The following is a 50,181-nucleotide window of genomic DNA, read 5'->3' on the forward strand; positions in this document are numbered from 1 at the left end:
GACGTTATCCAATCCTGGGGACGACCTCCAAGGAATCCTCAGATAAGGGCCGACGTTCGAGACCAACCAAAGGGGATGGCGCGGCGCCTCCCCTTCTCCCCTTGTGGGAGAAGGTGGCCTCGCGAAGCGAGGTCGGATGAGGGGTGCTCCAGCTTGGCACCGACGCACTCCGTCCAACACCCCTCAACCGTCTCGGCGCTCCGCGCCGAGCCACCTTCTCCCCTTGTCAGGGGGAGAAGGGAAGAGCGCGCTATTACCGCCAAGGCTGCAAACTGTCATCGCGGACGTAAGCGATGATGGTGTCGCAGACTGCGTTCAGATCCCGCAGCACGTCGTCATTCCAGAAACGCAGTACACGAAAGCCCCTCGCCCTTCGGCGTCCCGCTCCCGGTCATAGTTCGAACCCGCATGCTGGCTGCCGTCGATCTCGATGATCAGTCTGGCCTCGGCGCAAATGAAATCGGCGATGAATTTGCCGACCGGAACCTGGCGCCGGAATTTGATGCCATCGAGCCTGCGTCCGCGCAGTTCGTGCCACAGGCGGCCTTCCGCTTCCGTCGGCTCGCGTCGCATCGAGCGGGCAAAACGACGTTTGGTCGGCGCAACGGGCTGGTGCGGCATGGGGCGACGTTATCCAATCCTGGGGACGACCTCCAAGGAATCCTCAGATAAGGGCCGACGTTCGAGACCAACCAAAGGGGATGGCGCGGCGCCTCCCCTTCTCCCCTTGTGGGAGAAGGTGGCCTCGCGAAGCGAGGTCGGATGAGGGGTGCTCCAGCTTGGCACCGACGCACTCCGTCCAACACCCCTCAACCGTCTTGGCGCTGCGCGCCAATCCACCTTCTCCCACATGGGGAGAAGGAAGAAGCTGCCGCGCTACTCCGCCTCGGCCACCATCTGCCGGCCGCCCACCCAGTCGCGCCAGGCCCTCTCATCGCCGTGGAAGACGTTGAGGTCTATGCGGCCTCTTACGCCGTGCGACAGGCCGGAGCCGGAATATTGCCAGAACAGCCATTTGCGGTCGGGATAGACCTTTGACGGGTGCGCCGCCACGGCGCGCAGCCAGAACGGATAATCGAGGAAGGCGCCCCTGAGATTGTCACGGTAGAAGTCGGGCGCGGTGTAGATGATCGGCCGCTGGCCGTAGTGGCGCTCGAGCTTGTCCATGAACACCTGCATCTTTTCCAGCACCTTTTGCCGCGATGGGCGGCGCTTGCAGCTGGAGTCGCCGTTCCACTCGACGTCGATCACCGGCGGCAGCGCACCCTCGACCCGCGGCACGTTGCGGATGAACCAATCGGCCTGCTCGCCGGCGGTGCGGCACCAATAGAAGAAGTGATAGGCGCCGCGCTTGAGGCCGGCGGCGTCGGCACTGCGCCAGTTTCTGGTGAACATCGGGTCGAGATGGTCGCCCCCGTCGGTGGCCTTGATATAGGCGAAGTTGGCGCCCTGGGCACGCAGCTTTCCCCAGTTCACATTGCCCTGCCAGCGCGAAACGTCGACGCCGTGGACGGCGAGACGCCTCGGCGAGGATGCCTTGCCGAAATTGATCGGCTTGGCATCGCGAAAACCATAGCGCGTGACCGGTTCGGCAAGCATTGCTGGTGCCGCGCGTGTCAGCCGCTTCGGCGGCGACATCAGCGCGATCACCTCGGCCGGCGGTTCGACGTCCTGATCGGGTACGTCCATCGCGACCGGCTGTTCGTCCTGCTCCTGTTCGGCAAAAGCGGGCGCAGCATCAGTTTTCGCCACGGACGCCACCGGCGCGGGTGGCCGCACAACCGAGCTGGTGGTCTCGCTGGACGGCACTTGCAGCGCATCGACGCCGGAGGTTGACGTGCAGCCGGCAAGGCACAGCGCTGCGATCGAAAAGATGACGACGCCTGATAACCGCATCTGGACCTGTACGCAAAACACAACAGACCGAAGGCAGGACAACGCCGCCGGACAAACCAAGCTGGATTCCTAACAAGAAACTACCAACAAAGTTTGAATCGAATTGTTAGGGCTTTGCAGCGGGACGTTGGCCGGGCGGAGGTGTGCTGTCCCTCCAATGTTCGGCCACGTCGCTGCCTCGGCTTGACAACTCACGGCATGAGATTAGTCTCTACTAATCTTACGGTGTAAGGCACCACGTGGAGGACGCCATGCAGCCCGCCGCCCGTCAGAATTGCAGCCCGTAGTCCCGCCGGAGCCATGCTCGCCCGCCATCGGGGTCGACGAGATACCTCGCAACCTCAGTCGCGCCATCGAACGCGCCGAGGTCAATGCCTGGCTCGATCTCTATCGCGCCGCCCCGGCAGACTTTGCCGCAAGGCAAGGCCTTGCCATCGCCGAAGATGGCGATCTCGTCTGGACCACCTGCACGACGATCCCGTTCATCCATTTCAACTGTGTCAAAAATTTCGGCGTCGAGAGCGCGGCCACCGAGAGCCGGCTCGACGCGCTTTTGGCGCATTATCGCGACGCCGGCATTCTGCGGCCCTGGTTCTACACCAACCCACACACCGAGCCCGCGACGCTCAGCTGCTGGCTCGAGGCGCGCGGCCTGCAACGTCAGGCCGGCTGGGAACGCATCTTTCGCGACGCCACGCCATTGCCCGCTGAGCCGCTTTTCCCGACGGAGGATGTCTCGGTCGAGCGGGTGACGCCGGCAACGGCAAGGGAATGGGCTGGGTTCATCGACAGCCAATATCGGTTGCCGACCTCACCGTGGTTGCTGGCGCTGGCCGGCCGACGCGGCTGGCATCATTACATGCTGCGGCGGGAAGACGCGGTGGCGGCGGTGCGCTCGATGTTCATCGGCGCCGACGGCATGGCCTGGAGCGGCATCGACGCGCCGGTGCCCGGCATCATGGCGCCGAGCTTCGACCTCGATGCAATGCTCGGCGAAGCGATGGTGCGCGACGGACTTGCGGCCGGTGCAAAACTGTTCGTGGCCGATATCGAGGCGCCGCGAGCCGAACGTGACGGGCCAGCCTACCGCAACTATGCACGCCTCGGCTTCAAGCTTGCCTATTTCCGCAGCCATTACAGCTATTTGCCGGCAAATTCCGGCTGACCGCTTCAAGACCCTAGCTGCACAACCACAGCTTGTGACAGGTCGTGGCCATGAGGTGGGCCGGCGGTACAAAGCGATCGTTGACCGGCGCATCATCGTCTACCCGGCGGACCTTTTCTTCGAGCAACGTGCGAAGTTGTGCCGGTTGCACGCGGTCGCGCTCCATTACCAGCTTGATCATCGGATCGCTCAAGAGTTCATCCAGGGTGTTGATGCTGTCGTTCATCCGTCGCCTCCTCGACTGCCTGCCCGCATGCCAATAGATAGGCAGCAATGATGGCCCGCCAATGACGCTTTGCCGGCTATCTCGTGTCGCTTCGGATTAAATTTTGTCCAGATTCCACCTCAAGCCGGAGGTGGCGCGCCTTCAAACTGCGGCAGGCCGTCGTCGATCTGCACCCAGGGCTGCTTCGAGGCGGTCCAGATATGCATCTCAGGCCTGAACAACGAGGGATCATCGAGCGAGCCGGTGGTGATGCCGATAATGCCGGCGGAATCGCGCCGGGAAAACATCGTCGTGCCGCAGCGCGGACAAAAGCCGCGCTTGAGATCGGGCGAGGAATTCACCGTCGCCAGCGGTCCGTCGACCGTCACATCATCGATGCGGAACAGCACGCGCGCGTTGAAGGCGGCACCCAGCGCCTTCTGGCACAACCGGCAATGGCAGACGCGCTCATTGATCGGTGCCGCCTCGGCGCGGTAGCGCACCGCACCGCACAAACACCCGCCCTGATATCTTGCCATCACCCGCGTCCCTGCCCTGTGAGGATAGGCGGCATACCTATCGATAGGCGTGGCAGCGTCAATTGAAAAGCTTTGATGGCGCCATCTATGGCTGTGATTCGGCCAATACACGATTGGCCGATGCGCCGGGCCAAGGCCCCATGGGCGACATGCCGGCCATCTCGCGGAAGACGGCCGGCAGACAATTGACTGGGCGTCAGTTCGTTTCGTTGACGACCTCGTCCCAGGTCTTGACCTTGGTCTGGCCATTGAGGAACGGCAGCGCGGCAGCTGTCAGTTCCGGCGCGAAGAACACATCGTAGTGGGTGCGGTTCGGCACGATCGCCAGGCGGTTCTGCGACAGGTTCTCGCGCATCCAGCCGGCGTCCTTCAACCCGCCGCCGAGCATCTGATAGAACTTGATCTCGTGCTCGGGCCGGTACATGTCGCTGTCGCCGAACACCAGCATCACCGGCATTTTCAGCTTCGGCACGTCGGCCGAATAGTCGTAGTCCTTGCGCATATATGCGCCGAGCTGGTCGAGCAGTTTCGGAAAATCCTCCGGATGCGGCGCAACCGCGACGTAGGATTTGTACATCGGTGTGTCCTTCATCATGTCGGCCATCGCCGCGCCGACCTGTGCCTGCTGGCCACGCATCTCGGCATAGAAGCCGTCCGCGGCGTAGCCGGTCGAGACCAGCACCAGGCGGCGCACCGTTTGGGGATGCTGGACGGCCATGCGGAAGGCGACGCCGCCGCCCAGCGAATAGCCCATCACGTCGACCTTGTCGTAGCCGAGCGCCTTGACGATCGCCGCCATGTCGTCGCCCATCGCCTCCAGGCTGAGCGGCCGGTCGCCGAGCGCGGTGCGGCCATGGCCCTGCAGGTCGACCCCGATGACGGTGCGGTTTTCGGTAAGTTTCGGCAGGATCGGCGCGAACATGTCGGTCGTGCCGAGACCGCCATGCAGCAGAAGCAGCGGCTCGCCCTTGCCGTAGACGGCGTAATAATAGTTCAGGCCGTTGATCGGCAGCAGGCCGGATTTTTCCGGCGTCGGCAGTGTTGCGGTTGCGGTCGTCATGGCGGGCTTGGCCTCCTCTGCGTTTATGCTGCCCGGCGCGGCAAACAGCGCGGCGGCCGAGGCGAAAATGGCGAAAAATACCGATCTGGACATCAGTCTCCCTCTCCCGTTTGCATCAAAGTCGCTTTGCGACCTCCTCAAGCTGTTCGGCGCACTGGCCCCAGCCGTCGTGAAAACCCATTTTCTCGTGCTGTTCGCGGTCGGCGACCGACCAATGCGCAACCCGGGCGATGTAGCGGGTCTTGCCCTCGCCCTCGTCCTCGAGTGTCACAACGCCAGTCATGAACGGTTTTGCGGAAGGCTCCCACGCCTTGGTATAGGCATCGGTGAAGACGAGCTTCCTGCCCGGCACGACTTCGAGGAAGACGCCGGGATTCGCAAACTCGTTGCCGTCGGGACCGGCCATGACGACCAGGCTGGTGCCACCGGCGCGAACGTCCATCTCCGCTCGCGGCGTCGTCCACGGCTTCGGCGCGAACCATTGCGTCAAGAGCTTCGGCTCGGTCCAGCAGCGATAGACGTTCTCGCGCGGCGCATCGATGATGCGGGCGAGAACCAGCTCGCGGTCGGAGTTGGGGGCGACGTCGAGCTTGGTGGTCATGATGTTTCCTCACATGTCGGTTTTGGCTTCCGTGTCTAGGACGAACCGACAAGACGCAAGCCGACACGGTCCGCGAAAAAATCCGCGGGACAGGAGATTCGAACGACGGAAATAAGTGGCTTCAGTGGCGCTTGGCTTGCACCAGATAGGCGTCGATCTCGGTCTCGCCGAGCCACTTGGCCGCTTCCAGCCGATGCAACCCTTCGACCAGGATATGGCGCTTGCCGTCATGGCGCACCTGGATCGGCATCTTCATGCCGTTTTCCAGAATGTCCTCGGCCAGATGGCGGACGGTTTCGGGATGCAGCGTCTTCTTGCGCGCCGTCGGCACGTAGATATCGTTGACCCTGACCTTTTGCACTCTCAGCATATCGGCTCCCGTGGCGGACAACGCCGCCATTTGTGAGATAGTCTGTTTGTCAGGCAAGGCCAAGTGAGCAGCCCGGCAATGGCTGGCCCGATCGTTTCCAATTGACGCTTGGCCGGCGGATGGCCGAAATGGCGGCCTTCGACCTTAGCGGTGTCCATGAACCATCTGCCGACCGAGTTTCCCGATTTCGGACTGACGCCGGAGCAGCGACGCCAGGCGGTGCGCAGCCATTACTGGGAATGGCCCGGTATGGATGGCGGGCGCGGCGAAATCTGGTGCTACAGCGACCGTTTTTCCTATCGCCCCGGCGAGATGGTGGCGCTGCATGTCAGTTCGACGGCCGCCGGTTTCGGCATCGCAATCATCCGCGACGGCGGCGCGGAAACGACAATGTTCGAAAGGACCGGGATTGCGGCGCGCTGGCAAGATACGCCGGATCAATGTTCGGTCGAAGGCTGCGGCTGGCAAGCTTCGTTCGAGTTTCGCATCGGCGACGACTGGCCATCCGGCGCCTATCGCGTGACGCTGACGGCAGATGGCCGGGACGGCAAGCCGATCCGCTGCCACCATCTTTTTATCGTCGCGCCGCAGCCTGGCAAGAAGCCTGGCCGTGTGCTGCAGGTGGCGGCCACCGGCACCTGGCTCGCCTACAATACATGGGGCGGTTCCAACCATTACGAAGGCATCACCGGGCCAGGCCGGGACCAATATGCACGAATGGTGTCGACGCAGCGGCCGTGGTGCCGCGGCTTCGTCGTGCTGCCCAGGGACGCGCCGCGCGTGCCGCTCGAAGTCGCCGTGCCGCCGAAAACCGTGCCGCGCTATCCGCATATGGAATGGGCCTTTGCTACCGGCCATTCGAAGAAATACGCCTCGTCCGGCTGGGCAAGCTACGACAGCCATTTCTTCCGCTTCGCCGAGCGTGCCGGCTACGCCGTCGATCTCGCCAGCCAGCACGATCTGCATTTTTCGCCCGACATTCTCGACGGCTATGACTGCGTCGTCCTGGTCGGCCACGACGAATATTGGACCTGGGAAATGCGCGATGCGGTCGACACCTATGTCGAGCGCGGCGGTCATGCGGCGCGCTTTGCCGGCAATTTCATGTGGCAGACCAGGCTGGAGGACGAAGGCCGCCGGCAGGTCTGTTACAAATACCGCGCTCGCGCCGAGGACCCGGCCTATCGCGGCGGCGATATAAGGCGCGCCACCAATTCCTGGGAAGCGCCGGAAATCGGCCGGCCGGGTGCGGCGACCTTCGGCCTCAACGCGACAAGAGGCGTCTATGCCGGCTGGGGCGGCTGCGCGCCGCGCGGCGTACGCGGCTTTCCGGTCTACCGGCCGGAGCATTGGGCGTTTGCCGGCACCGGCATCTACTATGGCGATCTGCTCGGCGCCGACAGCCATGTCTATGGCTACGAGGTCGACGGGCTCGATTTCGAGATCCGCGGCGGCCTGCCCTACCCCAAGCCCGACAGCGGTGCACCGGACGGGCTGCAAGTGCTGGCCGTCGGCATGGCGAGCCAGGTCGAGGAAAGCGCCGACATTGCGTTCGACGACCAGTTTCTCGGCGACGAGGACGGACGCTTCACCGCCGAGACGCTGTTCGGCGAGGCAAGCGATGCCAACCTCGACAAGGTCAAACGCGGCAACGGCATGATCGTCAATTTCCCGCGCGGCAAAGGCGAGGTGTTTCACGCCGGAAGCTGCGAATGGGTTGCCGGCCTGCTAAGGCAGGATGCGATGGTAGAGCGCGTCACCAGAAATGTCCTCGATCGCTATCTTGGAAAGCCATGACATGTTGAAGTCTCCTGCCCCGGAAACTCGCGAAGCCTCGCATCTGTTTTATCTATCCAGCGTGCGCCGGCCGCTGATCGACCGCGCCGAAGGCATCTACATGTGGACGCAGGATGGCCGCCGCTTCATCGACGGATCGAGCGGCCCGATGGTCGCCAATATCGGCCACTCCAATCGCAACGTGCTCGACGCGATGAAACGGCAGATGGACCGCGCCACCTTCGCCTACCGCCTGCATTTCGAGAACGAACCGGCAGAGGAGCTCGCGCGGCAGCTGGCGGCCAAACTCCCCGAGGGCCTGGACCGCATCTTTTTCGTCTCCGGCGGCTCGGAAGCAACGGAATCCTGCGTCAAGCTGGCGCGGCAGTGGGCGGTCGCCACCGGTCAGCCCAGCCGCTGGAAGGTGATCACGCGCTTTCCGTCCTATCATGGCGGCACGCTCGGCGCGCTCGCCGTCACCGGCGACGATGCGCTGTCCGAAACATTTGTGCCGATGATGCAGATGATGCCGACCGTGCCGGCGCCCATCGCCTGGCGCGACCGCGACAATCTTTCGATGGAACAGCGCGGCATCCGCTACGCCGACATGCTGGAGGAAAAGATCCTCGCCGAGGGACCGCAGAGCGTGCTCGCCTTCATCATGGAGCCAGTCGGCGGCGCTGCCACGGCAGCACTGGTGGCGCCGGACAGCTACTATCCGCGCATCCGCGAGATCTGCGATCGCTACGGCATCCTGCTCATCCATGACGAAGTGATGAGCGGTGCCGGCCGCACCGGAAAATTCCTCGGCGGCGACCACTGGAACTGCAAGCCCGACATCGTCGCGCTGTCGAAGGGGCTGGGCTCTGGCTACGCGCCGCTCGGCGCGCTGGCGGCACCGATGCGGCTGGTGCAGCCATTGCTCGCGTCGGGCGGCTTCCAGCACGGCCATACCTATGCCGGCAATCCGCTCGCCTGCGCCGCCGGGCTCGCCGTGCTCGGCGAGATGGACCGTCTCGGCCTGATCGCCAACGCGGCTGTCATGGGCGAGCTATTGATGGACGAGCTGAAGGGATTGGCGAAGCGGTTTCCGTTCATCGCCGACGTCCGCGGCAAGGGCCTGCTCACCGGTGCCGAAATGGTCGCCGACCCAGAAACGCTGAGGCCGATCGAGCCGGCAAAGAAGGCCACCCAGCATCTGCTCGACCTCGCCTACGAGCGCGGCCTGATCATCTACGGACGCAAGGTCAAGGGCGGTGTCGACGGCGACAATTTCATGGTCGCGCCGCCGATGATCGTCACCGCCGCGCAGATCGGCGAGATCGTATCCATCATCGGCGACTCGCTCGAGGTGCTGGCCGGCGAGCTCGACCTGCCGGTCGAAGGTTGAGGCGACCATGGCACCGCGCAAAGTCATTATCACCTGTGCCGTCACCGGGTCGGTGCACACGCCATCGATGTCGCCGCATCTGCCCGTGACGCCGGACCAGATCGCCGCAGACGCGATCGCCGCCGCCGAGGCCGGCGCTTCGATCCTGCATCTTCATGCCCGCGACCCCAAGGATGGGCGGCCGACCGCCGACCCCGAGGTGTTCATGCAGTTCCTGCCGCGCATCAAGCAGGCGACCGATGCGGTGATCAACATCACCACCGGCGGATCGTCGCTGATGACGCTCGACCAGCGGCTGGCCGCGCCGCTCAGGGCCGAGCCGGAAATGTGTTCGCTCAATATGGGTTCGATGAATTTTGCGCTGTTCCCGATGCTCGAGCGGCCGCGAGAATGGCAGCACGAATGGGAGCCGAAGCTGCTCGAGGCTACCCGTGACACGATCTTCAAGAACACCTTTGCCGATATGGAGACGGTGCTGGAAAAGCTTGGGCGCGGCTGTGGCACGCGTTTCGAATTCGAGTGCTACGATGTCGGCCATCTCTATTCGCTTGCGCATTTCCGCGACCGCGGGCTGGTGTCGGGACCATTGTTCATCCAATTCGTGTTCGGCATATTGGGTGGTATCGGCGCCGATCCAGAAAACCTGGTCCACATGAAGCGCATCGCCGACAAACTGTTCGGCGAGAGCTACCGGTTTTCGGTGCTGGCCGCCGGACGCCACCAGATGCCGATGATCTCGATTGCGGCGGCAATGGGCGGCAATGTCCGCGTCGGGCTGGAGGACAGCCTCTACGACGGGCGCCAGCTCGCCAAGTCCAATGCCGACCACGTCCGCCGTATCCGCAGCGTGCTGGAAGGGCTGTCGCTGGACGTCGCGACGCCGGCCGAGGCACGCGCCATGCTGGCGCTCAAGGGCGGCGACCGGGTGGCGTTCTGAGAGGAAGGCAATCTGAAATGTTTGGCTCCCGGCCCACCCCCCTCTGTCCTGCCCTCTTTACCACTACTTGGCATCTCCCCCTCAAGGGGGGAGATTGGCAGCTTCGCCGTCCTTCCCCTTTTTCAGCGTTGGAGATTGGCGAACGCGGAGGTGATCCGATCTCCCCCCTTGAGGGGGAGATGCCAAGTAGTCGTAAAGAGGGCAGGCCAGAGGGGAGTGCCTTGGCATCGTACCTCCAGTGACTGTCGCTTTGCCCGAGATCAACATCCGGCCCGGGACCGTCGAGGACGTCGAAACCATGCACGCCGCACTCCTACGGCTCGGCGCGCATGTCGGCGCACATCAGGAGATCACCTCGACAGCTCAGGATCTCCGCACCTATGGCTTTGGCGAAAAGCCTGCCTTCTCGACCTTGATCGCCGAAGTCGGTGGCGAATTTGCCGGGCTTTGCCTGTATTTTCCGATCTTCTCGACATGGATGGGACGGCCCGGCGTCTATGTGCAGGACCTCTATGTCGAGGACCGTTTTCGTGGCCGCAGGATCGGCGAGCGCCTGCTGCGCCGGGTGGCGGCGCAGTGCCGGAAGGCAGGCGGCGTCTATCTCAGGCTGTCCGTCGACACCGACAACAAGACCGCCAAGGCTTTTTACGAACGGTTAGGCATTGGCTGGTCGAGCTACGAGCAGGTGCAGAAGATCGTCGGCGACGCCTTTTTCGCCTTTGCCGATGCACCGGAGGAGCCAACATGAAAGCCTTCTATGCCGAAGAACAGAAGCGCCACGACCCGAAGGCGTTCCTCTCAAGCGGCGCGCCGCAGCCCAATCCGGAAAAGCCGGAACGGGTCGAGCGATTGTTAGCCGGCACCAAGGCTGCCGGCTGCACGATCGAACGGCCGCGGGATCATGGGCTCGGCCCGATTGCGGCGGTGCATACGCCCGAATATCTCGATTTCCTCCAGCATATCTTCCCGCGCTGGCAGCGCATCGAGGGCGCCTCGGCCGAGGTCATCCCCAATATCCATCCGATCGCGCGGAACGGCTCCTATCCGGCCTCGGCGGTCGGCCAGGCCGGCTACCACATGGCCGACACCGCCTGCCCGATCTCCGGCGAGACGTGGCAGAGCGCGCTTTGGAGCGCCTGGAGCGCGGTTGAAACCGCCGAGGCGGTGATGTCGGGAGCGCCGGCCGCCTATGCGCTGTGCCGGCCGCCCGGCCATCACGCCTTTGCCGATGTCGCCGGCGGCTTCTGCTTCATCAACAATTCGGCGGTCGCCGCACAGGTTCTGCGCAGGCAGGCGGCGCGGGTGGCGATCCTCGATGTCGACCTGCACCACGGCAATGGCACGCAGGGCATCTTCTATGCCCGGCCGGACGTGCTCACCGTGTCGCTGCATGCCGACCCGGTGCGCTTCTACCCGTTTTTCTGGGGCTATGGCGACGAGCGCGGCGAAGGCGCCGGCCTCGGCTACAATCTCAACCTGCCGCTGCCGCGCAAATCCGGCGATGCAGCGTTCCTCGAAGCGCTGGAGGCATCGTTCCAGCGCATCAACGCCTTCTCGCCCGATGCGCTTGTGGTGGCGCTGGGGCTAGATGCCTTCGAAGGCGATCCGTTCGGCGGGCTGTCGGTGAGCACGCCTGGTTTTTCGCGCATTGGCGAGGTGATCGCCGGGCTCGGCTTGCCAACGGTCATCGTCCAGGAAGGCGGCTATCTCTGCGACGAGCTCGGCGACAATCTCACCGCCTTCCTCACCGGTTTTGGCGGCGCCCACAAGCGATGATCCGCCCGCGAGGGCCGCTCAGGATCGTTCCTGCCTCAGCATGGCGACAACGCGGTGCACGCTCTCCAGCGTCTCGTCGATTTCGGCTGAAGTGTTGTAATGAGCGATGCCGATGCGCACCACCCCCTGCTCGGCCGGAATGCCGAGCTGGTGGACGATCTCCCAGGCGTAGTTGTGGCCGGACCACAGGAAGATGTTTTCGGCATTCATCTGCCGCACGATCGTCTCCGGCACGATGCCTTCGACAGTGAACGACACCGTCGGCACACGCTCATTGATCCGCTTCGGATCGGTGATGCCGTGGATGGTCAGGCCGGCAATATCCGACAGACCGTCGATCAGCTGTTGCGCCAGCGGGTTCTCGTAAGCGATTGAAACTTCGAAGGCCTTGGCGATTTTCAGCCGACGCGATCCTTGCGCGCCGGCTGCCGCGCCCAACTCGGCAAAATAATCGACAGCCGCCGACAGGCCGGCCATCAGTTCGATTTGCGGCGTGCCGAGCTCGAAGCGCTCCGGCAGGGCATTGGACGAGCAGCGGCATTTATACGGCTTAAGCGCATCGATAACGTCCAGCCTGCCCCACAAAATTCCCATATGCGGGCCGAAGAACTTGTAAGCCGAGCAGATCAGGAAATCGCAGCCGAGGTTTTGGACGTCGATCAGGCCATGCGGCGCGAACTGGACGGCATCGACGTAGACCAACGCACCAGCCCGCCTGGCGATGCCGGTCAACGCCTTCACCCGGTTGATCGACCCGGTGAGATTGCTGGCGTAGTTGAGCGCGATGAGCCGCGTCCTCTGGAAAGCAGCGCGACCAACGCCGCCTCCTCGATCTGCCAGCTCTGCTGGTCGAAAGGCAGCCAGCGCACGACAAGGCCAAGGTCTTCAGCCAGTTGCAGCCAGGGTGAGACGTTGCCCTCATGGTCCATGCGGGTGAGGATGATCTCGTCCCCGGGCTTCATCGTGCGGCCGAGCGTTCGCGACATGTGGTAGGTCAATGTCGTCATGTTGGCACCGATGATGATTTCCTGCGGGCTCGCAGCGCCGAGAAAATCCGCCATCGCCAGATGGGCCTCGTCCACGATGTCTTGTGCGGCAACGGTGGTCTCGAAGAAGCCGCCGAGGTTGGCATTGGTGGTCAGCAAGCAACGCGACACTGCGTCCGCCACCGCCTGCGGGACCTGCGTGCCGGCAGGATTGTCGAGATAGATGCGCCGGCGGCCCTTGTCGGTCAGCGACAATGCCGGAAATTTCGCGCGCACCGCGTCGATCCGGAAGTCCATGGCTGTTCCCCTCTCCTTATGACGATCAGACAACCACGTCCCGACGCATCAAGGGCACGGATTGCCGACGCGCTGGTGGATCGCATCAACGGCTTTCTGCATGTCCTCGGTCCAGACCACGTCGGCGGAAGAGAGCGCCATTTCGAGTTGCGAAATGGTGGTGGCGCCGATGATGTTCGAGGTGACCAAGGGCCGGTTCGAGATATAGCCATTGGCAAACAGCGCCGGCTCCATGCCGAAGGTGCGCGCCAACCGGTTGTATTCGAGCTGCACCTCGGCAGCATTCGGAGTCTCGTAGCGCTGGCCGCGGTTGAACAACTGCGAGCGCGAGCCCTGCGGCCGCGCGCCATGATCGTATTTGCCGGTCAAATAGCCTTGCGCCAGCGGCGAATAGGCAAGCAGCGACACCTGCTCGCGCTCGCAGACTTCGGCAAGGTTCACCTCGAAGGTGCGATTGACGAAATTATAGGCGTTCTGCAGCGAGGCGACGCGCGGGCCGAGGCCCTTGTCGGCTTCGGCGATGAAACGCATGACGCCCCAGGAATTCTCGTTCGACAGGCCGAAATGGCGGATCTTGCCGGCCTTCACCAGTTCATCGAATACGGCAAGCGTCTCGGCGATCGGCGTCTCGCCCTCCGGCACGCCGGCGGCATCGGAGCGTCGCGGCACAGCGCCGATGCGGTTCGGATTGGCGCCCCACGGCACGTCGCGTTCCGGCCAGTGGATTTGGTAGAGATCGATGTAATCGGTATTGAGCCTGGCCAGCGATTTTTCGACTGCATCGAAGATGTCGGCGCGCACCAGCTTCGACGGGCGGTCGCCGCGAAACCAGGTATTGGCGGTGCGGCCGACCACTTTCGAGGCGATGATCACCTGCCCGCGATTGCGCTTCTCCTTCATCCAATTGCCGATGAATGTCTCGGTACGGCCTTGTGTCTCCGCCTTGGGCGGGATCGGATAGAGTTCGGCGGTGTCGATGAAATTGACGCCGCGAGCAAACGCCAGATCCATCTGGGCGTGACCGTCCGCCTCGGTGTTCTGCTGGCCCCAGGTCATCGATCCGAGGCAGATTTGCGACACGAAAAGATCGGTCTGGCCGAGACGGCGTTTGTGCATGGAGTTTCTCCGGCGGGAATTTTGCGCGGCTGCGCGAGGAGGAAGCAATAGCATACAGGAAAGCGCCGCCCGCTTCCAAGCCCACCGACGGCAGGCCAGGCGGCTTTCCCAGGATGCCGGCAAACGGAGTTTTCCGTGCGGCTAACAAAAAAGCCGGACTGCATGTGAATGCAGTCCGGAAGTTCGCCAGGAATGGCGAGGAAAACCGGCCAAGTGCCGGCACTGAGGCCTACGGTCGAAGCATCGCAGAAGTTTCGCCGGAACAGCCGAATCATGTCAAAAAAGATCAGGGCAGCATGGCTGCCATGCGAATGCTGCACTGCACAATTGTCATGATCTGCCTATATTGACGGCCGTGGAGGTTCAATAAGGGGCTTGAATCATGGGATTCTTCACTGAAATGTTCGCCCGTCCGCGTCCGCGGGAACAGCTGCGCTATCGAGCGGCGCTGGCGCTGCTCCATTCGATGAGCAATGCCGATCGCGCCGATATCGGCGTCAAGCCGGCCGATTTCCCGCGCATCGCCCGGGAAATGTCCCTGCGCTAAACAGCGCGCCGCGAGATATCCCGGCGCGGCCGGGATATCTCCCGAGCGGATCTCAACGCGATCCGAGGAAGATCGACTTTCCCAATGGCACGCCGTTGTGGCGCAAGATGTCGTAGGCTGTGGTCAGGTGGAAATAGAAATTGGGCATGGCAGCGTGCAGCAGATACTGCAGTCCCGGCATCGAAACCTCGCGCCCCGCAAGCCTCAGTTCGACTATCCTGTCATCTGAACCATCGAATTCGGCCGCCGAAAATGTCGCGAGATAGTCGAGCGTCTTGGTAAGGCGGGCCTGCAGATCAGCGAAGTTCGCCTCATTGTCCTCGTATTTTGGCACCTCGCGTCCCGCAAGCCGTGACGGCGCGCCCTTGGCGTGATCGGTGGCAATCTGTACCTGCCTGGTCAGCGCAAACATGTCCGGCGCCAGCCTCGCCGTCAGATACACCTGCGGATCGATCTTGCGATCAGCCGCATTTTGCTCGGCAATGTTCAGCACATTGGCTAGTGCCTTCAGCCTCGCCGAAAATACCGGCACGGATGCTTCATACATTGATATGGTCACAAGAAATCTCCACGCGGCCCGACTGCCGACGGCGAGAGGTAGCGCTTTCGCAGGCTATTGTTCAAGCGTCACCACGCCGCCGCAATCGATATGATAGGATTTTTCATCGAGTGGAGGTTCCCGATGAGACGCGCACTTTTTGCAGCGACCGCTTTTGTCTCTCTTGCCATTGCCGGCCAATCGGCGCTCGCCGCAGACGCGCCTTATATCGACGACAGGTCGAATGCCGAAGCGGTCATCCGGTCGCTTTATAGTGCCATCAGCCGGCACGAATTCGCGCGCGCCTGGGACTATTTCGGCGACACCAAGCCGGCCAAGGATTTCAATTCCTTCGTCAAAGGCTATGACGGCACGGACACGGTCGAAGTCAAAACCGGTGGCGTATCCGAAGACGGGGCTGCCGGCAGCATCTACTACAGCATTCCGGTCGCCATCCGGGCGACGGCCAAGGACGGCAGCGAGAATGTCTTTGCCGGCTGCTATACGCTGCGCCAGATCAACGCCTCGATCCAGGAACCGCCATTTCGCGCAATCTTTATCGACAAGGGTGCGCTGAAACCCTCAAAGGCCGATTTCGAAGATGCCGTGCCGGCAAGCTGCGGCGAAGGACCGCCGCCGCCGAAGAAGGACGCAGCGGTTGAGCAGGCCAACAAGGCGTTTGCCGCGACTTATGGCGACCAGTGCGACAAGGACATGCCCGGCGGCGATCCGCGAGGAGAGCCGGACGCCTACTCGCTCCGCTACAAGGATGCGGGGGCGGCCGAAAACGAGCCCGAACGCGAGACACGGCTGTTTCGCTTTTTCTGCTCGATGGCCGCCTACAATGAGACCGCAGTCTATTACATCTACGACGAGGTATCGGGCGTCCGGCAATTGCAATTCGCGTCACCGGAACTCGATATTCGCTATGAGAACAACAATAGCGAAGGCAAGGTCGAGGGCATCAACATCATCGGATTCCAGACCGACGACCAGTTGGTCAACTCCGAATATGACGAGGCCACCAAAACGATTTCATCCTTGAACAAGTGGCGCGGCGTCGGCGACGCCTCGTCGGCCGGCACCTACCTGTTTCGCCACGGCAATTTCTCGCTGGTGCAGTATGAGGTCGATGCCTCTTATGACGGCGAGATCAACCCGCAGACCGTGCTCGACTACAACACCGCGCCCTAAGGGACCTTCGATAACATCCAGTTGAGTGTGCCCCGCCAGTCGGTCATGCGGATCGGCGTGCCATGTGTGCCGGTCTCGAAGCGGACAAAGCGGGTCGGGTAGGCTTTCGATTTGCCCAGAATCGATCGGAAGAAGGCTTCCTGTTTCTCGATTGGAAACACCGGGTCCTTGCTGCCCTGGCCGAAGAAGACCGGCACACGGCGCTTGAATGCGGAGCTTGAGAAGAAACTCTCGTCCCACAGCGAGCCGAGCAGCAGCAGCCCGTCGATGCGCCCGCCGGAGTCCTTGCGGCCTGCCAGCTTCCAGCACAACGCGCCGCCCATAGAGCCGCAGGCGACGAAGATTTTTGCGCGCGGCGACTGTTCGGCATAGTGGCCGATCAATGCGGCGATCTGGGCGGCACCGGTGTCGCCGAAATCGGAAAAATCCGGCGACAGATAGAGGCCGCCATTACCGGCCATCAGGTTCTTGATACGGTTGAAATTGCCGCCGAAAGTGAAATCGTCAGCACCCTGCTTACGGCTGCCGCCCTGCCCGTGCAGATAGAGCACGATGATGCTGGCGCCCTCGGCCTTGCCGACGGCGATGTGGCGGACATCGCCGGCATCGGTCTTCAGCAACAAATCCTGCTGCACCTTGCGCACACCGATATCGGTGTATTGCGCATGCACCCGGCGCTCAGGCACTTCGTCGCGGGTGTTGATATCGCGCAGCTCACGATAGTCGATGACCGTATAGGCGCCGTTGCTCTCGGACGAAAGTGTGGCCGGATAGGCGAACAGATCGTCCTTGAAGGGTTTGAGTTCGAGAGCGTTGGCGTAGGCGGCACAAGAGAGCGACAAAAGAATCGCCATCAGCAGGGCCGGGAGGCCGGAGGGAGGCAAGCGGAACCGGAGGCAGGAACGAAAGGCCATCCCGCAGCCATGCGTTTTTCGGCTTCGGTTTGTCAATCCTGCAGCACGCCGCCGGCGCTTTCCAGCGCCTCGCGCGTGTCGACATCGACGGCTGCCCCTTCGCCGATCTCGACATCGATGACGTCGAACCCTTCGGCCTCGACCAGATGGCGGGCCCCGGTATCGCCTTCAAGGTGAGCGATCGCGGCAAACAGCGAACGCGGCAGCAGCACGGGATTGCCGCGCCGCCCATCGTGCGAGGCCCGCACCACCGATCGGCCTTCGGACCTGCAGAACGCCTCGATCAGCCTGTCGAGGTCGGCCGAGGCGACGCCGGGCATATCGCCGAGGACAATCATGGCGCCGGCGGCGTCGCCGGAAATCTTGGCGATGCCGGCCTTCAGCGACGAAGACAGACCCTCGCCGAAATCCGGATTGTCGGCGAAGGTCACATCGAGGCCAGAGAGTGCATCGCGCACGCGCTCGCGCTGGTGGCCAGTGACGACGATGGTGGCCGCGGCTTTCGAACCGACCGCGCGTTCGGCAGTGCGACGGACCAGCGGCTTGCCGTCGAACAGCGCCAAGAGCTTGTTCGGCCCGCCCATGCGGCTGGAGCGGCCGGCGGCCAGAAGCACGATCTCGACCTTTGGTTCGGCTTTGGCCGGCAATGGCTCGCGCGGCTGCGGCCGCGTCGGAATTTCCATCAACAGCCCGCCGACGCCCATACCGGCAATATCCCTGGCGGTCACGTCGAGACCGGCGATCAGCCGGCCAAGCACCCAGTCGAAGCCGTTCTCCTTGGGACTGCGGGCGCAGCCCGGCGCACCGATGATGCGCTTGCCGCCTAGAGTGCCTAGCACCAGCAGATTGCCGGGATCGACCGGCATGCCGGCGCGGATGACAGCGCCGCCTGCCTTTTCGATGGCAGCGGGAACGACGTCGCCGAAATCGGCCATCGCCGAGGCGCCGAAGATAACCACCATATCGTTGTCGCGGATCAGCGAGGCCGCAGCCTCGGCGAGGGGGATAATTTCATGCGGGGTTCGACGCTCCGCCGTCAGCCTGCCGCCCGAACGCGCCAGGCGCGCTTCGGTGACGCGCAGCGTCTTGTCGAGCACGCTGGGTTTGATGCCGGGCAGCACCGTCTGGATGACGCCGACGCGCACCGGCTGATAGGCGTTGACCGCAAATATCTCGCCGCCGGCGCAGATCCTTGCCACGGCATCGACCAAAGCGGAGACGACCGCAAACGGAATGATCTTCACCGTTGCTACCATCTGACCTTTTTCGACCGGCGCATGCTGCGCGAGCGTGGCGATGGTGATCGTCGGATCGACGGCGTTGATGGCGTTGATCATCGCCGCGTCGACGGTGAACATGCCGGCAGCCTGCGCGTGGAGATTGACCCTACCTGTCGCGGCGGGCTTCGCCTCGATGTTGCGATGGATCATGGATGCGGCGATCTTTTCGGCGGCGACGTCCTCGCTGAGATCATCGGGCGCCAACACCGCCGCTACGACTTCGGAAATGCCAGCGGCCTTCAACAGGGACACATCCCCGGCGCTTAGCCTGTGCGCCTTGCGGAAGCGGCGCTCTCCGACTGTGGTGGCGTGCGCAAGCACTGCCCCTTCGGCCGTATCGATCGCAACGGGACCAAATTTCACGCGACGGCGCCTTTGGATTCGAGGCCGCGGGAGCGAAAGGCGTGGATCGCTTGCGCCAACACCGCGACGGCGATCTCGGCCGGGCTGGCAGCCCCAATGTCGAGGCCGATCGGGGCATGAATGCGGGCGATCTGGTCGGCTGTCGCTCCCGAAGCCAGCAGGCGTTCCACACGTTTGGCGTGGGTCTTGCGGCTGCCGAGCGCGCCGACATAAAAGCAGCCGGCGTCGAGCGCCGCCCTCAGCGCGAAATCGTCGATCTTCGGATCGTGGGTGAGAGCAGCCAGCGCCGTATAGCTATCGAGCGGCTGACGCGTCAGCACATCCTCTGGCCATTCGGCATGCAGCGCGATATCGGGAAAACGATCGGGCGTGGCAAAGGCCGTGCGCGGATCGATGATCTCGACAGGATAGCCGGCGATCCTGGCCATCGGTGCCAGCACCTGGCTGATGTGGACGGCGCCGATCACCACCAGGCGCGGCTGCGGCAGATGTGCGTTGAGGAAGAACGTCCGCCCCTCAGCTTCGACCGAACCGGAATTGCCCGTGCGAAATGCCTTGGCGATGGCCGCCCCGAGTTCGCCGGCTACCCGGTCGCCCTCGCGCACGACACGGTCGCGGCCGTCGCCGAGATCTGTGACCAGGATTGCCGCGCGGCGGGCGCGGCGTTCGGCGTTAAGTGTCTTCAGCGCATAGGGATCCATTCGAGATCAACCCAATCTTTCTACATAGACCTTGATGCGGCCGCCGCATGACAGGCCGACTTGCCAGGCGGTCTCGTCTGCGACGCCGAATTCGAGCATTTTGGACGTGCCGCTATCGATAACATCGACCGCCTCGGTGACCACGGCGCCTTCGACGCAGCCGCCCGAGACGGAGCCGTGGAAATTGCCTTCGGCGTCGATGACCAGGTGGCTGCCGACCGGGCGCGGCGCCGAGCCCCAGGTCTCGACCACGGTGGCAATGGCGACATCCTTGCCGTCCTTCATCCAGCCCTCCGCGATGATCAGCGGATCGCGGGCCTCATCGAGATAGATACTGTGTTCCATGATTTTCTCCCTGGCAGACATGTGGTTATGCGACGCGCTTCGCGCCAGCCTGGATCCACCGCCGAGGGTCGACCGAACGCATAAAAACAGCACGGTCGCCAGCGACCGGTCCGCCACATAATCCGCACGGGTCAACAGATCGAGCGTCTCGTCGATCATCCGCGGCGCCGGACGCGGTTTTCAACTCGGTCATTCTGTCTTCGCGGGCGCGGCCATCTGAAAGCCTCTACAAAGCGTGGTAGCCGCGGTTGTGATAGATCAGCGGCCGCAAATTATCGCCGATGCGCAAACCTGTAACCTTGCCAAAAAGCACACGGTGGGTGGCCAGATCCTTGGAGTCGATCAGTTCGCAGTCGAAGACGGCGAGCGCGCCCTTCAGCGTCGGCGCACCGGTCGAGATCACATCCCATTCGGCCAACGCGAAACGCTCCTCGACCGGCAGGCCGGTAATGCCGGAAAAGCCGATCGACAGCGGCTCCTGATCCGAAGCCAGCGTGTTCAGGGCAAATTTGCCGTTTTCCACGAACGGCTCGTTCTTGGGATTTTCACGATTGAGGCAAACCAGGATGGTTGGCGGCGTGTCCGACACCGAGCAGGCCGCGATCACCGTCGCGCCGCGCCTGCCGGCAGGGCCATCGGTGGTGACTACATGCACATGGCCAGCAAAATGGGCCATCGCGTCGCGGTAGGCCTGCGGCCCGATGTCATTCTTCTTCAGCACCGATGATTTTCCACTAGTCAGAACCAACCGTTATATATGGGGGGATATTGCAGGCCACAAGCGAAGTGCTTGACCTATATCCCGAATTCGCGTGTTGCGCCAAAGCTGGCCAGCCTTTAGGTCTTGACGGCATTGGCGCCGGCAACCACGCGACCGGCGTGGAGGAATTCTTCGCTCGCATGCGACCTTGGACAACCACGATAGCGGTGCTGGCCTGGCTCTCGGTCGCCTGCAGTGCAAATGCCGAGACGCTGCTGGTCGGCGTCGCGGCACCTTTGTCGGGGCCGTCGGCGATCCTCGGCAAACAGATCGAGGCCGGCGCAACAATGGCGGCTGAAGCGAACGATGCCGAAATCAAGACGATCGATGACGCCTGCACGGCCGACGGTGGCGCCGCCGCCGCGCGGGAGTTCACCGCGGCCAAGGTCAACGTCGTCATCGGGTTTTTGTGCACCGACGCAATCGAGGCGGCTCTGCCGATCCTCAAGGATGCCGGCATACCGGTGATCACCGTCGGCGTTCGCACGGAAAGCCTGACCGACCGGCGCGCCAAGACCGGATGGCCGATCTATCGTCTCGGGCCGCGCGGCGACGACGAGCGCAATGCCGTTGCTGCCATCCTCACCCACCTATGGCAGACCGAGCTGTTCGCCGTCGTCGACGACGGTACGATCTATGGCCGCGAAATGGCCGAGACATTTCGGGCAGCCGCTGAGCAAGCGGCGCTGAAGCCGGTTTTCGTCGACACGTTCCGGCCGCAGCTCGACAACCAGATCGGCCTGATCGGCCGACTTAGGAAAGCCGGCGCAACGCATGTCTTTGCCGGCGGCGACGGCGATGATGTCGCCATTATGGGCCGGGATGCTGGCCAGCTAAATACCGGCATGGTGTTTGCCGGCGGCGAAGCGTTGCGCGCGCCGCTCGGCGACGTGCCTTATGCCGTCGGCACGCTGATGATCGCGCCGCCCGAATGGGCCGATGTCGCCGACCCCAAGGTGCTGCAGAGCTTTGCCGGACAAAACATCGTGCCGGAAGGTTACACGCTGCCCGCCTATGCCGCGGTCGAGATCGCCAAGTCGGCTTCAGCATTGACGCAAAGCTCCGGCGAGAGGCTGGCCAACGTGCTGACCACGCATGACTTCACCACGGCGATCGGACCGATCCGCTTTGACGAAAAAGGTGACCTGACGCAAAATCCTTATCGAGCCTACCGTTTCGACGGCGGCCGTTTCGCGCCGGCGGAGAGCCAATGATGTCCAGCACAGGGATGTTCCATACGGGTCCGCGCAATCTCATCACGGACGTCGCCGGCCTGCGTGTCGGCAATGCGGCGAATGCCAAGCTGAAATCCGGTGTGACCACCGTCATCTGCGACGAACCGGCCGTGGCCGGCGTGCAGATCCTGGGCGGTGCGCCGGGCACCCGCGAAACCGACCTGCTCGAGCCGCACAATTCGATCCACGCCATCCATGCCGTGGTGCTTTCGGGCGGGTCGGCTTTTGGCCTCGACGCCGCGTCGGGGGTGCAGGCGGCATTGCGTGAAAGGGGCATCGGCGTCGAGGTCGGCGGCTTTCGCGTGCCGATCGTGCCGGCGGCGATCCTGTTCGATCTGCGCAATGGCGGCGACAAGGATTGGGGCCGGTATCCGCCTTACCGCGACCTCGGCTACGAAGCCGCGCAAGCCGCCGCGATCGACTTTGCGCTCGGCACCGCCGGCGCGGGTGCCGGCGCGCTGAGCTCCGGCCTGAAGGGCGGGCTCGGCTCGGCCTCGACGGTGCTGGACAGCGGCGTCACCATCGGCGCGCTTGCCGCCGTCAACCCGACCGGCTCGGTGACGGTCGCCGGGACCCGCCATTTCTGGGCGGCACCGTTCGAGATCGGCGACGAGTTCGGCGGGTTAGGCTATCCCCACCCGATGCCTGACGATGCCAGAAAGGTCCTGCTGAAGTTCCGTGACAGGTATGCCGCAGAGCAGGCGGAAACCGGCGCCAACACGACCATCGCCGTGATCGCCACCGATGCGGTACTCACGAAGGCCGCCGCCAAACGCCTGGCGATATCGGCGCATGACGGCTTTGTCCGTGCCATTTGGCCGACGCACACGCCCGCAGACGGCGATCTGGTCTTCGCGCTGGCAACGGGCAAGAGCGGCATCGAGCTCGCACCCAACGATGCCGTCGATCTCTACGCCGCGGCCGGCGCCACGATGGCGCGCGCCATCAGCCGCGGCGTCTTTGCCGCGACGCCGGCCGAGGGCGATCTGTTCCCGGTCTGGTCGTCGCGCTGAACGCGCAACGCTCATTCGGGTGAGCCGTTATCAGACTGGATTATGATCAGGTGGGTTCGGATTTTTCTTCCTCGAACGTGACCGCAACATCCGAGTTTGCCGACAGCCGCACCTTCTGGCCCTCGACCTCGGCGACAAGGCTGAGAGGAATGAAGTGGTGATGGCCCCTGTGAGCGCCCTCGCCGCTGTCGCGCTTGGTCAGCTTTATGCGATCTCCGTCAACCTTGTCGACGGTACCGACATGGACGCCGTCGGCACCGATCACTTCCATACGTTCGCGAATCTTGGCTGCATCTGTCATGGGGGTCTCCCTTAGAGCGCCGCGCGTCCCTTTGGACGCGCAAACGACGCTCTAAACATTTTGAATCAATGCATCGTGCCTTACCAAAATAGATTATGATTTTGGGAAGGCACGATGCGGTGAAGCTGCCGACAATAACAAACGGCGGCCGGATTGGATGCATCGACTTTGTGTTTCAGTCAGCACGATCTTTTGACAGCATCGTGATAGGGAATTTAACGGCGTCGACCGCCGGAATGGAAAGCCCCATGCGAAATCTTGCCCTGTTTGCAGTCTGCCTGCTTGCCCCGCTTGCAACTTTGGCCGCCGCCCACGCAGGCGATGTCGCCGAGCTTGAGATCCTCGGCTTCAGTAGTGATGGCGGGGTCTTTGCCTTCGAGGAATACGGCGTCCAGGACGGATCGGGATTTCCCTATGCGACCCGCTATTATATCGACACGGCCGACGACAGTTTCCTGAAGGGCTCGCCGATACGTGTCCGGCTCGACGACGAGAATGCCACGGTGGCCGCAGCGCGGCTGCAGGCCCGGCAAAGGGGCGAAGCGATCGTCAGTCAGGCGGAACTCACGGCAAATCGCGGCATCACCGCCGGCTTCAACCCGGTGACCGAGCTTTCTGCCGATCCCTTCCGCATGGTGGTCAATCCGCGCCCGATCTTCTCGCCGGTCGACGACCCGCTCGAGTTCCGGCTCGACCAGATCGGCATGAATGACACCGAACGCTGCCAGAGCCAGGGCGAGATCAATGGCTTTCGCCTGCTGCGCATCGAGGCGAAGGATGGCGGCCAGACGAGGATCATTCACGAGGACAAATCGATCCCGCGAAGCAGAGGCTGTCCGAATGGCTACCAGATCGGCGCGGTTCAGACATTTTCGCTGGATAGCCTCAGCGCCTATGCCGTGCTGATCGCGGTGCGCCAATACGGCTTCGAAGGGCCGGACTATCGCTGGATCGCGGTAACCGGTCGCCTGTGAAGTTCCCCGCCATGCGCTATCGCGCTCTGCGCCGTCTCCGCCGTGCTCTGCCGTCGCTGCGCACCGTATTTGCCGGTGCCTTGCTGTGGGCCATGGCGATGGGCGCCAGCGCGCTGCTCAATCTGCTGTTGTACGATTGGGAGACCCCGGCGAAGGTCCGCTTCGTCTCGCTGCTTTATGCTGCCGGCGGCGCGCTGGCCTTCCCGGTTGGGCTGTTTCTGGCGCGGCTCGTCTCGCTCGGACGCCACTGGGAAATCGCCCTCGCCGCCGCCTTCGTCTGCCTTCTCGCCGCGACAATTACCTTCACCGGCGGCCTCTTTGGGCTGCAATACCGCTCCTACTACGTCCAATGGCATGCACCCGCGCTCACCATCACCTGGGTTTTCCAGTTCGTGTTCACGATGTTGACGGCGCTCTACCAGTTCGTCGTCCTCGGCATCCGGCTGTATTTTCCGCTCGGTTTCATTGCGCTAGCTGTCGCCAGCGTCTGGTTTGCGCGCCAGCAACGTTGAGCATTTTGCCTGCCTCTGTTAGGACGCGGGCAAATGCTCTCGCAAGTCAGGACCGATTGATGATCCCTCGCTACTCCCGGCCGGAAATGGTGGCCATCTGGTCGCCCGAAACCCGGTTCCGCATCTGGTTCGAGATCGAGGCCTACGCCTGCGACGCATTGGCCGAGCTCGGCGTCATCCCGAAGGAGGCCGCCAAGACCATCTGGGAGAAAGGCGGAGCGGCGAAGTTCGACGTCGACGCCATCGACGAGATCGAGCGGGTCACCAAGCATGACGTCATCGCCTTTCTCACCCATCTTGCCGAATTCGTCGGGCCGGATGCCCGCTTCATCCACCAGGGCATGACATCCTCCGACGTTCTCGACACCTGTTTTGCCGTGCAGCTCACCCGCGCCAGCGACATCCTGCTGGCCGACATTGACGGGCTGCTTGCGGCGCTCAAGCGCCGCGCCTTCGAGCACAAGGACACCATCACCATCGGCCGCAGCCACGGCATCCATGCCGAGCCGACCACCTTCGGCGTCAAGCTGGCGCAGGCCTATGCCGAATTCTCGCGTTGCCGCGAGAGGCTGGTGCACGCACGCGAGGACATCGCCACCTGCGCCATCTCGGGTGCGGTCGGCACCTTCGCCAATATCGACCCCTATGTCGAAGAATACGTGGCCAAGAAACTCGGACTGAAGCCCGAGCCGGTGTCGACGCAGGTGATTCCGCGCGACCGGCATGCGATGTTCTTCGCCACGCTCGGCGTCATCGCCTCGTCGATCGAGCGGCTGGCGATCGAGGTGCGCCATCTGCAGCGCACCGAGGTACTTGAAGCAGAAGAGTACTTTTCACCCGGACAGAAGGGCTCGTCGGCGATGCCGCACAAGCGCAACCCGGTGCTGACCGAGAACCTCACCGGCCTTGCCCGCATGGTGCGCTCCTTCGCATTGCCGGCAATGGAGAATGTGGCGCTGTGGCACGAGCGCGACATCTCGCATTCCTCGGTCGAGCGCATGATCGGGCCCGACGCGACGGTGACGCTCGATTTCGCGCTCTCACGCCTGACCAGCGTCGTCGACAAACTGCTAGTCTACCCCGACAACATGCTGAAGAACATGAACAAATTCCGCGGCCTCGTGCATTCGCAGCGCGTGCTGCTGGCGCTGACGCAAGCCGGCGCTTCGCGCGAGGACGCCTACCGGCTGGTGCAGCGCAACGCCATGAAGGTGTGGGAGCAAGGCGCTGATTTTCTTGAGGAACTTTTGGCCGACAAGGACGTTGTCGCAGCCTTGCCCGAGGCCGAGATCCGCGAGAAATTCGACTTGGGCTATCATACCAAGCACGTCGATACGATCTTTAGCCGAGTGTTCGGAGAAGCCTGATGATTTCGTCGGCCGGAGATTTCGATTTCCTTGCCCTGCCCGGGCGCGGCAATTCCGGGCCGGATCATTGGATGTCGCATTGGTGCCGGGTGTTCCCCAATTCGAGCCGCGTGCTGCAGGCCGAGTGGGACCGGCCAAAGCCTGAAGACTGGATCGGCCAGGTGGATGCCGCGGTGGCCGCCGCACCGCGCCGCGTCGTGCTGCTTGCGCATTCGCTGGCGGTGGCGACGGCGGTGAAGTGGGCTGCTAGCGCCAGTCAAAGCCAACTCGACAAGGTCGCGGCGGCATTCCTGGTTGCCGCGACCAATGTCGACGATACCGATCCCTCATTCGACGCGGTGCGCCCGTTCGCGCCGATGCCGCTGAAGCGCCTGCCCTTCCCGACATTGGTGGTGGCGAGCCGCAGCGACCCACGCGTCACTTTCGACAAGGCGACCGCTTTTGCCGCAGCCTGGGGCGCGGATATCGCCGATGCCGGCGATCTCGGCCATATGGGAAACGAGGCCCGCCTCGGCGTATGGCCGGCGGGCCTGCTCATGCTTGGCCGCTTGCTCGAAAAAGCGAACCTCTAACCTACGCCTTACCGGGAACCGTCCTTATTACCGTGCCCCACGGATCCTCGCGGGTGGTCTCGCTTGCGGCATTGTCCGAGCGCATCTCGACCCAGGCCAAGCCGGAGCGGGCGGGATCGCGGCGACCGGCGCCCGCGCTCTGCCACGCATTTGCGCCAATGTGGTGATGATAGCCGCCGGACGACAGGAACACCGCCGCGCCACCGTAGTTTGCCACTGTGTCGAAACCGAACTCCTGATGCCACCATGCTTCGGCTTCTTCCGGCCTGCCGACCCGCAAATGGACGTGGCCGATAATGCTGTTTTCCGGCGCGCCCTGCCAGCCGGTGTCGCCGGCCGGCACCTCGGCAACGACCGACGGAATGTTCAGCCGCTCCGTCGCCATCGCTATCTTGTCACCGTTCCATTTCCAGTCCTGCGGACGGCGGTCGGCATAGATCTCGATGCCGTTGCCTTCCGGATCGGTTAGGTAAAGAGCCTCGCTGACCAGATGATCGGATGCGCCCTCGATGCCGATCTTGCCGGCGATGGCGTGATTGATCCAGCGGCCGAGATCGGCCCGGCTGGGTAGCAGGAAGGCGGTGTGGAAAAGACCGGCGCTGCGCGGGTCATCGGATTTCGCGGCCGGATCCGCTTCGATGTCGAGCAAAGGGCGATTGACTGCGCCGAGCGTAATCGTGCCGCCGGCGCGGCTCAGTTCCTGCAAACCGACGACTTTGCGATAGTAGGCAGCGAGATTGTCTGCATCGCGCGCCCGCAAGCCGACGCGGGCAACGCTGACCGGGGTCGTCGCGGCAAAAGGCAGTTCGCTCATCAAAGTGCTCCGTTCAGGCGGCGCTCGACAAGCTTCCAACAGAGCAATCCGGCGCCATCAATCATTCTACGCCATGTCCGTGCCAAAATCTCGGAACAGCCATTCTTTCCTGGCGACAGATCGTTGATCGCGATCGTTCACACAAGAGCGCAAGAAGCGAACAGGGTGTTCACAATAGCGAGCAGAACCGGGCTCGTGAGCGGCCGTTTGCGTGTCGCTGTTGAGTTCATACCCGGTTGCACCCGACAGCGCCTCTCGCTACATGCGCGCCATGAAAGTCAGGGAAGCAGATATTCTCATCGTGCCGGGCTACACCAATTCCGGCCCCGATCATTGGCAGAGCCGCTGGCAGTCGAAACTATCGACAGCGCGCCGCGTCGAACAGGCGGAATGGTCGAAGCCGGTGCGCGAGGATTGGACGGCCGGTGTCGCCAAGGCGGTTAACGAGGCCGAGCGGCCGGTCGTCATCGTCGCCCATTCGCTTGGCGTCGCGGCGGTCATTCAAGCATTGCCTCGGTTCGAGAGGCCGGTCGCCGGCGCTTTCTTCGTGGCGCCACCCGATGTCGCCAATCCAGAGATAAAGCCGAGGCACCTGATGACCTTCGGCCCCTATCCGCGCGACCCGCTGCCGTTTCCGTCGGTGGTGATCGCCAGCCGCAACGACCCGTTCTGCGCCTTCGGCGTCGCCGAGGACATTGCCGGGGCGTGGGGCTCGCTGTTCATCGACGCCGGGGATGCCGGTCATCTCAACGCGGATTCCGGCTTCGGCCCCTGGCCTGAAGGCTCGATGACGTTCGCGAAATTCCTGACGGATCTCTAGGAAGCGATCGAATCCCTGACGCTGTTCAGCAGGGTCTTTGCCCCAAGCGAAATCAGCGAATGCTCGGAACCCATCGCCAGCAGCCGGTAACCCATCGACACCACGCGACCGGCGATGGCCGGTTCCATCACATAGATCGCCGCATGCTTGCCGGCTTTGCGGGTGCGCTCGGCGATCGAGGCGACGGTCCCCATCATGCTCTCCAGCGTCGAACTGACGGTGGTGCCCTTCGACCAGGCGATCGAGAAATCCGACGGGCCAAGGAATATCCCGTCGATGCCCGGCGTGTCGAGGATGCCGTCGAGTGCATCAAGCGCGGCCCGCGTTTCGACCATGGCGAACGCCATGGTGCGCTGGTTGCTGTCGCGCAGCCAGTCGGCATAGTCGCCCTTGCCATGGCGCGGAAAAGCATAGGTCGGGCCCCAGGAGCGCTCGCCGAGTGGCGGGTATTTCATTGCGGCAGCAAACAGCTTTGCGTCCGCCACCGAATTCACCATCGGGGCGATCACCGCCTCGGCGCCGAAGTCAAGCGCACGGCTGGCCATGTCGAAGCGGCCGACCGGGATGCGTACCAAAGCCGGCTTGTTGGCGGCCAGCACCGGCACAAGCCCGCGCAGCACGCTGTCCTCGTGATGGCCACCATGCTGCATATCGAGCGTAACCGCGTCGAATCCTTGTCTGGCCAGTATCTCGACCGTCAAAGTATCCGGCACGCCTGACCATGCGGTGAACAGCGTCTCGTCGGCCGCAAGGCGTGACTTCAGGGACATTGGCGATTTCCTCTTTGCTTGCAGCAATTCAGCCGGAAATGACCGCAAAGGCAAAGAAAAACCGCCCGGTGAGGCCGGGCGGTCGATTGGTCCAGCATTCGAAGAGTATCGATGGGATCAGGTGTTCTTGATCTGCTCGATCGCCTGCGCCATCAATTCATCCATGGTGCGGCGGATCTGATGGTCCGACTGGTCGATGCCGGCCGCATCGAAATCCTTGCGTATCTTGCGGAAAACGTCGTGATCGCCGGCTTCCTCGATGTCGCTGACGACCACTTCCCTGGCATAAGCGTCGGCATCGGCGCCGGACTTGCCGAGCTTTTCGGCAGCCCACAGGCCGAGCGCTCTGTTGCGGCGTGCCGCAGCCTTGAACCGAAGTTCCTCGTCGAATGCGAATTTGCGCTCAAAGCCCTCTTCGCGGTCTTTCATGCTGCTCATGGCATCCCTCCGTGAAATCCGATTCGTTGTGCCAATATGTGTTGCCGGAGCACAAACCAAAAGGGCGCCGGCCGGTCAATATGCTACATTGCTTGCTGCGCTGCGGCATTTCGGTGCCCGAAAGCGGTTGATTGAAAGGATTTGCCGATTGAGCAAACAGTGCGATTGGGATAGACACCGGCATTGAACCCCACCGTCGCCATCTTATTTTAGGCAGACGGACAGGAACTGGTCGCTTGCCGCCTGCCCGCAAATCCAGAGAAAAATCAGATGAAAAATCGCCGCCGCATTTATGAAGGCAAGGCCAAGATCCTTTATGAGGGACCGGAGCCTGGCACGCTGATCCAGTTCTTCAAGGACGACGCTACCGCTTTCAACAAGAAGAAGCATGAAATCGTCGATGGCAAAGGCGTGCTCAACAACCGCATTTCCGAGCACATCTTCAATCATCTCAACCGGATGGGCATTCCGACCCACTTCATCCGCCGGCTCAACATGCGCGAGCAGTTGATCAAGGAAGTCGAGATCATCCCGCTCGAAGTGGTGGTGCGCAACGTCGCCGCCGGCTCGCTGGCCAAGCGCCTGGGCATCGAGGAAGGCACCGTGCTGCCGCGCTCGATCATCGAATTCTATTACAAGGCGGATGCGCTCGACGATCCGATGGTATCGGAAGAGCACATCACCGCCTTCGGCTGGGCGAGCCCACAGGAGATCGACGATGTCATGGCGCTGGCCATTCGCGTCAACGACTTCCTTTCCGGCCTGTTCATGGGCGTCGGCATCCAGCTGGTCGATTTCAAAATCGAATGCGGCCGCCTGTTCGAAGGCGATATGATGCGCATCGTCGTTGCCGATGAGATCTCGCCGGATTCCTGCCGGCTGTGGGACGTGGCGACGCAGGACAAGCTCGACAAGGACCGCTTCCGCCGCGACATGGGCGGGCTGGTCGAGGCTTATCAGGAAGTTGCCCGCCGTCTCGGCATCATGAACGAGAACGAGCCACCGCGTCCGGCCGGGCCCGTGCTCGTCGCATCGACCGACGGTGTCAAAGGTAAGCCGCACTGACGGCTTGCCCGCTCAACAGGTGAACAGGAGCATGTCCAGCGTGATCAAGGCCCGCATTACCGTAACCCTCAAGAACGGCGTGCTAGACCCACAAGGCAAGGCAATCGAGCACGCGCTGTCCGGAATGGGTTTCGGCGGCGTCGGCCAGGTGCGGCAAGGCAAGGTTTTCGACGTCGAATTGGCCGAGAGCGACAGCGCCAAGGCCGAGGCCGATCTGAAAGCCATGTGCGACAAGCTTCTGGCGAATACAGTGATTGAGAATTACGCGGTGGAGATCGCCTGAGGTGAAATCAGCCGTCGTCCTGCTCCCAGGCCTCAATCGCGACCGCGACATGATCGCGGCGCTGACCAAGATTTCCGGCACGCCGCCGGTCACCGTCTGGCAGACCGACACCGAAATTCCCGATGTCGACCTGATCGCCATTCCCGGCGGCTTTTCGTTCGGCGATTATCTGCGCTGCGGCGCCATTGCCGCGCGCATGCCAGTAATGCGGGCTGTGGCCGAAAAGGCGGCCAAGGGCGTCACGGTCATCGGCGTCTGCAACGGCTTCCAAATCCTGGTCGAGGCCGGCTTGCTGCCGGGCGCATTGATGCGCAATACCTCGCTGAAATTCGTCTGCCGTCAGGTGAAGCTGCAGATCGCCAATGCCAACACGATGTTCACCCGCCGCTACCAGCCGGGCCAGATCATCCGGGCGCCGGTGGCGCACCATGACGGCAATTATTTTGCCGATGCCGAAACGCTGGCCCGCCTCGAAGGCGAAGGCCAGGTGGTGTTCCGCTATGCCGAAGGCACCAATCCCAACGGCTCGATCAACGACATTGCCGGCATCGTCAACGGCCGCGGCAACGTGCTCGGCCTGATGCCGCATCCCGAGAACCTGATCGAAGCGGCGCATGGCGGCAGCGACGGCCGGGCGCTGTTCGAAAGCGCGCTGGGCATCGCTGCTTGATGCCTTCAATTTTCCTCCTGGAGCCACGGTCATGAAACTCTATTCGCGGCCGTTGTCGCCCTATTCGTCGATCGTGCGGGCGTTGGCCTACATCAAGAACGTGCCGCTCAAGCTCATTGCACCGCCGCCGGGGTTTCCCATCCCGGAGGCGTTTCGTGCCATCTCGCCGTTGAACCGGATTCCGGTGCTGATCACCGGCTCCGGCGAAACGATCGTCGAATCGGTGGTCATCGCCGAATATCTGGAGGAGCGCTTTCCCGAGCCGGCGCTGCTGCCGAGGGACTCGAAGGACCGGGCGCTGGTGCGCATGTTCGCCCGCATCACCGACCTCGACGTACTCGCCCCGACGATGAAGCTGTTCGAGCTCCATTTCGTGCCGCAGCGCAACGAGGCGGAGATCAAGGCACAGTTCGCCCGATTGCATCACGGGCTTGCGGCAATCGAGGCCCGCATGGCGCATGGCCCGTTCGCGCTCGGCGACGACATCTCCTTTGCCGATGCGTGGTTGACGCCGACCCGCTTCGTCTTCAACAATTTCAGGACAACGATGGGCCGCCCCGATTTGCTTGACGCCTATCCGAAATTCGATGCCTACGAGCAAATAGCCTTGCAGCATCCGGCGCTGTCGCGCGTCTGGGGTGAGATGACAGACGGTCTGAAGATCTTTCTGTCCGAACTCGAGATGGGCGCCGCTTGAACATGAGACCGACGACCACGCGCCTCGCCGTCGCTACTGCCGCCGGGCTTGTACTCGCCTCCTGCCAGTCAGGCCCGAAGAGCGCGCCGGCGCCGGCGGGCAAGAGTGCGTCACTGCTTGCCATGGAGCAGGTGGCAATAGCTGCCCACAAATGCTGGATCGCCAGCAAGGACCCTGCCTTCAAATCTTACCAGATGGCCAACGAGCTGAATTCGTTCAGCGGCACGCCGCGCTTCCTGCTGGTGCCGGCCAAACATTATGGTGGAAAGCCGTTGCTGGTCGTGCAGGCGCAAGGCAATTCGAGCCGCGTCGACGTGTTCGGCCCATTGATGGCGGAACCGCTCGGCGCCCGCATCGGCTCGGACATTGCCCGCTGGCAGGCGGGCAATCCGGCCTGCGGCGCTGCTGCCTAGCCCAATGGGTCGCGTGCTGCAGATCACCGGTCTGGTCGTCGGCCTGGCCGGGCTCGTCCTGCAGCTCTGCATCACCGTCCCGGCATCAATGGAAGCCGGCCGCGGCTTTGCCGGCTCGCTGGTCTTCTATTTCAGCTTCTTCACCATCCTGACCAACATCGGCGCGGTGCTCGTCCATGCCTCGTTGCTGTCGTCGACGGGTTATGCCTGGTTTCCGGCCTTTTCCGCGCCACGGATGCGGGCGGGCGTAGCCGTCGCCATAACGCTGGTCCTCATCGTTTATGCAACGGTCCTGGCGCAGCTTTGGCAGCCGCAAGGGCTGTTCCTGCTCTGCGATGTGCTCCTGCACTATGTGACGCCGGTGTTGTTCGTGCTGTGGTGGCTTGTGGCAGGCGCCGACGGCTCGACGCGGTGGCGCGACATCTCCTGGTGGATGATCTATCCGATCGCCTATCTGGCCTACGCGCTGCTGCGGGCGCCGATTGCCGGTGAAGTGCCCTACCCGTTCCTCGATCTCGCCAAGAACGGCGCGACCAGCGTCGCCGTCTCGGCTCTGGCCATCACCGGGCTCTTTCTGATGCTGTGCATCGTGGCGGTGCTTGTGGACCACGGTGTCACGCGGATCAGGGCGGCGGGCGTTCATCCGCGATGATGCTCTCCCGCCGCGGCAGCCTTTAGCGTCTTGGCACGGTTCGCGCGGCGCCTGCACGGATCGCCGCAGCAGCTTCGCCAGCGATCCGTGACATGAACTTGCGCGTGAATTGGCCGAGCGGCTTGGTATCTTCGAGCGCCCAGCTCGTCGCGAGATCATCGGTGTTGAATTCGTCGACGATAACCCAGGCTGGGGTAAAGAGGGTGGCGCGGCGGGCCTCGGTCTCAGGAATCTCAACATGGTGCGCGCCAGGTCGTGGCGGCTGGCTCGTGATTGGAAAGAGCAGGGCCTGCTTGCGGCCATTCTTGCCGGCAACGATCAGCATAACGCAAGTCGGCCGCGCCTTGCGTCCGCTTTCCTCGCCCCGGTCATATTCCCTTGCCCACAAATAGGAATAGAGAATGATCTGTCCGTGGCCGGGTTCAGTCATCCCGAACATCATCTCGCGCGACTGCGTCGAGGCCGGTTAGAAGCCTGTCGCGTTCCTCGGCCGACAGATCCTCGACGCGGTGTGCCCGTTGCGCGCTGCGACTGGTGATGCGGTCGAACTGCTCTGCCGTCAGGAGAACGAACTTGCGCTTGCCGCGCTTGGTGATGTCAACAGGGCCGCGGAACGCGGCCTCAACAACCTCGCCGGATTTGTTGCCGAGATCTGTGAGGGTGAAACTTGCCACGGTCATCTCCTTCGTTATCCCCAAAATAAGGGAATTAGCTGTTTTCAGCAATACCGCTATTCACTGGAGACGTCGCGAGCGAATGCTGTGAGGGCACGAAGGAGGATGGTATCTCAGTGATGAAGAAGATCTCGTTGGTTCCGATGTCGATATTGACGCTCTCGTCTAACCGCCGATATGCCACGCGACGTTCGAGACGGAGCATCCGGCTGCTCTCAGTCCCAAAACGCCCTCAGCCCCTCACGATGGGCATCGCAACGCGAGATACCGATGTCCTTGAGCTGGTCGTCAGTCATCTCGAGCAGGACCAGCCGGCTGCGCCGGCGATCCATTAACCCGTCGATCCACCTCGCGAAGGATCTGAGCGTACGCACCAGCCGACTGACATAGGTTGGCCTGCCCGGCGGGCGCGCCACCTGCACCTGCAATTCAACTGCCGCGTAGCGGATTGTCTCTATTGTACCCATTTTCTTTCTGCCAAGATTGCAATTGTGCCCTTTTGTACAGCCCGCTTCATATGTATTGACTCTCATTTCGGTGCAATGTAAAAAATTGTCACCATGACAACTTGGCTTCCAGACCTTACAGCCGGCACTGGCCCGCTCTATCAGCGGCTTGCCGATTCCATCGAGACGGACATCGACCGCGGCCTGATCGGTGCAGGGGCAAAGCTGCCGCCGCAGCGCGATCTGGCATACGACATCGGCACGACTGTCGGCACGGTCGGCAGGGCCTATCAATTGCTGCGCGAGCGGGGATTGGTCAGCGGCGAGGTCGGCCGCGGAACCTATGTTATCGCTCAACAGTCGGAGAGCGCAAAGCCGGATTTCCTGGGGCCGGTCGAACAAGGCACGCGCTATATGGATGCGCCCGGCGACAAACTGCGCTTCGATAGCACGGCCGCACCGGATGTCGGCCAGGGTGCCATCGTCGCTGACGTGTTGACACGCACGGCGCAAGACCATCCGCATGAGATTTCAAGCTATACTCGTGATTTCCCGGACCGCTGGTTCGAAGCGGGCAGGCGCTGGCTGTCGCGAAATTCCTATCGCCCGGCGGCGGATGCAATCGTTCCCACGCTCGGCACCCACGCCGCAGTGATGGCAACCATTGCGGGGCTCACCGCCCCCGGCGACTATGTCGTCTTCGAGCACCTCACCTATTCGCAGATCTCGCGCAGTGCCGGCCTGATCGGTCGCCGGACCGCACTGGTGGCGACTGACGACGAGGGCATCGATCCCCAGGATTTCGAGCGCGTCTGCGCACAAAAGCACCCGAAGATGATGTTTTTGATGCCGACGGCCAAGAACCCGACGCTGACAACGCTGTCGGCATCGCGCCGCGAGGCAATCGCGCATGTCGCCCGTCAATATAACGTCGTCCTGATCGAGGACGATCTCTATGGCGGACTGACCGATGACCCAACGCCTTTAATGGCCGAATATGCTCCCGAACGGACCATCGTTGCCGGCGGCCTGTCGAAATCGGTTGCGGCGGGTGTTCGCGGCGGCTGGCTCGCTTGCCCGCCGGCCTATCGTCACCGCATCCGGGTTGCCCACAAGATGATGACGGGCGGCCTGCCCTTTCTGCTGGCGGAGGTGGGCAGCCGGCTGGTGCTGTCCGGTCAGGCCGCTGAGATGCGCAAACGCAGCATTGCCGAGATCGGTGCACGCATCGCGATCGTACGCGAGACACTCGACGGCTTCGAGTTCAAGGCGCTGGATAATGTGCCGTTCGTCTGGCTCACCTTGCCCGACCCATGGCTTTCCGGCACTTTCAAGCAGGCTTGCCTCGAACATGGCGTGCTCATCGACGACGAGGACGAGTTCAAGGCGGGACGTTCCGAACAGGCTTTTCACGGCGTGCGGTTTGGCATCTCGCAGCCGCGACAGCGGGACGATATTGCGCACGGCGTCGCAGTGATCCGGCGGCTTCTGGACGAAGGCCGCGCCGGCTACGACAGCTTTTCCTGAACCGGCTTGAAACCGGCGGGTCGAGTGGCGATCTCTCGCTACTTGCGGCCAGTTGTTGCTTTCCGTCGTTTTAGTCATCCGACGGGGTGTATCGGCTGCAAAGCTTGCGATAAGACGGGACTCGATCCCAAGGACATAAATTGCCGATCATGACCATTTCCAATTCCGTGCCGATCACTCCGGAACTCATTGCCGCGCACGGGCTGAAGCCCGACGAGTACCAGCGCATCCTCGACCTCGTCGGGCGCGAACCGAGCTTTACCGAACTCGGTATTTTTTCGGCGATGTGGAACGAGCATTGTTCCTACAAATCCTCGAAGAAGTGGCTGCGCACGCTGCCGACCACCGGGCCGCAAGTCATCCAGGGCCCGGGCGAGAATGCCGGCGTGGTCGATATCGGCGACGGCGACTGCGTCGTCTTCAAGATGGAGAGCCACAACCACCCCTCCTACATCGAGCCCTATCAGGGTGCCGCGACCGGCGTCGGCGGCATCCTGCGCGATGTCTTCACCATGGGCGCGCGACCGATCGCGGCGATGAACGCGCTGCGCTTCGGCGCGCCGGACCACCCCAAAACCAGGCATCTGGTTGCCGGCGTCGTTTCCGGCGTCGGCGGCTACGGCAATTCCTTCGGCGTGCCGACGGTCGGCGGCGAGGTCAATTTCGACGCCCGCTACAACGGCAATATCCTGGTCAATGCGTTTGCCGCGGGCCTCGCGAAGACGGACGCAATCTTTCTGTCCGAGGCCAAGGGCGTCGGCCTGCCGGTCGTCTATCTCGGCGCCAAGACCGGGCGCGACGGCGTCGGCGGCGCCACCATGGCCTCGGCAGAGTTCGACGACAAGATCGACGAGAAGCGGCCCACGGTCCAGGTTGGCGATCCCTTCACCGAAAAATGCCTGCTCGAAGCCTGCCTCGAACTGATGGCGTCCGGCGCCGTTATCGCCATCCAGGACATGGGTGCCGCTGGCCTCACCTGCTCGGCGGTCGAGATGGGCGCCAAGGGCGACCTCGGCATCGAGCTCGACCTCGACAAGGTGCCGGTGCGCGAAGAGCGCATGAGCGCCTATGAGATGATGCTGTCGGAGAGCCAGGAGCGCATGCTGATGGTGCTGCGCCCCGAAAAGGAAAAACAGGCCGAGGCGATCTTCCACAAATGGGGCCTCGACTTTGCCATCGTCGGCAAGACCACCGACGATCTGCGCTTTCGCGTGCTGCATCAGGGCGACGAGGTTGCCAATCTGCCGATCAAGGATCTCGGCGACCAGGCGCCGGAATATGACCGTCCCTGGGTCGAGCCGAAGAAGCCGGCGCCGCTGGCCGGCGATGCACCGCGAACCGATGTGGCCGACGCACTGCTCAAGCTGCTGGGCGGACCGGACCTTTCCTCGCGCCGCTGGGTGTGGGAGCAGTACGACACGCTGATCCAGGGCAATTCCCTGCAGCTTCCCGGCGGCGACGCCGGTGTCGTGCGCGTCGACGGTCATCCGACCAAGGCGCTCGCCTTCTCCTCCGACGTGACGCCGCGCTATTGCGAGGCCGACCCTTACGAGGGCGGCAAGCAGGCGGTTGCCGAATGCTGGCGCAATCTTACCGCCACCGGCGCTCTGCCGCTCGCGGCCACCGACAATCTCAATTTCGGCAATCCGGAACGGCCCGAGATCATGGGCCAGCTGGTTGGTGCTGTGAAAGGCATCGGCGATGCCTGCCGGGCGCTTGGCTTTCCGATCGTCTCCGGCAACGTCTCCCTCTATAATGAGACCAACGGACAGGGCATCCTGCCGACACCAACCATCGGCGGCGTCGGTCTGATTGCCGACTGGTCGAAAATGGTGCGCATCGGCTTTGCCGCCGAAGACCAGATGATCGTGCTGGTCGGCGCGCCGACGATATGGGGCTCGCATCTTGGCCAGTCGGTCTATATGCGCGACATCTTTGGCCGCGCCGACGGCCCGCCGCCGCCGGTCGATCTCGGCCACGAGAAGCGGGTCGGCGACCATGTGCGGGCACTGATCGCCTCCGGTGTTGTTACCGCGGCGCATGACGTTTCCGATGGCGGCATCGCGGTGGCGCTGGCCGAGATGGCGATGGCCTCCGGCATCGGCGCGACCATTCCCGGCCTGATCGGTGCAGATCCGATCCCGATCTGGTTCGGCGAGGACCAGGGCCGTTATCTGCTGACGCTGTCGATCGACCCGCAGAGCGAGCAATGGGACGCCATTCGCGAACAGCAAAACAAGCTCGGCGTTTTTGCGCCGTGGATCGGCTCGACCGGCGGCAGCGAACTGAAGCTGGGCGAGGCGCGTGCGATACCGGTCAGCGAATTGACCGCCGCCCACGAATCCTGGTTCCCTCGCTTCATGGCAAATGAGGTCGTGGACCCGTGATGTGATCGAGTGGGCCCCTTTCCCTGTGGTTCATCCGCCATTTCGACCATATCTATGAGATCACGACCTGAACAAGGAATCCTCACATGGCAATGGACGCCCACGACATCGAACGGCTGATCAAGGAAGGCATTCCGGACGCCAAGGTGACGATTCGCGACCTGGCCGGCGACGGCGACCATTATGCGGCTGAGGTTGTGGCCGAAAGCTTTCGCGGCAAAAGCCGCGTCCAGCAGCACCAGATGGTCTATGACGCGCTGAAGGGCAACATGGGCGGCGTACTGCACGCGCTTGCCCTGCAGACCAGCGTGCCGGACTGAGCTCTCTTGCAGTTACCGGCTCGCAAGCTTCTTACCGGTCACGGCAATGATCGGCCCCGCCGGATACTTTCCACCCACAATCATCCGCTCGCCGTTCGACAGCGCCGAAACGACCCCGTCGAAGAAAAGCGCGTTGGGACAATCGAGCGCATCCCGGAATAGCCGTGCGAAGCTGCCGAGGCTGACTTCAGAGCGTGAGATCGCCAGCACGACCGTATTTTCGTCACGCACGCCGACGCCATTGCGGATATAGCGTGATGTGCCGTTCTGCTCGAAGCGGGGATGAAGCCGGCCGTCTATCACCAGCATCGGGCCGGATTGCGTGGCAAACATCACGTCCAGTCTGGTCGCAGCATAGGCGCTTGTCTCCATGACCGCCGCCTTGCCGTCCTTGCGGACCAGGAATACGCCATTCGGTTTCAGGAAGAAATTGCCTCCGCTGCCGGCGACGTTGATCGGCGCCTTCTACCGGCCGTCTTCGACGAGAAGGCCGACTGGGGTCAGGTCTTGGTGATACATGCCGGCGTTCATGGCGAGCAGCACCGTCCGGCCCTGATCCGCCATCGCCTTGTCGAATTTGTCCAGTGAACCGAAAGCCTTGCCGTCGGGGCCTGTGTGGAACACACCGACGTCATAGCGGCGCAGATCGATTTCGCAGACGACATAGGCGACCGCCTCGAAGCTCGTATCGCGGCACGGCGCCGGTAATTCACCGCCGACGACGAGAGATGGCTGTCTCGGCGACCTGGCCCACCAGATCAAGGACAGTGCGGCGAACAGAACGGCGAGGAGGAACCCGGCGAGATATCGTCTTTTCATCGCGCCTCGGGAAAGATGGTGGCCAACGCTCTTGGCCCAAGATCAGACGTTCCTTTGCGCCATTTGCGTGGCAAGGCGGCAAACATCTTGTTTCGCGCAACCCATGGGTTTATTTGAAGGGTAATGTTCGAGCCTGACTCCCACAGGCATGAAAGGGTATTCCATGAGCGGCATCAACGACTACATCGACAATGAAGTGAAGGGCAACGACGTCGTTCTCTTCATGAAGGGCACGCCCGGCTTCCCGCAATGCGGATTTTCCGGCCAGGTCGTGCAGATCCTCGACTATATCGGCGCCGACTATAAGGGCGTCGACGTGCTGACGTCGGCCGAACTGCGGCAAGGCATCAAGGATTATTCCAACTGGCCGACCATCCCGCAGCTCTACGTCAAGGGCGAGTTCGTCGGCGGCTGCGACATCATCCGCGAGATGTTCCAGGCGGGCGAATTGCAGACCTTCCTCGTCGAAAAGGGCGTCAGCGTCAAAGGCGCCGCCTGACTTCTGTTTCTGCGTATGACCTTCCGCCTGCGATTTTCGGGGGTCATGCGCTAAGCGCCGGGGCAGCCCCCACCTTGGCAAAAAAGTTCTGCCCGCTACCGGGCAATCAACGAATGGATGCGTCGGCCAGCCGGCGCATTTTCGTTTGAGGATCGGACTGGCCGTGGATCAGCAAGCACAAGCGCAGCAAAAGGCAAGCACCTTGCCTATTCCGCGCTGGGAATTCATTGCGCTGTGCGCGGCGCTGATGGCGCTCAATTCGCTGGCCATCGACATTATTTTGCCGGCGCTGCAGCAGATCGGCGCTTCGCTTGGCATCGAAAATGAAAACCACCGGCAATATGTGGTCACCGCCTATATCCTTGGCTTTGGCGGCGGACAGCTGTTCTTCGGGCCGATCTCGGACCGCTTCGGGCGCCGCGCGCCGCTTGTCGCAGGGCTGGTGATCTACGTCCTGGCGGCCGGCGCTGCGGCAATCGCCCCGTCATTCACCACGCTTCTGCTATGCCGGGCCGTGCAAGGCATCGGCGCGGCGGCGACGCGCGTCATTGCCGTCTCGATCGTGCGCGATACGTTCGACGGAAGGCGCATGGCCGAAGTCATGTCCTTGATCTTCATGGTGTTCATGGCCATTCCGGTGGTGGCGCCCGGTATCGGCCAGTTCATCATGCTGTTTGCGACCTGGCATGTGATCTTCGTCACCATGGCAGCCGGCGCGCTGATCGTGTCCGCCTGGTCGCTGCTGCGCCTGCCCGAGACACTACACCCCGAATATCGCCGGCCGCTGACGCTGTCCTCCATCATCGGTGGCTTCCGCATCGTTCTCACCAACCGCATCGCGCTCTGTTATGCCTTCGCCAGCACCTTCATCTTCGGCGCCATGTTCGGCTTCATCGCCTCGGCCCAGCAGATCTATGTCAGCGTGTTCAATGTCGGCGAGATGTTCCCGGTCATCTTCGCGGGGGTTGCCGGCGTGCTTGCTTTTTCGAACTACCTCAACTCGCGCCTCGTCGGCCGCATCGGCATGCGCCGTCTGTCGCAAAGCGCGCTGCTGCTGTTTCTGGCCATCAGCCTTGCCTGGCTGGTCGTTTCCATCGAAATGAAGATGCCGCTCTGGCTCTTCATTACCTTCTTTGCCTGCGCCATGGTCCCCTTCGGCGCGCTGGGCGCGAACTTCAACGCGCTCGCCATGGAGCCACTGGGGCACCTGGCCGGCACTGCGTCGTCGATCCTCGGGTTCATGCAGACATTTCTTGGTGGCATTCTCGGCACGCTGATCGGCCAAGCCTTCAACGGCACGGTGACGCCGCTGGCCGCCGGGTTCTGCAGCGTGTCGGTGGCGGCGCTGCTGATGATCCTGCTGGCCGAGCGCGGCAGACTGTTCCAGCCGCATAACCCGCCGGTTTAATGCCCATTGCGCGTGCGCCTAGGATGCACCCTCACTGACCGCGGTGAAGCGAGGGAACAGCGTACGTCCTGCGATTGCTCCACCCATACTGTCCGAAACGGGCAGTGGAAGAGCCTTGTCGAGCGCCTCGAGGACGGAAGCCACGAAGGCCCGGTTGAGCGGACCATCGTCCCCTAGATGTGAGTAGGTGACGCGCGGCTTGCCGATAAGCGTGCCGTTTCGGCGAATTGAGAACTGCAGCGTCAGGGTCATGCCCGCGCTTCCGCGCGGCGGCTTCCAACAGGCGAAGATCGCGGAGAACATCTCGTCTATGGTGTCGACGGAGTCGGGACTGCGACATGCGCGTTCCCCAGCTCTTGCTTCATTGACACCGGCAACCAAGGCAAGGGCAAAGGCCGTTGCAACAATTGCGGACCGAGGTTTCATTCGAGATCTCCGGTTTCGCACAAGATTGGACAACTTTGGCAGCGAAGAGTTATTCCGCCCAGAGCTCGCGGCGCAGCTCCCGCCAGCTCTCCCGGTCCGGCGCGACCAGCAGGCCACCTCCGACATGCGACGGCAGATAGGCGCTGCCGTCGAAGCGCGCGGCATGGCCGCCCGCCTCCGCATGGATCAGCACGCCGGCCAGGTGGTCCCAAGGCATCAGCTTGTTGTAGACGACGAAATGGCCGTGGCCGCTGGCCAGCAGGCGGTATTCGTGGGCGGCGCAGCGATAGTTGAACTGCGACAGCGACTTGGTCTGGTTGCGCGCCAAACGTGAGCGGTCCGGCTCGGGCACATAGTGCCATGAGACCGCACCGGTCATTTCCGACATCGGCGCCGGTTTGGCGACATGGACCTTTTCCAGATTGCTATGGGCATGGCGGATATGGCTGCCGGCGCCACTAACGCCGATCAGCCAATCCTTGCCGACGGGATCGTGAATGATGCCGGCGACCGTCTCGCCCTTGATCACGACGCCAAGCATGACGCCGAACAGCGGCACGCCGGAGGCGAAGTTGAAGGTGCCGTCGACCGGGTCGATGACGAAGGCGAGTTCGGCATCGCCGAGACCGTCGAGCAGCGTCGGGTCGTCGGAGCAGGCCTCCTCGCCGACGATCATTGCGTGGGGATAACGCTGGCGCAGCCTGGCGGTGATGAGCCGTTCGGCATTGACGTCGGCCTCGGTGACGAGATCGGCGGCCGAGGTCTTGCGACGGACGTCGCCCTCGCTCAACCGGCGAAAGCGTGGCATGATCTCGGCGACGGCGGCTTCCGACAGAAGGTCGGCAAGCCAGTCGATCGCGCTATCGTCAAATGTCATCGGGACGCCTGGTGGTGAGGGTTTCGTTGAGGGCGGCGAAATCGAACAGCTTCCTGTCGAGCAGATGCGAACGCCGCACATTGGTCATGGCGTGGATCATCGTGTCCTTGCGGCCGGGCATGCGCTTCTCGATGTCGTCGAGCATCGCCTTCATGGCGTTGCGCTGCAGGCCTTCCTGGCTACCGCACAGATCGCACGGAATGATCGGGAATTTCATGGCGCCGGCGAATTTCTCGAGATCGGCTTCCGCACAATAGGCGAGCGGCCGCAGCACCATGACATCGCCTTCGTCATTGAGCAGCTTCGGCGGCATGGCGGCCAGGCGCCCGCCATGGAACAGGTTCATGAAGAAGGTTTCCAGTATGTCCTCGCGGTGGTGGCCGAGCACCAGCGCCGAGCAGCCCTCCTCGCGGGCAATGCGATAGAGATGGCCGCGCCGTAGCCGCGAGCACAGCGAGCAATAGGTGCTGCCCTCGGCCAGCTTGTCGGTGACCACCGAATAGGTGTCCTGATATTCGATGCGATGCGGAATGGCATATCTATCGAGATAATCGGGCAATATGTGCTTGGGAAAGTTCGGCTGGCCCTGGTCGAGATTGCAGGCTAACAGCTCGACCGGCAGCAGCCCGCGCCATTTGAGATCGAGCAGAACGGCAAGCAGGCCGTAGGAATCCTTGCCGCCCGACAGAGCGACCAGCCAACGGTCGCCGGGCCTCACCATGGAGAAATCGTCGATCGCCTGGCGGGCAAGCCGCAACAGCCGTTTGCGCAGCTTGTTGAACTCGACGGAGGACGGCACATCGGCAAACAGAGGATGAAAGCCGCCTTCGGCGTCGGCGACCGGTTCGAGCGTTTCGGCGTCTGGCTGCATGTTCACGGCGCGTCGGCCCCAAGATCCTGTTGCCGCCCGCAGTAGCGCATCGGACCGAAAATCGAAATCGATTTCGGAATCACGCCGCGGAAAAGGAACGAAAAAAGAAAAGGCCGCCTCGACGGGCGGCCTTCGATTGTATCGCGACGAACGCGACGATCAGCGCGAATAGAATTCGACGACCAAGTTCGGTTCCATCTGCACGGCAAACGGAACGTCCGCCAGGCCGGGGATGCGCGTGAAGGCCGCGGTCATCTTGTTGTGATCGGCTTCAATATAATCGGGCACGTCGCGCTCGGCCAGGCCCACCGATTCCAGCACGATGACCAGCTGCTTCGACTTCTCGCGCACTTCGACGACGTCGCCCGGCTTGCAGCGGTACGAGCCGATGTTGACGCGCTTGCCGTTGACGTTGACGTGGCCGTGATTGACGAACTGGCGCGCCGCAAAGATGGTCGGCACGAACTTGGCGCGGTAGACGACCGCGTCGAGGCGCGATTCGAGCAGGCCGATCAGGTTCTCCGAGGTGTCGCCCTTGCGGCGGTCCGCCTCTTCATAGACCTTGCGGAACTGCTTTTCCGAAACGTCGCCATAGTGGCCCTTTAGCTTCTGCTTGGCGCGCAGCTGCAGGCCGAAATCGGAAAGCTTGCCCTTGCGGCGCTGGCCATGCTGGCCGGGGCCGTATTCACGCTTGTTGACCGGGGACTTCGGGCGGCCCCAGATGTTTTCGCCAAGACGGCGGTCGATCTTGTACTTCGCGGATTCGCGCTTGCTCATCGCATTCCCTTTCAAAACAACATACCCGGAACCTCATGGTCCGGGTGAAGGAAACGCGCCCTCCTCTGGCCTCCGTTTTCGAGACCTGACAGGGTTTTCCACGCAACGCGACGGAAAACCCACGGGACACGTCATTTCAAACAAGACATAGGGAAAGTAAAACCGGCTTCCCAAACGTCTTGCACACATAAAGAAAACCACCGGGCATTGCGGCCCGGTGTTGGTGGGCTGGTTAAACGGAGATTTAACCGCTGTCAAGCTTCTGGCTGGCGCGAATCGCCGAACCGGATAGTGTTACGGTTGTAGAACGTGCCGGATGTGGCGGGAGGTTGCGCCAGCGGCATCAGGAAGGGACTGAAGTCAGAGGAGCTGGAATTCGCATGAAGAAGTTCTTCCTTACGTTGGTAGGAGCCGCGGTGATGGCCGGCACGATGGCGGTCGCGCCCGAGCCGGCGCAGGCCCGGCATTGGCATGGGCACAGGCATCACCAGGTCTGCCGCATCGTGGTCAAGAAGAAGGTGGTGTGGCGCCACGGTCATCGCAAGGTCATCCGCTACAAAGTGCGGCGCTGCGGGTGGGGCTGGAACTGGTAATTTTCGTCCTCGCCCGTTGAGACTTCATGGCCCGCGGCTCAGCCGCGGGCCTTTTATTGACCGGCATCCGCCGTCAGAATGGCCAGTCGATCAGTGTTTCGACTTCTTTTCCGGCAGGCCCTTGCGCTTGGTCTCGGCGAATTCCTCGAGCTGTTTTTCGCTCATGGATTTATACATTCCCTTTGACGCGCCTTTGAGCGCGCCCTTCTTGGTCTCGCCGCGCTTGGCTGACAATGCCGCGCCGGCCGCTTTCTGCTGGGCTTTTGAGGTGGCTGGCATGATGGTTTCTCCCGTTTCCGATGAGAGGAAAACGCATTGTCTGGTGTGATGTTCCCAAAGCGAAAATTGCTTGCGGTCAGGATATCGTCAGGCCAAATCCCTGCATCAGCCGGCGCGTCGGAAAATCGGCGCTGTTCGAGGTGAAGAACGCAAGGTCGGCGCCTTCCGGCAGTGCCTCTCTGCGATAAGCGGCCTCGGTATCGGCAAGCAGCGACAGCGCCCGGCGTGCGATCGCCTCGGCCGGGTCGAGCCAGTCGACCGGCCACGGTGCTGTCTTGCGCATGCGGTTGGCCAAAAACGGATAATGGGTGCAGGCAAGCACGACGATGTCGGTGCGCAGCCCGTCATGCTCGACGAAGCACGGCGCGATCTCTGCGCGCACGGCGTCCTCGTCGACAAAACCGTCGCGCATATAGGCTTCGGCCAATCCCGCCAGCCTGTCGCTGCCGACCAGGCGGACATGGCATTTCTGCGCCCATTTGCTGATCAGATCGCGCGTGTACTGGCGCTTGACGGTGCCGGGCGTCGCCAGCACCGAAACCAGACCTGAGCGCGTGCGTTCCGCCGCCGGCTTGATGGCCGGCACGGTGCCGACGAAAGGATGGCCGGGAAACCTCTCGCGCAAAGCATCGATGACCAGTGTCGAGGCGGTGTTGCAGGCGATGACCGAAATGGCCGGCGAAAACCGGTCGAGCAGCCTGGCGAACAACTCCAGGATATGTGTTCTCAGCGCCGGTTCCTCCCAGGCGCCGAAGGGGAACGCCGCGTCGTCGGCGACATAGATGAAGCGGCGGTCAGGCATCAGCACGCGCGCCTCACGCAGCACGGTGAGGCCGCCAATGCCGGAATCGAACATCAGGATCGGACGGGCGCTTGATGGATCGGTCATCGTCATTGAATTCACTAAGGGCTGGGATCACGTGGGCTCGAAAGAGAGAAGGCGGGCCCATCCTTTGCGTCGGCGATGGCTTTATCTCTGACGCTTCTATCTGGAACCATCATGGCCTTGATGCGGCGAGACGATCACACAAGGCCCCGCTTGCCGAAGCCGCCGGGCCGCGGCCGGCCGTTCGCCGGAGATGCAGGTTGAGATGCAGGGTGGTTCGACGGCACCGGCGCGGCCCGCGTGGCGTAGGCTGGAGCCAGGGCCGTCGCGCCGGCGGCTGACGCTGAATGGAGCGCGGCGGCGCCGCGCAGCGGCCCGGGCGGGTCGAAATCGTCGAAACTCAGGGATGACGCCATATCCGCAGAGCCACCGCCCGCCGGCTTGCCCGCCAAGATGACGGCCCACAGCCCGACAAGAGCTAATCCCAGCAGGTTGAGGCCGGAATGCGAATCTTCGCCGTCGAATTTTACGACAAGAACAGTGCCGGCCTGCAGGATCGCGAACAGGGTCGAGAACACGATATACGACCAAAGGATCCAACTCGACCCTTTGCGCGTCGCGGCTTCGACGCCAGGCGAAATTCGCGCGGAACAGAACGATCACCAGCGAGGTAACGAGAACAGCCGCGGCCAGCCCTTCCCTGGAAGGTCCGGGCCTCGAATTGGCCAAACCCTCGATGCCGATGGTCTCCACGACGCACAGCACAAAGGTCACGATTTCCGCAACCAGCAAGGCCGCGGAATAGAAGAAAAAGCGAAGACGCCCGATATTTGAATTGAACATCGAAAGGATCCATCGTTCGCCGGACAATGGATCACACCAAATAACATTCGGTTACTGGTGAGGTATGGGTCGTTCCGAGGCTAGTCTTTGTCTTTCGCCCTCGCAGCGCGTGCCGCGGCCGCCGGGAGCCGCCTTGGGTCGTCGCCGGGCGATCCGTCGCCGCGCGGCATGGCCGGCGAGAACCTGTCCAGCGATGATATTATGCCGCGCAGCACCTTGAGCTCCGGCTCGGCAAAGCCGGGGCGGGTCAGCACAGCGCGCAAATTGTCGACCATCTTCGGCTTCTTCGCTGCCGGGCGGAAATAGCCGCGCGCCTCCAGTGCACCTTCCAGATACGCAAACAGGCCGTGCAATTCTTCCTTGGCAGCCGGCGGCATTTCGGGGCCGGAGAAGTTGGTCCTGGTCTCGTCTTCCAGGCCGGACTTCATCCATTCATAGGACATCAGCAGGGCAGCCTGGGCGATGTTGAGCGAGGAGAAGGCTGGATCGACGGGGAAGGTGACGATCTCGTCGGCAAGGCCGACCTCGTCATTATAGAGGCCGAAGCGCTCGCGGCCGAACAGGATGCCGGTGCGCTGGCCGGCCCGCTGCCGCGCGCGCAGCGCCCTGCCCGCCTCGACCGGACCGCGCACCGGCTTGAAATTGTCGCGCGCGCGCGCCGTGGTGGCGAAGACGAAGTTCAAATCGGCAATCGCCGAGGCCAGGTCATCGAACACCTTGACGGCATCGATGACGTGGTCGGCGCGGCTTGCGGCGGCACGCGCCTTCTCGCTCGGCCAGCCGTCGCGCGGATTGACGAGCCGCAGCTCGGAAAGGCCGAAATTGGCCATGGCGCGCGCAACCATGCCGATATTCTCGCCGAGCTGCGGCTCGACCAGGATGATCGCCGGTCCGGACGCTGGAGTTCCGGAGGCAAGAGGGTTGTCGGGATCCTGGGTAGCGGCCATGGTTGTCAGTGAACTGCTGTTTGCGGCATTTCGCAGTCCCCTGCCACATTTGGCGGCGAAAATGAAGCTTTCGCAAGGAATGCCGGCACTACGGCGCGGTTCGCCGTTTGCGCGGCCAAAAAGCCTTTGATATACGGGCCGCATCCCAGGGCCGGCAGCCGTGCGGGCAAGGCCGTTCCGTTCCCCAAAAGCGAGGCATTCTTTCCATGGCGAAGATCAAGGTGGCGAACCCGGTCGTCGAACTCGACGGCGACGAGATGACCCGCATCATCTGGCAGTTCATCAAGGACAAGCTGATCCACCCTTATCTCGACCTCAAGCTCGAATATTACGACCTCGGCATCGAGCACCGCGACGCCACCAACGACCAGGTGACCATCGATTCGGCCAATGCCATCAAGAAATACGGCGTCGGCGTGAAATGCGCGACGATCACGCCCGACGAGCAGCGCGTCGAGGAATTCAAGCTGAAGAAGATGTGGAAGTCGCCGAACGGCACCATCCGCAACATCCTCGGCGGCACCATCTTTCGCGAGCCGATCATCATGAAGAACGTGCCGCGGCTGGTGCCCGGCTGGACCAAGCCGATCATCGTCGGCCGCCACGCCTTCGGCGACCAGTACCGCGCCACCGACTTCCGCTTCCCCGGCAAGGGCAAGCTGACGATCAAATTCGTCGGCGAGGACGGCCAGGTGATCGAGCACGACGTGTTCGACGCACCCGGCGCCGGCGTCGCCATGGCCATGTACAATCTCGACGAATCGATCCGCGAATTCGCCCGCGCCTCCCTGAACTACGGCCTGCTGCGCAATTACCCCGTCTACCTCTCGACCAAGAACACCATCCTCAAAGCCTATGACGGCCGCTTCAAGGACATCTTCCAGGAGGTCTACGAGGCGGAGTTCGAAACAGAATTCAAAGCTAAGAAGCTCTGGTACGAGCACCGGCTGATCGACGACATGGTGGCCTCGAGCCTGAAATGGTCGGGTGGCTATGTCTGGGCCTGCAAGAATTATGACGGCGACGTGCAGTCCGACACGGTGGCGCAAGGCTTCGGCTCGCTCGGCCTGATGACCTCGGTGCTGATGACGCCGGACGGCAAGACCGTCGAGGCGGAAGCCGCGCACGGCACCGTCACCCGCCACTATCGCCAGCACCAGAAGGGCGAGGAGACCTCGACCAATTCGATCGCCTCGATCTTTGCCTGGACGCGCGGCCTCGCTCATCGCGCCAAGCTCGACGACAATGCCGAACTGAAGCGCTTTGCCGAGACCCTGGAAAGGGTCTGCATCCAGACGGTCGAGTCCGGCTTCATGACCAAGGACCTGTCGCTGCTGATCGGCCCCGACCAGCCATGGCTTTCGACCACCGGCTTCCTCGACAAGATCGACGAGAATTTGCAGAAGGCGATGGCCTGAGCCCAACCGACATGGGCAAGCCCGTCGTCTACGGCGCGGATTACAGCGTCTATGTGCGCATCGTGCGGCTGGTGCTGGAGGAAAAGGGCGTCGGCTACGAGCTCGTGCCCGTCGACGTCTTTGCCGCGGACGGCATTCCCGGCTGGTATTTCGAGCACCAGCCGTTCGGCCGCATTCCGGCCTTCGAGCATGACGGCTTTCGCCTCTACGAGACCGGCGCGATTGCCCGTTATGTCGACGAAGCCTTTGGCGGCCCGGCGCTGCAACCGGTCGAAGCCCGGCCTCGAGCACGCCTGAACCAGATCACCGGCCTGCTCGACGCCTACGCCTACAGGACCATGGTCTGGGATGTCGCTGTCGAGCGGCTGGAAAAAACGCCGCCCGACGAAGCCGTGATCGCCAACGGGTTGCGGCAGGCGAGAACGGCATTGCAGGCGCTCTCTTCGCTGAAAGCCGAAGGGCCTTGGCTGTTGGGGACGGACCTGACGCTGGCCGACCTGCACGCCGCACCGATCATCGGCTATTTCGTCAAGGTCGCCGAGGGACAAGCCCTGCTGGCCGAGTTTGCCGAGATTCGGGATTGGTATGCGCGCATCACTCAACGCGCGAATTTTGCGAAAACCGAAAAGGCAGGGTGAAACCGCCGCGAGGCGCGGCAACTTCGCACGACCTGGGTTCCTCGCCCCGCTTGCGGGGAGAGGTGGCTCGGCGAAGCCGAGACGGAGAGGGGAAATCGGCGCATTCCTAAAGCGCCTTTTGATTGCGCAGGCCCCCTCTCCGGCCGCTTCGCGGCCACCACAACCCCACTTAGTGGGGGGGGGGCACCCGAGCCCAGACGCGTTATAGGGAAGGTAGATATACGCCTTAAATAATGTGTTAGCACCGCCGGTGG

59 protein-coding genes and 2 pseudogenes are annotated in these 50,181 nt (G+C 62.8%); 29 read left to right on the forward strand and 32 right to left on the reverse strand.

Annotation, left to right across the window (positions count from 1 at the left end; genetic code table 11):
* Nucleotides 1–253 precede the first annotated feature (253 nt).
* Both NKJ91_RS25610 and NKJ91_RS25615 read right to left on the reverse strand, forming a co-directional pair.
* A pseudogene (locus tag NKJ91_RS25610) lies at nt 254–621 on the reverse strand (endonuclease domain-containing protein).
* 255 nt (nt 622–876) lie between these two features.
* Complete coding sequence (locus tag NKJ91_RS25615) at nt 877–1,896, reverse strand: GH25 family lysozyme (RefSeq protein ID WP_352457756.1); 1,020 nt, start codon at nt 1,894–1,896, stop codon at nt 877–879.
* Between the two features lie 274 nt (nt 1,897–2,170).
* Between NKJ91_RS25615 and NKJ91_RS25620 the strand changes: the two genes are divergently transcribed.
* The gene (locus NKJ91_RS25620) at nt 2,171–3,061 is read left to right on the forward strand and encodes a hypothetical protein (RefSeq protein WP_352457757.1); all 891 of its coding nucleotides are present in this window, start codon (nt 2,171–2,173) and stop codon (nt 3,059–3,061) included.
* A gap of 13 nt (nt 3,062–3,074) precedes the next feature.
* On the opposite strand, the gene NKJ91_RS25625 is transcribed toward NKJ91_RS25620, so the two are convergent.
* The 5 genes from NKJ91_RS25625 to NKJ91_RS25645 form a co-directional block, all read right to left on the reverse strand.
* Nucleotides 3,075–3,287 (reverse strand): hypothetical protein, encoded by a 213-nt coding sequence (locus NKJ91_RS25625; protein WP_023674755.1) that lies wholly within the window; start codon nt 3,285–3,287, stop codon nt 3,075–3,077.
* Between the two features lie 119 nt (nt 3,288–3,406).
* Nucleotides 3,407–3,805 (reverse strand): GFA family protein, encoded by a 399-nt coding sequence (locus NKJ91_RS25630; protein ID WP_352457758.1) that lies wholly within the window; start codon nt 3,803–3,805, stop codon nt 3,407–3,409.
* Between the two features lie 196 nt (nt 3,806–4,001).
* Complete coding sequence (locus NKJ91_RS25635) at nt 4,002–4,958, reverse strand: alpha/beta fold hydrolase (protein ID WP_352457759.1); 957 nt, start codon at nt 4,956–4,958, stop codon at nt 4,002–4,004.
* Nucleotides 4,959–4,980: 22 nt separating this feature from the next.
* A complete protein-coding gene (locus tag NKJ91_RS25640; RefSeq protein ID WP_352457760.1) occupies nt 4,981–5,466 on the reverse strand; it encodes an SRPBCC family protein in 486 nt (161 codons plus the stop codon).
* Between the two features lie 121 nt (nt 5,467–5,587).
* Nucleotides 5,588–5,836, reverse strand: coding sequence for a ParB N-terminal domain-containing protein (locus tag NKJ91_RS25645; protein ID WP_023674751.1), 249 nt, complete (start codon nt 5,834–5,836; stop codon nt 5,588–5,590).
* A gap of 156 nt (nt 5,837–5,992) precedes the next feature.
* Here NKJ91_RS25645 and NKJ91_RS25650 point away from each other — a divergent pair, with 156 nt between their 5' ends.
* The 5 genes from NKJ91_RS25650 (at nt 5,993) to NKJ91_RS25670 (ending at nt 11,715) form a co-directional block, all read left to right on the forward strand.
* Nucleotides 5,993–7,633: a N,N-dimethylformamidase beta subunit family domain-containing protein gene (locus tag NKJ91_RS25650; protein WP_352457761.1), complete on the forward strand. Its 1,641-nt coding sequence runs from the start codon at nt 5,993–5,995 to the stop codon at nt 7,631–7,633.
* A gap of 1 nt (nt 7,634) precedes the next feature.
* Nucleotides 7,635–9,002, forward strand: a complete 1,368-nt coding sequence (locus NKJ91_RS25655; RefSeq protein WP_352457762.1) for an aminotransferase family protein — start codon at nt 7,635–7,637, stop codon at nt 9,000–9,002.
* Between the two features lie 7 nt (nt 9,003–9,009).
* Nucleotides 9,010–9,939, forward strand: a complete 930-nt coding sequence (kce, locus tag NKJ91_RS25660; RefSeq protein WP_352457763.1) for a 3,5-dioxohexanoate:acetyl-CoA acetone transferase — start codon at nt 9,010–9,012, stop codon at nt 9,937–9,939.
* 298 nt (nt 9,940–10,237) lie between these two features.
* On the forward strand, nt 10,238–10,687 hold the full coding sequence (locus NKJ91_RS25665; protein ID WP_198023527.1) for a GNAT family N-acetyltransferase: 450 nt from the start codon (nt 10,238–10,240) through the stop codon (nt 10,685–10,687).
* A complete protein-coding gene (locus NKJ91_RS25670; RefSeq protein ID WP_352457764.1) occupies nt 10,684–11,715 on the forward strand; it encodes a histone deacetylase family protein in 1,032 nt (343 codons plus the stop codon). The genes NKJ91_RS25665 and NKJ91_RS25670 overlap by 4 nt, the downstream gene beginning before the upstream one ends.
* An 18-nt stretch (nt 11,716–11,733) precedes the next feature.
* Here the strand turns inward: NKJ91_RS25670 and NKJ91_RS25675 are convergent.
* Together NKJ91_RS25675 and NKJ91_RS25680 are read right to left on the reverse strand one after the other, a co-directional pair.
* Nucleotides 11,734–12,998 (reverse strand): annotated as a pseudogene (locus NKJ91_RS25675) (cysteine desulfurase-like protein).
* Between the two features lie 48 nt (nt 12,999–13,046).
* Nucleotides 13,047–14,114: an aldo/keto reductase gene (locus NKJ91_RS25680; protein WP_352457765.1), complete on the reverse strand. Its 1,068-nt coding sequence runs from the start codon at nt 14,112–14,114 to the stop codon at nt 13,047–13,049.
* Between the two features lie 382 nt (nt 14,115–14,496).
* Between NKJ91_RS25680 and NKJ91_RS25685 the strand changes: the two genes are divergently transcribed.
* Nucleotides 14,497–14,661, forward strand: coding sequence for a hypothetical protein (locus NKJ91_RS25685; RefSeq protein WP_023674744.1), 165 nt, complete (start codon nt 14,497–14,499; stop codon nt 14,659–14,661).
* A 52-nt stretch (nt 14,662–14,713) separates the two neighbouring features.
* Here NKJ91_RS25685 and NKJ91_RS25690 read toward each other — a convergent pair whose 3' ends face one another.
* Nucleotides 14,714–15,220, reverse strand: coding sequence for a DUF1993 domain-containing protein (locus NKJ91_RS25690; protein ID WP_352457766.1), 507 nt, complete (start codon nt 15,218–15,220; stop codon nt 14,714–14,716).
* Between the two features lie 123 nt (nt 15,221–15,343).
* Here NKJ91_RS25690 and NKJ91_RS25695 point away from each other — a divergent pair, with 123 nt between their 5' ends.
* Entirely contained in the window at nt 15,344–16,393 is a 1,050-nt protein-coding gene (locus NKJ91_RS25695; protein WP_352457767.1) for a DUF1176 domain-containing protein, read from the forward strand.
* Here NKJ91_RS25695 and NKJ91_RS25700 read toward each other — a convergent pair.
* The 5 genes from NKJ91_RS25700 to NKJ91_RS25720 all read right to left on the reverse strand — a co-directional run bounded on the left by NKJ91_RS25700 (nt 16,390) and on the right by NKJ91_RS25720 (nt 20,717).
* On the reverse strand, nt 16,390–17,247 hold the full coding sequence (locus NKJ91_RS25700; protein WP_352457768.1) for an alpha/beta hydrolase: 858 nt from the start codon (nt 17,245–17,247) through the stop codon (nt 16,390–16,392). The genes NKJ91_RS25695 and NKJ91_RS25700 overlap by 4 nt on opposite strands.
* Nucleotides 17,248–17,339: 92 nt before the next feature.
* On the reverse strand, nt 17,340–18,950 hold the full coding sequence (locus NKJ91_RS25705; protein WP_352457769.1) for an NTP transferase domain-containing protein: 1,611 nt from the start codon (nt 18,948–18,950) through the stop codon (nt 17,340–17,342).
* Nucleotides 18,947–19,651 carry an XdhC family protein gene (locus NKJ91_RS25710; RefSeq protein ID WP_352457770.1) on the reverse strand — a complete coding sequence of 235 codons (705 nt, stop codon included), beginning with the start codon at nt 19,649–19,651 and terminating at the stop codon, nt 18,947–18,949. The genes NKJ91_RS25705 and NKJ91_RS25710 overlap by 4 nt, the downstream gene beginning before the upstream one ends.
* A gap of 6 nt (nt 19,652–19,657) precedes the next feature.
* The gene (locus NKJ91_RS25715; protein ID WP_352457771.1) at nt 19,658–19,996 is read right to left on the reverse strand and encodes an XdhC family protein; all 339 of its coding nucleotides are present in this window, start codon (nt 19,994–19,996) and stop codon (nt 19,658–19,660) included.
* Between the two features lie 226 nt (nt 19,997–20,222).
* Nucleotides 20,223–20,717: a flavin reductase gene (locus tag NKJ91_RS25720; protein WP_352457772.1), complete on the reverse strand. Its 495-nt coding sequence runs from the start codon at nt 20,715–20,717 to the stop codon at nt 20,223–20,225.
* 179 nt (nt 20,718–20,896) lie between these two features.
* On the opposite strand from NKJ91_RS25720, the gene NKJ91_RS25725 reads away from it, so the two are divergent.
* Both NKJ91_RS25725 and NKJ91_RS25730 read left to right on the forward strand, forming a co-directional pair.
* Nucleotides 20,897–21,970, forward strand: coding sequence for a branched-chain amino acid ABC transporter substrate-binding protein (locus NKJ91_RS25725; protein WP_352457773.1), 1,074 nt, complete (start codon nt 20,897–20,899; stop codon nt 21,968–21,970).
* Between the two features lie 14 nt (nt 21,971–21,984).
* Complete coding sequence (locus NKJ91_RS25730) at nt 21,985–23,004, forward strand: P1 family peptidase (protein ID WP_352457794.1); 1,020 nt, start codon at nt 21,985–21,987, stop codon at nt 23,002–23,004.
* Between the two features lie 46 nt (nt 23,005–23,050).
* On the opposite strand, the gene NKJ91_RS25735 is transcribed toward NKJ91_RS25730, so the two are convergent.
* A complete protein-coding gene (locus NKJ91_RS25735) occupies nt 23,051–23,305 on the reverse strand; it encodes a DUF2171 domain-containing protein (RefSeq protein ID WP_023674734.1) in 255 nt (84 codons plus the stop codon).
* 248 nt (nt 23,306–23,553) lie between these two features.
* On the opposite strand from NKJ91_RS25735, the gene NKJ91_RS25740 reads away from it, so the two are divergent.
* Genes NKJ91_RS25740 through NKJ91_RS25755 form a run of 4 tightly spaced genes read left to right on the forward strand, consistent with a single transcriptional unit; the run spans nt 23,554 to nt 26,730 of the window.
* A complete protein-coding gene (locus tag NKJ91_RS25740; protein WP_352457774.1) occupies nt 23,554–24,279 on the forward strand; it encodes a DUF2259 domain-containing protein in 726 nt (241 codons plus the stop codon).
* An 11-nt stretch (nt 24,280–24,290) separates the two neighbouring features.
* On the forward strand, nt 24,291–24,791 hold the full coding sequence (locus tag NKJ91_RS25745) for a hypothetical protein (protein WP_352457775.1): 501 nt from the start codon (nt 24,291–24,293) through the stop codon (nt 24,789–24,791).
* A gap of 59 nt (nt 24,792–24,850) precedes the next feature.
* Nucleotides 24,851–26,158 carry an adenylosuccinate lyase gene (purB, locus tag NKJ91_RS25750; protein ID WP_352457776.1) on the forward strand — a complete coding sequence of 436 codons (1,308 nt, stop codon included), beginning with the start codon at nt 24,851–24,853 and terminating at the stop codon, nt 26,156–26,158.
* Entirely contained in the window at nt 26,158–26,730 is a 573-nt protein-coding gene (locus NKJ91_RS25755) for an RBBP9/YdeN family alpha/beta hydrolase (protein ID WP_352457777.1), read from the forward strand. The genes purB and NKJ91_RS25755 overlap by 1 nt, the downstream gene beginning before the upstream one ends.
* Before the next feature lies 1 nt (nt 26,731).
* Here NKJ91_RS25755 and NKJ91_RS25760 read toward each other — a convergent pair whose 3' ends face one another.
* A complete protein-coding gene (locus tag NKJ91_RS25760) occupies nt 26,732–27,544 on the reverse strand; it encodes a VOC family protein (protein ID WP_352457778.1) in 813 nt (270 codons plus the stop codon).
* A 271-nt stretch (nt 27,545–27,815) separates the two neighbouring features.
* Between NKJ91_RS25760 and NKJ91_RS25765 the strand changes: the two genes are divergently transcribed.
* On the forward strand, nt 27,816–28,364 hold the full coding sequence (locus NKJ91_RS25765) for an RBBP9/YdeN family alpha/beta hydrolase (protein ID WP_023674728.1): 549 nt from the start codon (nt 27,816–27,818) through the stop codon (nt 28,362–28,364).
* On the opposite strand, the gene NKJ91_RS25770 is transcribed toward NKJ91_RS25765, so the two are convergent.
* Entirely contained in the window at nt 28,361–29,134 is a 774-nt protein-coding gene (locus NKJ91_RS25770) for an HpcH/HpaI aldolase family protein (RefSeq protein ID WP_352457779.1), read from the reverse strand. The genes NKJ91_RS25765 and NKJ91_RS25770 overlap by 4 nt on opposite strands.
* Nucleotides 29,135–29,251: 117 nt before the next feature.
* The gene (locus tag NKJ91_RS25775; protein ID WP_023674726.1) at nt 29,252–29,572 is read right to left on the reverse strand and encodes a DUF1476 domain-containing protein; all 321 of its coding nucleotides are present in this window, start codon (nt 29,570–29,572) and stop codon (nt 29,252–29,254) included.
* Nucleotides 29,573–29,842: 270 nt separating this feature from the next.
* Between NKJ91_RS25775 and purC the strand changes: the two genes are divergently transcribed.
* The 6 genes from purC to NKJ91_RS25805 are packed head-to-tail and all read left to right on the forward strand — an operon-like array spanning nt 29,843 to nt 33,352.
* Nucleotides 29,843–30,637 (forward strand): phosphoribosylaminoimidazolesuccinocarboxamide synthase, encoded by a 795-nt coding sequence (purC, locus tag NKJ91_RS25780; RefSeq protein WP_023674725.1) that lies wholly within the window; start codon nt 29,843–29,845, stop codon nt 30,635–30,637.
* Nucleotides 30,638–30,677: 40 nt separating this feature from the next.
* The gene (purS, locus tag NKJ91_RS25785; RefSeq protein WP_023674724.1) at nt 30,678–30,920 is read left to right on the forward strand and encodes a phosphoribosylformylglycinamidine synthase subunit PurS; all 243 of its coding nucleotides are present in this window, start codon (nt 30,678–30,680) and stop codon (nt 30,918–30,920) included.
* A gap of 1 nt (nt 30,921) precedes the next feature.
* Nucleotides 30,922–31,590: a phosphoribosylformylglycinamidine synthase subunit PurQ gene (gene purQ / locus NKJ91_RS25790; protein ID WP_023674723.1), complete on the forward strand. Its 669-nt coding sequence runs from the start codon at nt 30,922–30,924 to the stop codon at nt 31,588–31,590.
* A 31-nt stretch (nt 31,591–31,621) separates the two neighbouring features.
* A complete protein-coding gene (locus tag NKJ91_RS25795; protein ID WP_352457780.1) occupies nt 31,622–32,287 on the forward strand; it encodes a glutathione S-transferase family protein in 666 nt (221 codons plus the stop codon).
* Between the two features lie 2 nt (nt 32,288–32,289).
* The gene (locus NKJ91_RS25800) at nt 32,290–32,700 is read left to right on the forward strand and encodes a hypothetical protein (RefSeq protein ID WP_352457781.1); all 411 of its coding nucleotides are present in this window, start codon (nt 32,290–32,292) and stop codon (nt 32,698–32,700) included.
* Between the two features lie 4 nt (nt 32,701–32,704).
* Entirely contained in the window at nt 32,705–33,352 is a 648-nt protein-coding gene (locus tag NKJ91_RS25805) for a Pr6Pr family membrane protein (protein ID WP_352457782.1), read from the forward strand.
* A gap of 22 nt (nt 33,353–33,374) precedes the next feature.
* Here NKJ91_RS25805 and NKJ91_RS25810 read toward each other — a convergent pair whose 3' ends face one another.
* From NKJ91_RS25810 to NKJ91_RS25820, 3 genes are all read right to left on the reverse strand, one after another.
* The gene (locus NKJ91_RS25810) at nt 33,375–33,677 is read right to left on the reverse strand and encodes a hypothetical protein (RefSeq protein WP_352457783.1); all 303 of its coding nucleotides are present in this window, start codon (nt 33,675–33,677) and stop codon (nt 33,375–33,377) included.
* A 97-nt stretch (nt 33,678–33,774) separates the two neighbouring features.
* Entirely contained in the window at nt 33,775–34,026 is a 252-nt protein-coding gene (locus NKJ91_RS25815) for a type II toxin-antitoxin system prevent-host-death family antitoxin (RefSeq protein WP_023674718.1), read from the reverse strand.
* A 215-nt stretch (nt 34,027–34,241) separates the two neighbouring features.
* The gene (locus NKJ91_RS25820) at nt 34,242–34,493 is read right to left on the reverse strand and encodes a DUF1127 domain-containing protein (protein WP_023674717.1); all 252 of its coding nucleotides are present in this window, start codon (nt 34,491–34,493) and stop codon (nt 34,242–34,244) included.
* 93 nt (nt 34,494–34,586) lie between these two features.
* Here NKJ91_RS25820 and NKJ91_RS25825 point away from each other — a divergent pair, with 93 nt between their 5' ends.
* The 3 genes from NKJ91_RS25825 (at nt 34,587) to NKJ91_RS25835 (ending at nt 38,706) form a co-directional block, all read left to right on the forward strand.
* Nucleotides 34,587–35,999: an aminotransferase-like domain-containing protein gene (locus NKJ91_RS25825; protein WP_352457784.1), complete on the forward strand. Its 1,413-nt coding sequence runs from the start codon at nt 34,587–34,589 to the stop codon at nt 35,997–35,999.
* Nucleotides 36,000–36,148: 149 nt separating this feature from the next.
* The gene (gene purL, locus NKJ91_RS25830) at nt 36,149–38,386 is read left to right on the forward strand and encodes a phosphoribosylformylglycinamidine synthase subunit PurL (RefSeq protein WP_352457795.1); all 2,238 of its coding nucleotides are present in this window, start codon (nt 36,149–36,151) and stop codon (nt 38,384–38,386) included.
* A gap of 86 nt (nt 38,387–38,472) precedes the next feature.
* A complete protein-coding gene (locus NKJ91_RS25835) occupies nt 38,473–38,706 on the forward strand; it encodes a BolA/IbaG family iron-sulfur metabolism protein (RefSeq protein ID WP_023674714.1) in 234 nt (77 codons plus the stop codon).
* A 12-nt stretch (nt 38,707–38,718) separates the two neighbouring features.
* On the opposite strand, the gene NKJ91_RS25840 is transcribed toward NKJ91_RS25835, so the two are convergent.
* Together NKJ91_RS25840 and NKJ91_RS25845 are read right to left on the reverse strand one after the other, a co-directional pair.
* On the reverse strand, nt 38,719–39,078 hold the full coding sequence (locus tag NKJ91_RS25840) for a phosphodiester glycosidase family protein (RefSeq protein WP_502896715.1): 360 nt from the start codon (nt 39,076–39,078) through the stop codon (nt 38,719–38,721).
* A 93-nt stretch (nt 39,079–39,171) separates the two neighbouring features.
* Nucleotides 39,172–39,525 (reverse strand): hypothetical protein, encoded by a 354-nt coding sequence (locus tag NKJ91_RS25845; RefSeq protein WP_352457785.1) that lies wholly within the window; start codon nt 39,523–39,525, stop codon nt 39,172–39,174.
* Between the two features lie 163 nt (nt 39,526–39,688).
* Between NKJ91_RS25845 and grxD the strand changes: the two genes are divergently transcribed.
* Together grxD and NKJ91_RS25855 are read left to right on the forward strand one after the other, a co-directional pair.
* Nucleotides 39,689–40,024, forward strand: a complete 336-nt coding sequence (gene grxD / locus NKJ91_RS25850) for a Grx4 family monothiol glutaredoxin (protein WP_023674712.1) — start codon at nt 39,689–39,691, stop codon at nt 40,022–40,024.
* 208 nt (nt 40,025–40,232) lie between these two features.
* Nucleotides 40,233–41,432 carry a multidrug effflux MFS transporter gene (locus NKJ91_RS25855; RefSeq protein WP_502896716.1) on the forward strand — a complete coding sequence of 400 codons (1,200 nt, stop codon included), beginning with the start codon at nt 40,233–40,235 and terminating at the stop codon, nt 41,430–41,432.
* An 18-nt stretch (nt 41,433–41,450) separates the two neighbouring features.
* On the opposite strand, the gene NKJ91_RS25860 is transcribed toward NKJ91_RS25855, so the two are convergent.
* From NKJ91_RS25860 to rpsD, 4 genes are all read right to left on the reverse strand, one after another.
* On the reverse strand, nt 41,451–41,858 hold the full coding sequence (locus tag NKJ91_RS25860; RefSeq protein WP_352457787.1) for a UCP034077 family protein: 408 nt from the start codon (nt 41,856–41,858) through the stop codon (nt 41,451–41,453).
* A gap of 49 nt (nt 41,859–41,907) precedes the next feature.
* Complete coding sequence (locus tag NKJ91_RS25865) at nt 41,908–42,735, reverse strand: inositol monophosphatase family protein (RefSeq protein ID WP_352457788.1); 828 nt, start codon at nt 42,733–42,735, stop codon at nt 41,908–41,910.
* Nucleotides 42,725–43,606, reverse strand: coding sequence for a tRNA 2-thiocytidine(32) synthetase TtcA (gene ttcA, locus NKJ91_RS25870; protein WP_352457797.1), 882 nt, complete (start codon nt 43,604–43,606; stop codon nt 42,725–42,727). The genes NKJ91_RS25865 and ttcA overlap by 11 nt, the downstream gene beginning before the upstream one ends.
* A gap of 159 nt (nt 43,607–43,765) precedes the next feature.
* The gene (rpsD, locus tag NKJ91_RS25875) at nt 43,766–44,383 is read right to left on the reverse strand and encodes a 30S ribosomal protein S4 (RefSeq protein ID WP_352457789.1); all 618 of its coding nucleotides are present in this window, start codon (nt 44,381–44,383) and stop codon (nt 43,766–43,768) included.
* A 380-nt stretch (nt 44,384–44,763) separates the two neighbouring features.
* On the opposite strand from rpsD, the gene NKJ91_RS25880 reads away from it, so the two are divergent.
* On the forward strand, nt 44,764–44,976 hold the full coding sequence (locus tag NKJ91_RS25880; RefSeq protein ID WP_023674706.1) for a hypothetical protein: 213 nt from the start codon (nt 44,764–44,766) through the stop codon (nt 44,974–44,976).
* Between the two features lie 90 nt (nt 44,977–45,066).
* On the opposite strand, the gene NKJ91_RS25885 is transcribed toward NKJ91_RS25880, so the two are convergent.
* The 4 genes from NKJ91_RS25885 to NKJ91_RS25900 form a co-directional block, all read right to left on the reverse strand.
* On the reverse strand, nt 45,067–45,255 hold the full coding sequence (locus tag NKJ91_RS25885; protein ID WP_023674705.1) for a DUF3008 family protein: 189 nt from the start codon (nt 45,253–45,255) through the stop codon (nt 45,067–45,069).
* Nucleotides 45,256–45,331: 76 nt separating this feature from the next.
* A complete protein-coding gene (gene murI, locus NKJ91_RS25890) occupies nt 45,332–46,144 on the reverse strand; it encodes a glutamate racemase (RefSeq protein WP_352457798.1) in 813 nt (270 codons plus the stop codon).
* 134 nt (nt 46,145–46,278) lie between these two features.
* Nucleotides 46,279–46,659: a hypothetical protein gene (locus NKJ91_RS25895; RefSeq protein WP_352457790.1), complete on the reverse strand. Its 381-nt coding sequence runs from the start codon at nt 46,657–46,659 to the stop codon at nt 46,279–46,281.
* Between the two features lie 345 nt (nt 46,660–47,004).
* A complete protein-coding gene (locus NKJ91_RS25900) occupies nt 47,005–47,871 on the reverse strand; it encodes an RNA methyltransferase (protein ID WP_352457791.1) in 867 nt (288 codons plus the stop codon).
* A gap of 206 nt (nt 47,872–48,077) precedes the next feature.
* Here NKJ91_RS25900 and NKJ91_RS25905 point away from each other — a divergent pair, with 206 nt between their 5' ends.
* Both NKJ91_RS25905 and NKJ91_RS25910 read left to right on the forward strand, forming a co-directional pair.
* Nucleotides 48,078–49,289, forward strand: a complete 1,212-nt coding sequence (locus tag NKJ91_RS25905) for an NADP-dependent isocitrate dehydrogenase (protein WP_352457792.1) — start codon at nt 48,078–48,080, stop codon at nt 49,287–49,289.
* Nucleotides 49,290–49,300: 11 nt separating this feature from the next.
* Nucleotides 49,301–49,927: a glutathione S-transferase family protein gene (locus tag NKJ91_RS25910; RefSeq protein WP_352457793.1), complete on the forward strand. Its 627-nt coding sequence runs from the start codon at nt 49,301–49,303 to the stop codon at nt 49,925–49,927.
* Nucleotides 49,928–50,181: the final 254 nt, after the last annotated feature.

Source organism: Mesorhizobium sp. M0040 (assembly GCF_040323505.1).
GTDB lineage: Bacteria > Pseudomonadota > Alphaproteobacteria > Rhizobiales > Rhizobiaceae > Mesorhizobium.

Excerpts from the sequence above, each read along its gene's own strand:
- NKJ91_RS25710 (WP_352457770.1), bottom strand. The coding sequence starts at position 19,651 with ATGGATCCCTATGCGCTGAAGACACTTAACGCCGAACGCCGCGCCCGC.
- NKJ91_RS25905 (WP_352457792.1), top strand. The coding sequence starts at position 48,078 with ATGGCGAAGATCAAGGTGGCGAACCCGGTCGTCGAACTCGACGGCGAC.
- NKJ91_RS25685 (WP_023674744.1), top strand. The coding sequence starts at position 14,497 with ATGGGATTCTTCACTGAAATGTTCGCCCGTCCGCGTCCGCGGGAACAG.
- NKJ91_RS25625 (WP_023674755.1), bottom strand. The coding sequence starts at position 3,287 with ATGAACGACAGCATCAACACCCTGGATGAACTCTTGAGCGATCCGATG.
- NKJ91_RS25860 (WP_352457787.1), bottom strand. The coding sequence starts at position 41,858 with ATGAAACCTCGGTCCGCAATTGTTGCAACGGCCTTTGCCCTTGCCTTG.
- NKJ91_RS25775 (WP_023674726.1), bottom strand. The coding sequence starts at position 29,572 with ATGAGCAGCATGAAAGACCGCGAAGAGGGCTTTGAGCGCAAATTCGCA.
- NKJ91_RS25670 (WP_352457764.1), top strand. The coding sequence starts at position 10,684 with ATGAAAGCCTTCTATGCCGAAGAACAGAAGCGCCACGACCCGAAGGCG.
- NKJ91_RS25735 (WP_023674734.1), bottom strand. The coding sequence starts at position 23,305 with ATGACAGATGCAGCCAAGATTCGCGAACGTATGGAAGTGATCGGTGCC.
- NKJ91_RS25725 (WP_352457773.1), top strand. The coding sequence starts at position 20,897 with ATGCGACCTTGGACAACCACGATAGCGGTGCTGGCCTGGCTCTCGGTC.
- NKJ91_RS25880 (WP_023674706.1), top strand. The coding sequence starts at position 44,764 with ATGAAGAAGTTCTTCCTTACGTTGGTAGGAGCCGCGGTGATGGCCGGC.
- NKJ91_RS25715 (WP_352457771.1), bottom strand. The coding sequence starts at position 19,996 with ATGGAACACAGTATCTATCTCGATGAGGCCCGCGATCCGCTGATCATC.
- NKJ91_RS25760 (WP_352457778.1), bottom strand. The coding sequence starts at position 27,544 with ATGAGCGAACTGCCTTTTGCCGCGACGACCCCGGTCAGCGTTGCCCGC.
- NKJ91_RS25755 (WP_352457777.1), top strand. The coding sequence starts at position 26,158 with ATGATTTCGTCGGCCGGAGATTTCGATTTCCTTGCCCTGCCCGGGCGC.
- NKJ91_RS25745 (WP_352457775.1), top strand. The coding sequence starts at position 24,291 with ATGCGCTATCGCGCTCTGCGCCGTCTCCGCCGTGCTCTGCCGTCGCTG.
- ttcA (WP_352457797.1), bottom strand. The coding sequence starts at position 43,606 with ATGCAGCCAGACGCCGAAACGCTCGAACCGGTCGCCGACGCCGAAGGC.
- NKJ91_RS25800 (WP_352457781.1), top strand. The coding sequence starts at position 32,290 with ATGAGACCGACGACCACGCGCCTCGCCGTCGCTACTGCCGCCGGGCTT.
- NKJ91_RS25740 (WP_352457774.1), top strand. The coding sequence starts at position 23,554 with ATGCGAAATCTTGCCCTGTTTGCAGTCTGCCTGCTTGCCCCGCTTGCA.
- NKJ91_RS25810 (WP_352457783.1), bottom strand. The coding sequence starts at position 33,677 with ATGCTGATCGTTGCCGGCAAGAATGGCCGCAAGCAGGCCCTGCTCTTT.
- NKJ91_RS25865 (WP_352457788.1), bottom strand. The coding sequence starts at position 42,735 with ATGACATTTGACGATAGCGCGATCGACTGGCTTGCCGACCTTCTGTCG.
- NKJ91_RS25665 (WP_198023527.1), top strand. The coding sequence starts at position 10,238 with ATGCACGCCGCACTCCTACGGCTCGGCGCGCATGTCGGCGCACATCAG.
- NKJ91_RS25835 (WP_023674714.1), top strand. The coding sequence starts at position 38,473 with ATGGCAATGGACGCCCACGACATCGAACGGCTGATCAAGGAAGGCATT.
- NKJ91_RS25825 (WP_352457784.1), top strand. The coding sequence starts at position 34,587 with ATGACAACTTGGCTTCCAGACCTTACAGCCGGCACTGGCCCGCTCTAT.
- NKJ91_RS25695 (WP_352457767.1), top strand. The coding sequence starts at position 15,344 with ATGAGACGCGCACTTTTTGCAGCGACCGCTTTTGTCTCTCTTGCCATT.
- rpsD (WP_352457789.1), bottom strand. The coding sequence starts at position 44,383 with ATGAGCAAGCGCGAATCCGCGAAGTACAAGATCGACCGCCGTCTTGGC.
- NKJ91_RS25630 (WP_352457758.1), bottom strand. The coding sequence starts at position 3,805 with ATGGCAAGATATCAGGGCGGGTGTTTGTGCGGTGCGGTGCGCTACCGC.
- NKJ91_RS25730 (WP_352457794.1), top strand. The coding sequence starts at position 21,985 with ATGTTCCATACGGGTCCGCGCAATCTCATCACGGACGTCGCCGGCCTG.
- NKJ91_RS25645 (WP_023674751.1), bottom strand. The coding sequence starts at position 5,836 with ATGCTGAGAGTGCAAAAGGTCAGGGTCAACGATATCTACGTGCCGACG.
- NKJ91_RS25910 (WP_352457793.1), top strand. The coding sequence starts at position 49,301 with ATGGGCAAGCCCGTCGTCTACGGCGCGGATTACAGCGTCTATGTGCGC.
- NKJ91_RS25795 (WP_352457780.1), top strand. The coding sequence starts at position 31,622 with ATGAAACTCTATTCGCGGCCGTTGTCGCCCTATTCGTCGATCGTGCGG.
- NKJ91_RS25845 (WP_352457785.1), bottom strand. The coding sequence starts at position 39,525 with ATGAAAAGACGATATCTCGCCGGGTTCCTCCTCGCCGTTCTGTTCGCC.
- NKJ91_RS25650 (WP_352457761.1), top strand. The coding sequence starts at position 5,993 with ATGAACCATCTGCCGACCGAGTTTCCCGATTTCGGACTGACGCCGGAG.
- NKJ91_RS25820 (WP_023674717.1), bottom strand. The coding sequence starts at position 34,493 with ATGGGTACAATAGAGACAATCCGCTACGCGGCAGTTGAATTGCAGGTG.
- NKJ91_RS25900 (WP_352457791.1), bottom strand. The coding sequence starts at position 47,871 with ATGGCCGCTACCCAGGATCCCGACAACCCTCTTGCCTCCGGAACTCCA.
- NKJ91_RS25885 (WP_023674705.1), bottom strand. The coding sequence starts at position 45,255 with ATGCCAGCCACCTCAAAAGCCCAGCAGAAAGCGGCCGGCGCGGCATTG.
- NKJ91_RS25655 (WP_352457762.1), top strand. The coding sequence starts at position 7,635 with ATGTTGAAGTCTCCTGCCCCGGAAACTCGCGAAGCCTCGCATCTGTTT.
- NKJ91_RS25840 (WP_502896715.1), bottom strand. The coding sequence starts at position 39,078 with ATGGAGACAAGCGCCTATGCTGCGACCAGACTGGACGTGATGTTTGCC.
- purC (WP_023674725.1), top strand. The coding sequence starts at position 29,843 with ATGAAAAATCGCCGCCGCATTTATGAAGGCAAGGCCAAGATCCTTTAT.
- kce (WP_352457763.1), top strand. The coding sequence starts at position 9,010 with ATGGCACCGCGCAAAGTCATTATCACCTGTGCCGTCACCGGGTCGGTG.
- purB (WP_352457776.1), top strand. The coding sequence starts at position 24,851 with ATGATCCCTCGCTACTCCCGGCCGGAAATGGTGGCCATCTGGTCGCCC.
- NKJ91_RS25640 (WP_352457760.1), bottom strand. The coding sequence starts at position 5,466 with ATGACCACCAAGCTCGACGTCGCCCCCAACTCCGACCGCGAGCTGGTT.
- NKJ91_RS25700 (WP_352457768.1), bottom strand. The coding sequence starts at position 17,247 with ATGGCGATTCTTTTGTCGCTCTCTTGTGCCGCCTACGCCAACGCTCTC.
- NKJ91_RS25770 (WP_352457779.1), bottom strand. The coding sequence starts at position 29,134 with ATGTCCCTGAAGTCACGCCTTGCGGCCGACGAGACGCTGTTCACCGCA.
- NKJ91_RS25680 (WP_352457765.1), bottom strand. The coding sequence starts at position 14,114 with ATGCACAAACGCCGTCTCGGCCAGACCGATCTTTTCGTGTCGCAAATC.
- NKJ91_RS25805 (WP_352457782.1), top strand. The coding sequence starts at position 32,705 with ATGGGTCGCGTGCTGCAGATCACCGGTCTGGTCGTCGGCCTGGCCGGG.
- purL (WP_352457795.1), top strand. The coding sequence starts at position 36,149 with ATGACCATTTCCAATTCCGTGCCGATCACTCCGGAACTCATTGCCGCG.
- NKJ91_RS25615 (WP_352457756.1), bottom strand. The coding sequence starts at position 1,896 with ATGCGGTTATCAGGCGTCGTCATCTTTTCGATCGCAGCGCTGTGCCTT.
- murI (WP_352457798.1), bottom strand. The coding sequence starts at position 46,144 with ATGACCGATCCATCAAGCGCCCGTCCGATCCTGATGTTCGATTCCGGC.
- grxD (WP_023674712.1), top strand. The coding sequence starts at position 39,689 with ATGAGCGGCATCAACGACTACATCGACAATGAAGTGAAGGGCAACGAC.
- NKJ91_RS25635 (WP_352457759.1), bottom strand. The coding sequence starts at position 4,958 with ATGTCCAGATCGGTATTTTTCGCCATTTTCGCCTCGGCCGCCGCGCTG.
- NKJ91_RS25765 (WP_023674728.1), top strand. The coding sequence starts at position 27,816 with ATGAAAGTCAGGGAAGCAGATATTCTCATCGTGCCGGGCTACACCAAT.